Source organism: Streptomyces sp. RKAG293 (assembly GCF_023701745.1).
Lineage (GTDB): Bacteria > Actinomycetota > Actinomycetes > Streptomycetales > Streptomycetaceae > Actinacidiphila.
The window spans coordinates 1,601,700-1,659,370 of record NZ_JAJOZB010000001.1 but is presented as its reverse complement, the minus strand read 5'-3'; the positions used below and the strand labels follow the sequence as shown (position 1 = coordinate 1,659,370).

The window sequence follows — 57,671 nt, the reverse complement described above, 5'->3', positions numbered from 1 at the left end:
TCGACGGCCGGCGCGGCTTCGAGCGCCTGGTGGCCCATGAGCTGGCCCACCAGTGGTTCGGCAACAGCCTCACCCTCGCCGACTGGCGTCACATCTGGCTGAACGAGGGCTTCGCCTGCTACGCCGAATGGCTGTGGTCGGAGGCCGCGGGCGGCGCCCCCGCCAGCGTGCTGGCCACCCGCGCGCACACCCGGCTCGCCGGACTGCCGCAGGATCTGCGGCTCGCCGACCCGGGCGTACGGCGGATGTTCGACGACCGGCTCTACAAGCGCGGCGCGCTCACGCTGCACGCACTGCGGACGACCATGGGCGACACCGCGTTCTTCGCGCTGCTGCGCACCTGGACGTCGCAGCACCGCCACCGCACCGTCACCACCGAGCAGTTCACCGCCCTCGCGCAGGAGTACACCCCGCGCCCGCTGGACGCCCTGTTCACCGCGTGGCTGCGCGAGCCCCGGCTCCCGGCGCTGCCGCGGGCCGGCGACTGAGCGCACTCGGCACCCCCCGACACCCGGCAGCCCGCACCACGACGGTGTGCCGGCCTGCCGACACACCCGGAACAGCCCCGGATGCCGGGATATGTCATACAAGCTGTATAGGCTCGGCGTCGCAATATGGGCTAAATCGGTCAATTCCTATCATCATCGGGGCTTTGCAGGCCGAGAAGTGAAGGTCCGTCACCGGTTCGCCCTCTCACAGCTGCGGTGATCAGCGACTAGGAGACGCCCGTGCCAGGCACTCCCCACTTCTCCCTACGGCGCGGCGCCACCCGCCGCGGAACCCGTCCCCGGACCCGTCGCGGACGCCCGCGGCACCTCGCCGTCCTGCTCGTGGCGGCCCTGTCGGCGAGTCTGACGCCCGCGGTGGCGGGATCGGCGGCGCAGGCCGCGCCGGGCTCCGACCCCGTCCCCTGCGGGATCACGACAGCGGCGCTGAACCGGCCCGCCACCGCCTCGTCGACCGAACGGTCCGACACCCCGGCAGCGGCGGCGTTCGACGGCAACGCGGGCACCCGCTGGTCCAGCGCCGCCGCCGATCCGCAGTGGCTGCAGGTCGACCTCGGCTCCAGCCGTCCGGTCTGCGGAGTCCAGCTGGCCTGGGAGAACGCGTACGCGAGGGCGTACCGGATCCAGGTCTCCGACGACGGCACCGACTGGACCACCGTCTACTCCACCACTGCGGGCCAGGGCGGCATCGAGACGGTGGCGCTGAACGGCACCGGCCGCTACGTACGGCTGACCGGCATCCAGCGCGCCACCTCCTGGGGCTATTCGCTCTGGGAGTTCAGCGTCCTCACCCCCGGCGGCACCAGCAGCCCGGCGACCGGCGGCGACGGCAGCTGCCCCTGGTCGGGGTCCAGCGCACCCGTGGCCGAGCGCGTCACGCGGCTCATGGCGCAGATGACACAGGCCCAGAAGATCCAGATGGTGCACGGCACCGGCAACACCACGCCGTACGTCGGGAACCTCGCCGCGATCCCGTCCCTGTGCATCCCCTCGATGGGCTTCCACGACGGCCCCGGCGGGGTGGGCGACGCTTTCTCCGGGGTGACCCAGCTGCCCGCGCCCGTGTCGGCCGCGGCCGGCTGGGACACCGCGCTGCAGCACCAGTACGGCGCCGTCGCCGGGAACGAGTTCGCGGGCAAGGGCGCCGATGTGGCGCTCGGCCCGACGCTCAACATCGTGCGCGACCCGCGCTGGGGCCGGGCCTTCGAGAGCTACAGCGAGGACCCCTACCTGTCCGGCGAGATGGCCGTCGCCAACATCCAGGGCATCCAGAGCCAGGGCGTCATGGCGCAGGCCAAGCATGTGGCGGTCTACAACCAGGAGACCAACCGCAACGGGCCGAAGGACAACGCGGTCGTCGACACCCGCACCCTGCAGGAGATCTACCTGCCCGGGTTCCAGACCGCGGTCAGCAAGGGCGCGGCGGCGTCGGTGATGTGCGGCTACAGCACCGTCAACGGCACCTACGACTGCCAGCACCCGTATCTGCTGAACACCGCCCTCTACCAGCAGGCGGACTTCGGCGGATTCGTCACCAGCGACTGGGGCGCGACGCACTCCACCGTGGAGTCCGCGAACAGCGGCATGACGGTGGAGATGCCCGGCGGGTACTACTTCTCGAACTACCTCGCCCAGGCGGTCGCCAACGGACAGGTCAGCCAGGCAACGCTGGACACCATGGTGAGCCGGCTGCTCACCCAGATGTTCGCCTTCGGCCTCTTCGACCGGAAGCACACCGGATCCACCACGGCCCTGGTCACCACCGCCGCCCACCAGGCGACCGCCCGTCAGGTCGCCGAACAGGGCAGCGTCCTGCTGAAGAACACCGGGGTGCTGCCGCTGTCGACGGCGTCCACGCACTCGATCGCGCTGCTCGGCCCCGACGCCGGCGCGGGCGTGCGCAGCGTGGGCGGCGGCAGTGCCGTAGTCACCAGCTCCGGCACGGTCTCGCCGCTGGCCGGGATCCAGAACCGGGTCGCGGGCACCGGCACCACCGTCCAGTACAACGACGGTACGGACATCGCGGCCGCGGTCGCCCTGGCCCGTGCCTCCGACGTGGCGGTCGTCTTCGTGGGGTACGAGGAGGCGGAGTTCGCCGACCTGAAGGGCATCGACCTGTCGGCCGAGCAGAACGAACTGGTGGAACAGGTCGCCGCCGCCAACCCCAGGACCGTGGTGGTCCTGAACACCGGCTCCGCGGTCACCATGCCGTGGCTGGGCCGGGTGCAGGGCGTGCTGGAGGAGTGGTACGCCGGGCAGGAGGTCGGGAACTCCGTCGCCCGGCTGCTGTTCGGCGACACCAACCCGTCGGGGAAGCTGCCCGTCACCTTCCCGGCGAGCCTGGCCGACGTGCCCGCGCACACCGCGGCCCAGTGGCCGGGCACCGACGGGAAGGTGCAGTACTCGGAGGGGCTGAAGGTCGGCTACCGGTGGTACGACGCCGGCGACGTCACCCCCCTCTTCCCGTTCGGGTTCGGGCTGTCGTACACGACGTTCGCCTTCTCCGGACTCCAGGTCGGCACACCGGACGCGAGCGGCAACGCCACGGTCTCCGCGACCGTCACCAACACCGGCGGCCGCGCCGGCGCGGAGATCGCCCAGCTCTACGTCGGTGCTCCGGCCGCGACGGGTGAACCGGTCCGGCAGCTCAAGGGGTTCCAGCGGGTCGAGCTGCAGCCGGGGGCGAGCCGGCGGGTGCAGTTCACCGTCACCGCGCACGATCTGGCGCACTGGTCGGACACCACGGCCGGCTGGACGACCACCCCGGGCGACTACCGGATCCTGGTCGGCGACTCGTCCCGCAACCTGCCGCTGACCGGGACCCTGACGGTCGGCACACCGCTCTCGGCCAGGACGGTGACCAGCACCGTCACCGGCACGGGCAGCGTCACGGTGACCAACCCGCACGGTATGAGCAGCCGGGCCGGAACCCCGGTGCGGCTGGCCATCGCGGCCCGCGGCACCGGATCCGCCGGGTCCACCGGGTCCGGCCCGGTGTTCACCGCGACCGGGCTGCCCGAGGGCCTGTCGATCAGCCCGGCCGGGGTGATCTCCGGGACCGCGACGGCCCCGGGCACCAGCACCGTCGCCGTCACCGCGACCGGCGCCACCGGGGCGACCGACACGGCCGGCTTCGTGTGGACCGTCAGCCGGTCCTGACCTCGCCGGCGTGGCCGGTCCGCGCCGTGCCGCCGTGAGCGGGCGACGGCACGGCGCGGCCGACCACGTTGACGGCGGTCCACGCGGCGCCGACCGCCGCGTACTGGCTGCTGGCCGCCCCGTACAGGTCGCGCGCCGCGGCGAGGGTCGCGGTCCGCGCCGCGTGGTAGTTGGTGGTGGAGGTCATGTACACGGTCAGCGCCCGATACCAGATCGCCGCCGCGGTGTTCTGCCCGATCCCGGTCAGCACCGAGCCGTTGACGGTCGGGCTGTTGTAGGAGATCCCGTTGATGACCCGCGGGCCGCTGCCCTCGGCGAGCAGGAAGAAGAAGTGGTTGCCGATCCCCGACGCCACGTGCGGGTCGAGGTTCGGGACCGACGTCGACCAGTAGTCGGGTGAGACCCCGTCCCGGGACGGCCGGTCCATGTAGCGCAGCGGGGTGCCGTTCCCGTTGAGGTTCGCCTTCTCGCCGATGAGGTAGTCCGGCACGTCGGCGGGGATGTTCGCGGAGAACTCCACCATGGTGGCGAAGATGTCGGAGGTGCTCTCGTTGAGCGCGCCCGCCTCGCCGGTGTAGGTGAGCCCGGCGGTGGCGGAGGTGATGCCGTGGGTGATCTCGTGCGCGCCGATGTCGATGGTGGTCAGCGGATGGGCGTTGTCCGAGCCGTCGCCGTAGTTGATGCAGCCGCAGGCGTCGCTCCAGAAGACGTTGGTGTAGTGGTTGCCGTAGTGGACGACGCTGCGGACGCCCTTGCCGTCGTTCCTGACCCCGAGCCGGTTGAACGAGTACTTGAAGTAGTCCCACACGGAGACGGCGGCGAACTGGGCGTCGACGCCCGCGGACTGGAGATTGGCCGGCAGGCCGTTGCCCCAGATGTTGTCCGCGTCGGTGAGGATGGTGTTGGTACGGCCGTCGACGGTGACGGTGTTGCCACGTGTCGGGTCCTGGAGCAGATAGGCCGAGGTCGTCTTCGTGGTGGTCAGCGGGACCTGGCCGTCGTGCACCCCGTAGCCCGTACCGAGGGCGGGGGAGTCGGCCGCGGCCGTTCCGGTGCCCGCGCCCATGACCGACGCCAGCAGCGCCGCGGCCGCGAGAGCGGCCCCGGCGGTGAGTCTCCGTCGCATCTGACTGCCTTCCTGTCGCCGGCGCGGGCGCGGTGGCGCCTCGCTCTTGGGGCGCCGGGTGGGCGCCGGGACGAAGCATGACGGTACGGACACGATTCTTGGCAGGGGCCCGTCAAGAATTGGCGCGCCTTCGCCGGTCAGGAGGCCGGATACGTTCGGCCGGCGGCCGGTATCCGACCCCAGGCGCCCTGGACGCGGCCGGTGCTCCCCTCTACGGTTGCGTCCGTGGACCGGATGAGCGCCTTGGATGCGGGCTTCTACTTCATCGAGGACGAGAACGTGCCGATGCACGTGGGATCGGTCCTGGTGTTCGAGGGGCCGGTGCCGTCGTACGGCGATGTCATCAGACTTCTGGTGTCCAAGCTCCCCGACGTGCCCCGGTACCGGCAGCGGGTCAAGAGCCTGCCGCTGCATCTGGGCCGTCCCGTCTGGGTCGACGACGAGCACTTCCAGATCCTGTACCACGTACGCCACACCGCGGTGCCCGCACCGGGCGGCGACGACCAGCTGCGCAACCTCGCCGGACGGCTCTTCGCCCAGCGCCTGGACCTCACGAAGCCGCTGTGGGAGATGTGGCTCGTGGAAGGGCTGGAGGGCGGCCGCTGGGCGCTCATCTCCAAGGTGCACCACTGCATGATCGACGGCATAGCCGGTACCGACATGATGCAGCTGGTGCTGGACTGGCGTAAGGACAGCGAACTGTCCGAACCCCGGCCCTGGACACCGGAGCCGAACCCGTCCACGTTCGACCTCGTCGCCGACGGCGTGCGCGACGCGGTGCTGACCCCGCTGGGACATCTGGCCGCCGTGCCCGCCCTCGCCCGGCGGCTGCGCAGCGGCTCCGAACTGCTCGGCATCGGCCGCGCCCTGGCCGGCAGCCTGCCGGACACCGCCCGCCGGCTCACCACCCGCGCGGCCGGCTCCCTCAACGGCTCCCTCGGCCCGCACCGCCGCTGGGTGTGGGCGAAGGCGGACCTGACGGAGACCAAGGAGATCCGCAAGGTGACCGGCGGAACGGTCAACGACGTCATCCTCGCCGCGATCACCCGCGGCTTCCGCGATCTGCTGGAGAGCCGCGGTGAGCTGTCCGAGGGCATGGTGGTCCGCACGATGGTGCCGGTCTCCGTACGCTCGCGGGACCAGCGCAACAAGCTGGACAACCGGGTGAGCGCCGTCCTGCTGAACCTGCCGGTCAGCGAGCCGGATCCGCAGGCGCGGCTCGCCGCGGTGCGCGAGCAGATGGACGACCTCAAGAGCAGCCGCCAGGCGGCGGGCGCCGACGCGATCACCGGTATGGCGAACTTCGCGGCGCCCACCCTGCTCGCGCTGGGCTCGCGCACCGCCATGCGCTTCCCGCAGCAGTTCCTGCAGACCGTCACCACCAACGTGCCGGGCCCGCGGGTGCCGCTGTACATGCTGGGCCGGCGGCTGGCCGAGATCTACCCGTACGTGCCGATCGCCAGCACCATGCGGATCAGCGTCGGGATCTTCTCCTACCTCGGCCAGATCACCTTCGGCATCAACGCCGACTTCGACGGCGTACCCGACATCCAGGTGCTCGCGGACGGGGTCCGCGCGGGCTTCGACGAACTGCTCGCGCTGACCTGACACGCGCTCCGTCGCGGCCCCGGTGATCGATTGGCGGGGCCGTGCGGGCAGGCTTAGCCTCGAAGGAGTGACCGAATCGGTTCACTTCTGACCTGAGGCGCACGCATTCCCGCAGGCACTCTCATGACGGACTCTCAGACAGCATCCCCGGAGTCTGCCGCATCCCCGGAGCGGGGCCGCGGCAGCGGTATCGCACTCCTCGTCATCTGTTCGTGCCAGCTGATGGTGGTCCTCGACATCACCATCGTGAACATCGCCCTGCCGCACATCCAGACCTCGCTCGGCTTCTCGACCGAGAACCTGTCCTGGGTCATCAACGCCTACACGCTGACCTTCGGCGGACTGCTGCTGCTCGGCGGGCGGCTGGGCGACATCCTCGGCCGTCGCCGGGTCTTCATCTTCGGTGTGCTGCTCTTCGTGCTCGCCTCGCTGCTCGGCGGACTCTCCCAGGAATCCTGGCAGTTGCTCGCGGCCCGCTCGCTGCAGGGCGTCGGCGGCGCCATCGCCTCTCCCACCGCCCTCGCGCTCATCACCACGACCTTCCGCGAAGGACCCGAGCGGAACAGGGCGTTCGGTGTGTTCGCCGCCGTCTCGGCGGGCGGCAGCGCGATCGGGCTGCTCGCGGGCGGACTGCTCGTGGAATGGCTCGACTGGCGCTGGGTCTTCTTCGTGAACGTGCCCATCGGGCTGCTGATCGTGCTCGCGACCCCCCGCTTCATCCGGGAGTCCGAGCGCCACGCCGGCCACTTCGACATCGTCGGCGCGCTCACGTCCACGCTGGGCATGGTGCTGCTCGTCTACGGATTCATCCGGGCCTCCAAGGACGGCTGGAGCGACAGCGTCACCATCGCGGCCTTCGCGGCGGCCGTGGTGTTCCTGTACCTGTTCATCAGCATCGAGCGCCGGTCGAGGCAGCCCATCACCCCACTGTGGATGTTCCGCGACCGCAATCGCGCCGGCGTCTACGGAATGATGCTGAGTCTGTCCGCGGCGATTTTCGGGATGTTCTTCTTCCTGACCCTCTTCGTGCAGAACATCCTGGGATTCAGCCCGCTGCGGGCCGGCCTCGCCTTCCTGCCGGTGAGCGCGATCATCGCGGTGGCCGCGGGGTTCACCTCGCAGCTGCTGCCCAAGTGGGGACCCAAGCCCTTCATGGTGGTGGGGGCGGTGCTGGCCGCGGTGGGACTCGGCTGGCTGACGATGACCGATGTCGACAGCACGTATCTGGGCAGCATCCTCGGCCCCATCCTGGTCTTCGGCACCGGCATGGGACTGCAGTTCGTGTCACTGACGCTGATGGCGGTATCCGGCGTCGAGGCGAGAGAGACGGGCGCGGCCTCCGGGATCCTCAACGCCACCCAGCAGGTGGGCGGGTCGCTCGGGCTGTCCGTCCTGGTCACCGTCTTCGGCACGGCCAGTCGCAACGAGGCCACCGACCAGGTCCCCCGGTTCCTGGCGCAGGCGACCCCGGCCCAGCAGCTGGAGTTCCGCAGGACCGGGCAGCTCCCGTCGCCCTGGGGCGACCAGGTGCTGACCTCGGGCATCTCGACGGCATTCGTCGCCGCGGCGGTCTTCGCCGTCGTCGGTGCGCTGATCGCCCTGCTGGTCATTCAGGTACGCCCCTCCGACCTGGAGCGTCTCCAGGGTGGCGGCGCTGTCCCGCTCGTGCCCGCAGAGGCGGGCGAGACGGCTTCCGAGGCGTCGCCGCGAGCGTCGGACACGCGCGATGTTCCCCCTCCGCCCGGCTGAGCGCCGGGCTCGTGCACTCCGACCACTCGCTTACCGGGGTCAACCGGGGTACACATAGGCCATGGCCCGGTTGACGGTCCGATCCTCGGGCGCCCAGCCGGCCGGCCGACGCAGGTGGATCAGGGGGATACGCAGCGTCGCCGGCCAGGTCTTCGCGCTGCAGGTGGTCGTGGTGCTCCTGTTGGTGCTCGCGGCGGTGCTGGCGCTCGTCCTGGAGTCGGAGCACGACAGTACGCAGGAGGCCCGCAACCGGTCGGTCGCCGTCGCCCAGACCTTCGCGAACTCCCCGGGAATCGTGGCGGCGCTGCGGTCCCCGAACCCGACCGCGATCCTCCAGCCGAGGGCAGAGGCCGCCCGGATCAGCTCCGGGGTGGACTTCATCGTCGTGCTGAACACCGACGGCATCCGCTACACACACCCCAAGCCGGACCGCATCGGCAAGAAGTTCGTCGGCAACTTCGAGCCGGCCCTGCAGGGCCAGGTGATCACCGAGCGGATCATCGGCACCATCGGGCCACTCGTCCAGGCCGTGGTTCCGGTCCGGGACACCGACGGCACGGTGGTCGGACTGGTCTCCGCCGGGATCACGATCACCAAGGTCAGCGGGGTCGTCAACGGCCAGCTGCCGCTCATCCTCGGCGCCGCGGCCGTCGCGCTCGCCCTTGCCACGGTCGGGGCGGCACTCACCAGCAAACGGCTGCTGCGGCAGACCCACGGTCTGGGGCCGAGCGAGATGACCCGGATGTACGAGCACCACGACGCGGTGCTGCACGCGGTCCGGGAGGGCGTGGTCATCGTCGGCGGGGACGGCAGACTGCTGCTCGCCAACGACGAGGCGCGCCGGCTCCTCGGACTGCCGCCGGACGCCGAGGGGCGCTCCGTGGCGGGCCTCGGGCTCAGCAGCCGGGCCGTGCAGCTGCTGGCCTCGGAACAGGCGGTGAGCGACGAGGTCCTGCCGGCCGGCGACCGGTTGCTCGTGGTGAACGTCCGGCCCACGGACCGTAACGGCGGGCCCCCCGGCAGGGTCGCGACCCTCCGTGACTCCACGGAGCTGCAGGCGCTGTCGGACAAGGCCGAGGCGGGCCGCAGACGCCTGAGACTGCTCTACGAGGCCAGTGTCGCCATCGGCACCACCCTGGACGTCGTGCAGACCGCGCAGGAACTCGCCCGGGTGGCCGTCCCGCGGTTCGCCGACTTCGTCTCCGTCGACCTCGCGGTGCCCGTGCTGCGCGGCGAGGAGCCCTCGGGGACCTCCGGCACCCAGATGCAGCGGGTGGCCGTCAGCGCCATCAGGGACGATGCCCCGCTCTATCCGGTGGGCGAGCCGATCACCATCATCCCCTCCACTCCGCAGGCCTGGAGCCTCGACACCGGGCAGGGCGTCTTCGACCCCGACCTCGCGTCGTCCACCGACTGGAAGGTGCAGGATCCCGAGCGCGCCGACGCGATGCTCGAGTACGGCGTCCACTCGGTCGTCAGGGTCCCGCTGCTGGCCCGGGGCGTGCTGCTGGGCATCGCCAAGTTCTGGCGCTCCGAGCGGGCGGAGCGCTTCGACGAGGACGATCTCTCCTTCGCCGAGGAACTGGTCACCCGTGCGGCGGTGTGCATCGACAACGCCCGGCGCTACACGCGCGAGCACGCGATGGCCGTCACCCTGCAGCACAGCCTGCTGCCGCACGGCCTGCCCGAGCAGAACGCCGTCGAGGCCGCCTACCGCTATCTGCCCGCGCAGGCCGGCGTCGGCGGGGACTGGTTCGACGTCATTCCCCTGCCGGGAGCCCGGGTCGCGCTGGTGGTGGGCGATGTCGTCGGCCACGGTCTGCACGCCGCGGCCACCATGGGGCGGCTGCGTACCGCGGTCCACAACTTCTCCACGCTGGATCTGCCGCCGGACGAGGTGCTGGGGCACCTCGACGAGCTGGTCGGCCGGATCGACCAGGACCAGACGGCCGCGGGCTCCGGCGACGACGTCACGGGAGCGACCTGCCTGTACGCGATCTACGACCCGGTCACACGGCTGTGCACCATGGCCAGGGCGGGCCATCCGCCGCCCGCGCTGGTCCACCCGGACGGGACGGTGGAATTCCCCGAGCTGCCCGCCGGCCCGCCCCTCGGCGTCGGCGGTCTGCCGTTCGCGACGGTGGAGCTGCGGCTGCCCGAGGGCAGCCGGCTGGTGCTCTACACCGACGGGCTCGTCGAGGACCGTGAGCGGGACATCGACGACGGCCTCGAACGGCTGCGCAGTGCTCTCAAGGACGCCGACCGGACCCCGGAGGAGACCTGTGAGGCGGTTCTCGAGGCCCTGCTCCCCGCCCACCCGACGGACGACATCGCCCTGCTCGTCGCCCGCACCAACGTCCTGCCGGCCGACCGGATGGCGGAGTGGGACGTACCCTCCGACCCCGCGGCCGTGTCCGAGGTCCGTGCCGAGGTCAGCCGGAAGCTGGCGAGCTGGGGACTGGACGAGACGGCCTTCGTGACCGAGCTGATCCTCAGCGAGCTCGTCACCAACGCCATCCGCTACGGCGCGGAGCCGATCAAGGTCCGGCTGCTGCTCGACCGCACGCTGATCTGCGAGGTGTCCGACACCAGCGACACCTCACCGCACCTGCGCTACGCCGCCACGATGGACGAAGGCGGCCGGGGACTCTTCCTCGTCGCCCAGTTCGCCGAACGCTGGGGCACCCGCTACACCGCCGAGGGCAAGGTCATCTGGAGCGAACAGCCGCTCCAGGCCTAGCCCGTGGTGAGCCCTACGTCGTCCAGCCAGTCCAGCATCCGCGCGGCGACGACGTCCGGTATCTCCAGCTGCGGCACATGGCCGACACCGGGGAACGTCTCGAAGCGCCAGCCGGGATTGCGCGCGGCCGCCGCGCGGGCCGACCGCACCGGCACCAGCCGGTCCCGCTCCCCGCTCATGAGGAGGACCGGCATCCGCAGCGACCGCATCGCGGACCAGTACGTGTTCCGCCGCGCGTTCACCAGCACCAGTGAGCGCGCGGCGGCCAGGAAGGCCGCGTCGAGCCCCGGCACCGCCGCACGCCGCTCCGCCAGCTCGACCGAGGCGCTGACCAGCTCCTCGGGAACCGCCGACGGGTCGGCGCACACGAGCGCGAGCAGCCGCCGTACCTGCTGCCGGGCCGTGCTCCCGGTCCGCGACCGCGCGAGCAGCCGTTCGCCCACGCCCGGCACGGCGTAGAGCAGGAACGCCGACAGGATCAGCGGATCGGGACCGGCCCCGAACGGCAGCGGCAGGGCGGGGTCCACCAGGACGAGTCCGGTGGCCGTCCCCGGACGGGCCGCCGCCTGCAGGATCGAGATCATGCCGCCCATCGAGTTGCCCACCAGCAGCGCCGGCTCCCCGATGACCTCCCGCAGGAAGCGGTCGAGCAGCGCGACGTTGTCCCGCACCGCCGTGCCCCGGCCCGCCGGCTCCGTCAGCCCGAATCCGGCCAGATCCACGGCCGTCACCCGCAGCCGGGGCGTCAGCAGCGGCGCGAGCAGGCACCAGTTGAGGTGCGACCCGCCGAGCCCGTGCACCAGGACGACCCGCGGCGCGCCCGGCGGCCCCCCGAAGTCGACCCAGTGGACGCGCCCGCCCAGGTCCGCGAAGCGGCTGGTTCCGCCCCAGTGGGCCACCGTCGTCATGGCAGCCAGTATTCGCCGCGGTGCTACCCGGCGGTAGGGGGCGGTGGCCGCGGGATGGGGGACGCATCCGGTGCGGCGCCGCCATGGCGGGTTCCGGCCCGCTCGACGCGCTCTCGAGCGGCCGTCGTCGATGCCCCCTCCACACTTACCAGGAGGTAACCCCTGATTTGTTCTGCGGTACTTGTGGACGTCAGGGGCCCGGTGTGAACATCGACCGCTACGGATCCGGCGGGGCCGCCGTGAACGCCGGGCCCGCCGCGCCCGTAGAACAGCGCACAGTGTTTCCCGTCCGGCAGCCGCTCCTGAATGGACTCGACATGAAGCCTTCCTTCCGTGCCCAGCTGATAGAGCGGAACCCGGGCGAGCCCGAGTTCCACCAGGCGACACAGGAGGTGCTGGAGACCCTCGCGCCGCTGCTCGCGGCGCGTCCCGAGTTCGCCGAGGCGAAGCTGGTCGAGCGGATCTGTGAACCGGAGCGCCAGCTGATGTTCCGGGTCCCGTGGCAGGACGACTCGGGCGAGATCCACGTCAACCGGGGATTCCGGGTGGAGTTCAACAGCGCGCTGGGTCCTTTCAAGGGCGGTCTGCGCTTCCACCCCTCGGTGAACCTGGGCATCGTGAAGTTCCTCGGCTTCGAGCAGATCTTCAAGAACGCCCTCACCGGGCTGAACATCGGTGGCGGCAAGGGCGGCAGCGACTTCGACCCGCACGGCCGGTCGGACTCCGAAGTGATGCGCTTCTGTCAGTCGTTCATGACCGAACTCCACCGCCACCTGGGCGAGCACACGGACGTCCCGGCGGGCGACATCGGCGTCGGCGGCCGGGAGATCGGCTATCTCTTCGGCCAGTACAAGCGCATCACCAACCGCTGGGAGGCGGGCGTCCTGACCGGCAAGGGCCTGGAGTGGGGCGGTTCCCAGGCGCGTACACAGGCCACCGGCTACGGCAACGTCCTGTTCACCGCCGAGATGCTGAAGAAGCGCGGCGAGGACTTCGACGGCCAGCAGGTCACGGTCTCCGGATCGGGCAATGTCGCGATCTACACCATCGAGAAGGCCCAGTCTCTCGGCGCCAACGTTCTGACCTGCTCCGACTCCGGCGGCTATGTCGTCGACGAGAAGGGCATCGACCTCGAACTGCTGCAGCGGATCAAGGAGGTCGAGCGCGGCCGGGTCAGCGACTACGCGGAGCGGCGCGGCGCCTCGGCCCGGTATGTGGCCGGCGGCCGGGTGTGGGACGTGCCCGCCGACGTCGCCCTGCCGTCGGCGACCCAGAACGAGCTCGACGCGGACGCCGCCGCCGTTCTCGTCCGCAACGGTGTGAAGGCCGTCTCGGAGGGCGCCAACATGCCCACCGCCCCGGACGCGGTCAAGCTGCTGCAAGCCGCCGGAGTCGCCTTCGGGCCCGGCAAGGCGGCCAACGCGGGCGGCGTCGCCACCAGCGCGCTGGAGATGCGGCAGAACTCCAGCCGTGAGTCATGGTCCTTCGAGCGCACGGCGGAGGAGCTCGCGACCATCATGCGCGGCATCCACGACACCTGCTACGACACCGCCGAGCGCTTCGGTGCCCCGGGCGACTACGTCACCGGCGCCAACATCGCCGGCTTCGAGCGCGTGGCCTCCGCGATGCTCTCCCAGGGCGTCGTCTGACCGGTCTCCCACGGGCGGTGCCCAGCGGGTGGTGAGCGGTCGGTGAGGTCTCCGTCCCCACGCTAATCGCACAGATGTACGAATACGTATAGGCTGGTCCCATGGCCGTACATCTGCAGAACTCGCTCTTCGACCAGGAGGACGAGATCGCACCGCGCCCGCTCGACGGGCTGCGCCGTACCGACATCGGGCTCGGAGCCTGGATCGACGTGCTGCCGCAGTGGCTCGTCGGGGCGGACGCGCTCTTCGAGGCGCTGGCGCGGGACGTCGAGTGGCGCGCAGAGCAGCGGGTCATGTACGAGCGGACGGTGGAGGTGCCGCGGCTGCTGTCGTTCTTCGGCGACCGCGACGCCCTGCCGCACCCGGCGCTCGACGCGGCCCGCTCGGCGCTGAGCCGGCACTACGCCACCGAGCTCGGCGAGCCGTTCACCACGGCCGGGCTCTGCTTCTACCGCGACGGACGCGATGGTGTCGCCTGGCACGGCGACACCATCGGCCGCGGCGGCACCGAGGACACCATGGTCGCGATCGTCTCCCTGGGGGCGCCGCGGAACCTGGTGCTGCGGCCGCGCTCCGGTGGCCCGGCCGCCGTGCGCATGCCGCTCGGACACGGCGACCTCATCGTCATGGGCGGCAGCTGCCAGCGCTCCTGGGAGCACGCGATCCCCAAGACGGCACGGCCGGTCGGACCACGGATCAGCGTGCAGTTCCGGCCGCGCGGGGTGCGCTGAACCGGTAGCGGGCGGGATCGGAGTGAGGTCTGGGCGGGATCGGGGCGGGGCCGGTCCCGCGCCGGGCCGCTTCGCCCCGGGAGACGGAACGGGAAAGCGGGTACGTATGGGCCACGCGCAGCCTTCACCGCCCCAGCCCTGGAGTCCCCCGCCCATGCTGCTTCACGAACTGGCCGTCACCTCCCAGGCCGTCGGCGCCGAGCCGGCCCGCAACGCGAAGATCGCCCTGCTGGCCGGATACCTCAGGAGCCTGGGGCCCGACGAGCTGCCCGCGGCCGTGGCCCTGCTGTCCGGTGAGTCCCGGCGGATGCGGATCGGGGTCGGCCCCGCAGGCCTGCGCGATCTGCCGCCGCCCGCCGGTGAACCGGAGCTCGGTGTGCGGGAGACCCAGGACGTACTGGCCGCGCTCGCCGCCGTGCACGGATCCGGCTCGCAGGGTGAACGGCGCCGGCTGCTCGAGGAGCTGTTCGCCAGGGCCACCGCGCAGGAGCAGACGTTCCTGAGCGCGGTGCTGGTGGGCGAGCTGCGGCAGGGGGCACTGGACGCGGTGGTGGCGGACGCCGTCGCCAAGGCGGCGGGTGTGCCGGCGGCGGACGTCCGCCGGGCGCTGATGTTCCGCGGCTCCGCCCGCGCCGTCGCGGCGGCCGCGATGTCGGGCGGGAAGGAGGCGCTGCGCGCCTTCGGGCTGGAGGTCGGGCGCCCGGTGCGGCCGATGCTCGCCGCCGCGGCCCCGGACGTCGCCGCCGCCCTGGAGCGGGTGAGCCCCGCCGCGCTGGAGTGGAAACTCGACGGGATCCGGGTCCAGGTGCACCGGAACGGGGACGACGTCTCCGTGTTCACCCGGAGCCTGGACGACATCACCTCCCGCGTACCGGAAGTGGTCGAAGCCGCACGGTCACTGCCCGTACGGACGGCCGTGCTCGACGGCGAGGCCATCACCCTCGGCCCGGACGGCCGGCCCCGCCCGTTCCAGGTGACCGCCGCCCGCACCGCCTCCCGGCAGGACCCGGAACAGCTGCGGGCGGAGGTGCCGCTGAGCGTCTTCTTCTTCGACCTGCTGCACCGCGACGGCGCCGATCTGCTCGATCTGCCCGCGGAACGCCGCTGGGCGGAGCTCGACGACGTGGTGCCGGCGGAACTGCGCGTGCCGCGCACCGTCACCGCGGACGCCGACGACGCCGCGCGCTTCTTCCGCGAGGCGCTGGACCGCGGCCACGAAGGCGTGGTGGCAAAGGACCCGGCCGCACCGTACGCGGCGGGCCGCCGCGGCGCCGGCTGGATCAAGGTCAAACCGCGGCACACCCTGGACCTCGTGGTGACGGCCGCCGAATGGGGTCACGGCAGACGCCAGGGGTGGCTGAGCAATCTGCATCTCGCGGCACGCGGCGAGGAATCCGATCCCGCCCCCTGGGTGATGCTCGGCAAGACCTTCAAGGGGCTCACCGACGAACTGCTGACCTGGCAGACCGCCGAACTGCTGGAGCGGGAGGAGACCCGTGACCGGTACGTCGTGCACGTCCGGCCGGAACTGGTCGTCGAGGTCGCCTTCGACGGCCTGCAGCGCAGCCCCCGCTACCCGGCGGGCCTCGCCCTGCGCTTCGCGCGCGTGCTGCGCTACCGCGACGACAAGACCGCGGCCGAGGCGGACACGGTGTCCACCGTGCGGGCGCTGGCCGCCGGGGAAGGACTGTGAGCCGTCACGTGCGGTGAGCCGTCCCGCCGCGTCCGGGTGCGGTGATCACCGCACCCGGACGAGGCGCGTGCCTACCAGCCCACCGCGACCAACAGGTACTGCGGGTTCGCGTGGGAGACGAACGAGGACTGGCCGGCGTAGTCGTCGTACGGGAAGCCGTACGCCAGCTTGCTGATGCCGTGGTCGTGCCAGAACTTCGCGTAGTAGTTCGCCGGGCCCGCCTGGTAGTACAGGCTGGGATCCGACCACTGCGACTGCGGCAGCGTGGCGACATGCCGGTTGAGCGCCGAGCACATCCCCGGGCTCTCGGCCAGGGTCCCAGCGCAGCCGAAGACGTCGGACGTGGGAGCGTTGACACCGACCGAGTTCGCGTAGGCGGTGTAGTAGTTCGCGTTCACCCCGCCGGCCCGGAACGTCGGGTCGCTGCCCGGCGCGATGATCCGGTACGGGGCCTGGGACTGCGCCAGCACCTTGAACTGCGCCGGCACCTCGTTGATGAACTTCTGGAAGGTGACCGACCGGTCCTCGGCGAAGGTGGCCTGGTCCTCACCGACGGACACGTCGTACCCGTCGCGGGTGTGCAGCCGCATCGCGAGCTTCAGACCGAACGCGTCGACCCGTGTGGTGTTGCCGTTGAAGACGTTCGCGCCGACGGTGAACTCGATGAAGTCGAAGTACTGGCCGTTCGGCGTGCCGACGTAGAAGTACATCCGCCCGGCGGAGTTGACGGGCATGTCGAAGTACGGCTGGTCGGCGATCGAGTGGACCTGCCCGTTGTAGCTCCAGTAGACCTGGCTGTCCGGGTACTTGCCGTTCGTCCGGTTGAGGATCTTCAGCATGACGACGTTCTGCGCGGGCGGAATGGTGCTGGTGTCGCCCCAGAACGAACCGGGGTCCGTCGGGGGAGTGGTGGGCGGGGTGCCCGGGGAGCCGGAGTGCACCTGGAACTCCCACAGCGAGTAGCCGTAGGCGGTGGCCCGGGCGGTGCCGTTCATCCGGACGTAGCGGCCGGTGCCGTTGACGTCGAGGGTCTGGGTGCCGCCGGTTCCGGTGGTGGTGGAGTACACGGTGGTCCAGTTGCCGGTTCCGGTGTCGGAGACCTGGATCTGGAAGCCGCTCGCGTACGCCGCCTCCCACTGCAGGACGACCTGGCAGATCTGCTGCGCCGCGCCGAGGTCGACCTGGATCCACTGCGGGTCGCTGAACGCGCTGGACCAGCGGGTGCCGGTGTTGCCGTCGAACGCGGCGCTCGCCGCACTCGCGGCGTTCTCCGTGGACGACGCGGTCGCCGGACGGTTCAGCGCGGCGTTGGCGGAGCCGCAGCCGCCGGGGGTGAGGACGCCGTAGACCTGGAACTCCCACAGGGAGTAGCCGTAGGCGGTGGCCCGGGCGGTGCCGTTCATCCGGACGTAGCGGCCGGTGCCGTTGACGTCGAGGGTCTGGGTGCCGCCGGTTCCGGTGGTGGTGGAATACACGGTGGTCCAGTTGCCGGTTCCGGTGTCGGAGACCTGGATCTGGAAGCCGCTGGCGTACGCCGCCTCCCAGGTCAGCCCGATCCGGCTGACCGAGGCGGTGGCCCCGAGGTCGACCTGGATCCACTGCGGGTCGCCGAACGCGCTGGACCAGCGGGTGCCGGTGTTGCCGTCGACGGCGGCGCCGGCGGGGGTTGCGGCGTTCTCGGCGGAGGACGCCGTCGCCGGCTTCCCCTGCGAGAGCAGCGCGCCCGCCGCGTGGGCCGGCGGCTGCGTCACGACGAAGAGCAGGCCCGCCAGTAACGCGGTCAGCAGGGCGATGAGCAGAAACGGTCGGCGCTTGTCGCGGCTCAACCGATGGCGCACCAGCAAGGAACGATCGCCTGACATGGCATCTCCTGAACGGGTGGGGGTCCGTGATGGAGCCGGAAACGCCGAGAGAGCGCTCTCCCGGTGGGGTGATGTTTACAACCGCGTTTCCTCGGCGTCAAGAAGTAGCTCCATAATCGCCCCAACCCACCTGCTGACAACGAGGGTTGAACACGCGTGGAGCGCGGGGAACCCGGCCTTTCGGGTTCCCCGCGCTCCACGGTTCTGTGCGCCGGGCCGGCCTAGGCCGTGTCTGACAAATCCCTCCCCCAGCTACCGCTGGGGGTGCCCCCAGCCCGGGGCGCCTGGCACGCACGCTCTCCCCCAGCTACCGCTGGGAGGTGCCCCCAGCTGTCGGGCTCATCCACGTACCCCGGTACGAGGACGACCCTCCGCCTTGCGATCGCACGCACCAGACGCCCCGGGCCCCGCCCTCCGGGCGGACGCCGCCATTTGTCAGACACGGCCTAGGTGTGCGGCCGCCGGCCCTTCTCCTGCTTCGGGAACGTCTGGTCCGCGCCGGGGAGAACCGGCTTGGGGAGGGTGGCCACCTCCTTCTTGGCCTCCTCCAGCTGCTTCGCCGTGTCGTGCGGCAGCCGCGGCGGCCGCGGGGTGGCGTGGGAGAAGCGGAACGCCGAGGTCAGGTCGCCGAAGGTGCGCCGCCGCCACTGCGTGACGTTCGGTGCCTCGACGCCGGTGAACCGCTCCAGGAACTGCAGCGCCGAGGTGTGGTCGAAGGCCTCGCTCGCCACCCAGCCGCCCACGGTCCAGGGCGACACGATGATCGCCGGGACCCGGAAGCCACCGCCGATCGGCAGCCCCTGGACGAACTCGTCGACCGTGCCCGCCTTCGGGGTGGGCGGGGGCACATGGTCGAACAGGCCGTCGTTCTCGTCGTAGTTGAGGATGAACGCGGTCTTCGCCCAGACCTTCGGGTTGGACGCGATGGCCTCGATCTTCTGCGCCACGAAGTCGGCGCCGGCCGCCGGCAGGTAGTCCGGGTGCTCGGACTGGAAGCTCGTCGGCATGATCCAGGAGACCGCCGGCAGCCGGTCGTTGCGCGCGTCGTCCTCGAAGGTGCCCTCGGGCTGCGGGCGCATGCCGCGCTCGTAGAGGTCCTCACCCGGCTTGGAGTCCCGGAACGTCTGGAACTGCTCCAGCATGTTGCAGCCGTAGTCGTCGTCCTGCTGGTACACCTTCCAGCTGATGCCGGCGGCCTGCAGGCGCTCCGCGTAGGTCGGCCACCGGTACGGCGTGGGCGCCTTGTTGGTGAGCACCGGGCCGCCCTGCGTGCCGCCGGGGTCGATGGTGCCGGTCATCCAGTACAGGCGGTTCGGCCAGGTCGGGCCGAAGACCGAGCAGAAGTAGTTGTCGCAGATGGTGAAGGTCTCCGCGAGGGCGAACTGGAAGGGGATGTCCTTCCGCGTGTAGTAGCCCATCACGTACGGGCCGTTCACACCGTCGGCCTTGCGGTGCGCGGGGAGCCACTGGTCCATCTTGCCGCCGTTCCAGGCCGCGTGCTGCACGGCCCAGGCGTGGCTGGTGGACGGGATGGCCTGGGCGCTGGACTTGTGGGTGTCCAGATGGAACGGCAGCAGATAGCCGTCCGGATTGACCGTGTCGGGCTGATAGAAGACCGAACGCCCGTTGTCCAGCTTCAGCGCGTGCGGATCGTTGAAGCCGCGGACGCCGGAGAGGGTGCCGAAGTAGTGATCGAAGGAGCGGTTCTCCTGCATCAGCATGACGACATGCTCGATGTCGTTCAGCGAACCGTGCCGCGGCGGTCCCGCCGCGACGGCCTTCTGCACGCTGGGCGGCAGCAGGGAGAGCGCCGCCGCGCCTCCCATCGCCCCCGCCGCCGATCCGAGGAGTCTGCGTCGCGTCAACTCGGCCATGAACATCCCTTCCCGACCTGTCGGTGCGAGCCCTGGTCGTGGACCCATCAACACCCTTGCGGGGAGCGGGACGGAGGCGAAGGGGGCAATCGGTGAACACGTGACCAACGAGCAGCGAGCACCGGGCCATGGCACGGCCGGCCGCCGCGGGAGTGCGGATCTCCTCCGACCGTCCCGAGTCCATGCGACACCTGACGGAGCGTCACGGCGGCGGGACACGCGGAATGCGCCCATGGCCGGGCCGGCGGGGGATGATGACCGGGTGGAGATCCGTATCGAGGCCTCAGACCTGCCCGGCCGTGCTTTCGCCCTCGGCCCGGACTTTCCCGCCGCCGACAACGTGCACGTCGGCGTGCAGCGCAGGGACCGGCCGGGCGAGTGGACGGGCCTCCACCCGGGTGACGCCGCGTCGGCGAGCTGGACCCTGGAGGCCGTCGCCGTTCCGACCGCCACCGGTACGGAACTCGAAGGCCCTTACCTCCAGAACCGGCTGGGCGGGCAGTTCGTCTTCCTGTCCTGGGTCACGGTGGACGCGGCGGGTGTGACCGACATGCTGCGGCGGGCGAAGCTGATGTTCGCCGACATCCCGCGGGAGACGTTCGACGAGGCGGTGCGCGGCGGCCGGCTGACCGCCCGGCTGCGGCTGACGACCGCCGGGGGCCGGCCGCTGTGCGGACGGGTGCGGCCACCCCTGGTGACCTGGTCGGCGGAGACCGCGGAGACGCTGCGGCCGGAGTGAGTCGTCGGACCCGCACTCTCGCCGGGCAGAACGGCAAAAAGCCCGCCGGCGCGGAATCCGCGCGGCGGGCTGTCGCCCGGATCAGACGGTGGCGAGGGAGATCTCGGTCGACTTGATGAGCGCGACCACGGAGGTGCCGGCGGTCAGGCCGAGGTCGGTGACGGCGTCCTTGGTGATGGCCGCGGTCAGTTCGCCGCCCGGGACGGTGACCTTGACGCTGGCCATGGCGCCGCCGGTGGCGACCTCGGAGACGGTGCCGGCGAGCTGGTTGCGGATGCTCAGGCCTTCGACCGGGCCGGTGGCCAGCGAGACCTCCGTCGACTTCACCAGGGTGCGGACGGCGGTGCCCTCGGCGATCCCCAGCTCCTTGACGGCTTCCAGCGTGATGGCCGCGGTGATGTTCTGGCCGCCGTCCAGACGGACCTTGACGGTCGCCATGACCTCACCGGCGGTGACGTCGGTGACGGTGCCGGGAATCTGGTTGCGGATGCTCAGACTCATGAAGGTGCGCCTCGCAAAGTGAGTGGAATGTCGGGCTTGGCCGGTCGTGTCCCTTCACTGTAGCCACACTCCGCGCACCCGTTCCGGCACGCATCGCAAACGCCATGCCAGTGGTGGTAACGGCCTGGCACATCCGCCGCGACGGCCCGATTCCGCCGGTCCGCCACGCCGCGGCCCGGCGACCGCTCAGCCTTCCAGCGCCTTCCGGCCGACCAGGCCGACCGCCCGCCCGTCGAGCAGGACGACGGCGGCGTCGTGGCGGCGGGCGGGAGTGTCGAGGCAGGCGAGCGCAGTGGAGAGCGGCTGGCCGAGACCGACGAGGGGCAGCGCCGGGGCGAGGTGGTCGCGCAGCGGCTCCTCCGGACCCGCCCCCGAGTCGAGTACGGCCTGCAGCCCGGCCGCTTCCGCGGAGCCGATGATCTCGCCGGCGCTGATGCCGAACGGCCGGTCGGCACGGGCGAGCACGACGGGTGCGACGTCGGCCCGCGCGGCGCGCAGCACGGCCAGCGCCTCGCCCAGCGAGTCGGTGGAGGCAACGGTGACCGGCCTCCCGCCGGGGCCCGGGGCGTCGCCCAGGACCGTGCGCACCGTCGGTTCGGTGTCGTCGCCGTGCCGCGGCTCCTCCAGGAAGCCGCGCTGCCGCAGCCAGTCGTCGCTGAGCGCCGAGGACAGATAGGAGCGGCCCGAGTCGGGCAGCAGGACGACGACCAGGTCGTCGGGGCCCAGCCGCCGTGCCACCCGCAGCGCCGCGGCCACCGCAGTCCCCGAGGACGGGCCCACCAGCAGCCCTTCTTCGCGGGCCATCCGCCGCGCCGTCAGCAACGACTCCCGGTCCGGCACCCGTTCGAACGTGTCGACCACGCTCCGGTGGTACGACTCGGGCCACACGTCCTCCGAGGTCTCCGGATGGACGAAGTGGCCGATGCTCTCCACGAAGTAGGCGCTGCCGTCGCCGCCGCCGTACACCGACGCCTCCGGATCCGCGCCGACGACGGTGACCCCTCCGCCGGAGGCCTTCTTCAGGAAGGCGCCGGTGCCGCTGATGGTGCCGCCGGTGCCGACGCCCGCCACGAAGTGCGTGACCCGCCCGCCGGTCTGTTCCCAGATCTCCGGCCCGGTGGTCACCACATGGGCGTCCGGGTTGGCCGGGTTGTCGTACTGGTTCGCCAGCCAGGCGCCGGGGATCTCCTCCGCGAGCCGGCGCACCACATGGAAGAGGTGGTCCGGGTGGTCCTTGGAGAGCGCGGTCGGGGCGAGCACGACCTCGGCGCCGTAAGCGCGCAGGATGTCGCTCTTCTCCTGGGCGGCCCGCTCGGACACCCCGATCACGACCCGGTAGCCGCGCTGCCGTCCGACGATGGCCAGCCCGATGCCGGTGTTGCCCGATGTCGCCTCGACGATCGTGCCGCCCGGCCGGAGCTCACCCGTACGCTCGGCCTCCCGCACCATCGACAGCGCGGCGCGGTCCTTGACGCTGCCGCCGATGCTGAGGAACTCCGCCTTCGCGTAGACCGGAGTCACGATGCCCTCGCCCAGCCGCGCCAGCCGGAACAGCGGCGTCCCGCCGATCGCGTCCGTGACCGATTCGTAGACGGTCATCTCTGGAACCTCGTCCCTCTTCCGGTGGTTTCGACGCGACGGAACCACCGGGTGTGAAGGACCAGCGGCAACACCGCGGGGCCGGTGTCCGGTTCATGGACCCGCAGGGGGACGATACCGTGACCGCCCCCGGCCCTGCCCCGGGTGTGTGCCGCGCGGGCGGTCAGCCCCGGCGGGAGGATTCCAGGTGGGCGAAGACGACGACGTTGTCCTTGTAGTCCTTCTTCGAGTGGTCGTACGCGCCGCCGCAGGTGATGATGCGCAGCTGGGCGTTGGGGGTGTCGGCGTAGACGCGCTGGTCGGGGAAGTTGTTCTTGGAGAAGGTCTCGACGGAGTCGACCTTGAACGTCGCGATGACGCCGTCGGCGCGGGTGATCTCGGCGGTGCTGCCCGGCTTGACCATGCTGAGCAGGAAGAACACCGCGGGGCCGGTCTTGGTGTCGACATGGCCGGCGACGATGGAATTGCCGCGTTCGCCGGGCGTGGGGCCTTCCGCGTACCAGCCCGCGAGGTTGTTGTTGTCCGACGGCGGGGGATCCAGCTTGCCCGACGTGCCGATGTGCAGCGGGGTGAAGGGGGCGCTCACGCCGATGGCGGGAATCGTCAGCAGGGTGGGGCGCGAGGCGGGCAGTCCGGGGGCGGCGCTGACGGGCGGCGGGGCCGCCGCGTGTGCCGTGGCCTGCGCCACGGCGGCGGCCGGGGACGGCGCTGCCTCGGAAGCGTCGACGGAGTTGTAGATGAGGAACGCGCCGAGCAGGGCCGCGCCGGTGGCCCAGCCCAGGACTCGCGAGGAGACGTCGCCGCCCGGTGCGTTCTCCGCCGCGCGGGCGCTGTGCTGTGTGGGCTGCTGGGCCATTCGGTGATGCCTTTCGTCAGCTCTGTTCTGTGGCTCGTGGTTCTGCTGCCCGCGTGCGGGGCACCGGGCCGGGCCCGGAACCGGCGCTGCCACCGTCATCGTGGGACGACGGTGGCAACGACGGAACAGCGTGGTGCGGAGCGTGCGTCGGATCAGGCCGCGAGGCCGGCGCCGGCGGAGGCGTTGCGGCGGCGCAGGACGAAGGCGCCGGCGCCGAGGCCACCGAGCAGCAGAACGGAACCGGCGGCCAGGCCGCCGCCCGACAGGGCCATGCCGCCACCGCCGGTGTGCATGCCACCGTGCGGCTTCTTGGCCTCCTCGCCCTTCCACCCTTCCTCGGACTTGGCGCCCTTCTTGGCCTCCTGGCCCTTCCAGCCGTCCTCGGACTTGGTGCCCTGCTCGGACTTGGTGCCCTCCTCGGAGGGGGACCAGCTGTCGCTGGAGCTGGAGGAGCCGCTCGGGTCGTATGCGTTGTGGGCACCCGTGGCGGCGTGGGCGGAGGGAGCGGCGATGGCGAGGACAGCGGAGAGGGTTGCTCCGGCCAGCAGGGTGCGAGCAGTGCGCATGGGAAGGTTCCTTCCGCCGCGACGTGCGCTGGCTGACAGGGCATCAGCCATAGGAAGCGCAGTAGCGACGTCATCACCGTCAGTCATATGCCGAGGTTGTGCCACCGGAGAGAGCACAACGGGTGACGGAGTGCTCTCTTCGGGTGGTGCCGGCCGTGGGGGAGCGGTGCCCGACCGGGCTGACGGTGTCTCACCCCGACGGGGCATCAGCACCCCGGACCGCACCCCGGACCGCACCCCGGACCGCACCCCGGACCGCACCCCGGACCGCAGGCCGGAATGCACCCCGGACCGCGCGGAAATGCGGCGCCACAGGGCGTGACACGGCGGAGCGGGCCGCGCGGCGTCCGCGCGGCCTGCTCCGGTGACAGCCGTCATCCGTTGCCGGGAACGCCGCCCAGTACCTTCTCCAGCACGTCCTGCAGGGTCCGCTCCGCGTTCGCGTCCGCGGTCCGCGACCGCCACGCGATGAACCCGTCGGGGCGGACCAGGACCGCTCCGTCGTTCTCCGCCCCGTGCAACTGCGCCCAGTCGGCGCCCTCTTCGGGAACGAGGTCGTGGTTCTCGTCCGGGCCCACCTGGTAGCAGGCCAGCGGGATGCCGGTGCGCCCGGCGATGCTCAGGCCGGCCTGGTGCCAGGCGCCGCCGTCGGGACCGCTGAGCAGTACCGGGGTCCGCTCGTACAGGTCGAGGGTGGAGAGCCGGCGGCCCTCCTGGTTCAGCCACATGTGCGGGGCCCGGCCGCCCGGCTGGGCCAGCGGACGGAACTCCTCAGGGACGGCCGGCTGGTCCTGCGGGGCGCCCACGACCGCGCCGTCGAGGTAGCGGTAGCCCAGCACCACCGCGAGCATCCCGGGCTTCCGGCCGGCGCCGGGGCTGACGTCGTAACCCGGGTGGCGGTGTTCGGCGGAACGGGTCGAGGCGCGCGCTCCGGTGGCCAGCGCCACCGGCCGCCGCTCGGCGTCGTACGTCTCCAGCAGCCCGGGGCCCGCCCAGCCGCGCAGCACCGCGGCGAGCTTCCAGGCGAGGTTGTGCGCGTCCTGGATGCCGGTGTTGGAGCCGAACGCCCCGGTCGGGGACATCTCGTGCGCCGAGTCGCCGGCCAGGAAGATCCGGCCGGTGCCGTAGCGCTCGGCCACCCGCTCGGCGGCATGCCACGGCGCCTTCCCGGTGACCTCCACCTCGAGGTCGGGCACGCCGACCGCGGTGCGGATCAGCGCCTCGCACCGCTGGTCGGTGAAGTCCTCCAGCGTCTCGCCGTCGTCCGGGCGCCAAGGCGCGTGGAACACCCAGTTCTCGTCGTTGTCGACGGGCAGCAGCGCGCCGGGGCTCTCGGGGTTCGTCAGGTAGCAGACGATGAAGCGCCGGTCGCCGACCGCGTCGGCAAGCCGCTTGGCCTTGAACGTGATGCTCACGTTGTGGAACAGGTCGCCGGCCCCGGTCATCCCGATGCCGAGCCGCTCGCGCACCGGGCTGCGCGGCCCGTCCGCGGCGACGAGGTAGTCCGCCCGGATCGTCCGGTCCTCACCCGTCTCACGGGATCGGACCACCGCCGTCACTCCTTCGGCGTCCTGCTCGGCGGAGATCAGCTCGGTGCCGAAGCGGATGTCGCCGCCGAGGTCGCGGGCGCTGCGCAGCAGCACCGGCTCCAGGTCGTTCTGGCTGCACAGGCACCAGCCCGACGGGCTGAACTTGGCGAGCGCCCCGCCGGGGTCGATCTGCTTGAACAGCCACTCCTGCTCCGAGCCGGTCAGTGTGTCGGCCTGCAGGATGCCGTGGTTCTCCGCCAGCACGGAGGCGGCCTCGCGGATCAGCGGTTCCACCCCCGCCGCCCGGAACAGTTCCATCGTGCGGACGTTGTTGCCCCGGCCGCGGGGGTGGTGCGAGGTCTGGGCGTGCCGTTCCACGAGCACGTGCTCGATGCCGAGCCGGCCCAGGAACAGCGAGGCGGACAGCCCCACCAGGGAGCCACCAACGATCAGGACGGGCACGCGATCGTCGATCTTCGACGTCATGAGGTCTCCAGAGAGGGTTGTGCGGAGCCGGTCCGCCACGGGTTGGTGACGGCCGTTCGGCTGCGTTCCTCCTTTCCCTGTCGGGAGCCTGTTGACCGGGAAGTCACTCGCCCGCCTCACGTACCGTGCGCGATTCATGCCGTTATGTGAGCATCGGCCGTAGCCGAGCACGCCTGGTGCATATGCAGAGGGCAAGGCCTGCGGCAGTCGGCAGGGGTGTCGGAGTTTTCCCGACCCGTCATCGAAGCCGCATTCCGTGGCGGGCGGTACGCCCGTCCCCCGACAGAGAGGAACGATCACGGTGACGACTCTGGACGACCGGCGCATAGCGGATCCCACCCTGGAGACCACGCGACTGCGCGTCGTACTCCTGCTGGATGTCCTCGACGGCCGACAGGAACGCTTCCTGGAGGCGTACGAGGAGATCAGGCACCAGGTGGCCGGAGTACCGGGCCACGTCAGCGACCAGCTCTGCCAGTCGCTCGGAAATTCGTCCCAATGGCTCATCACCAGCGAATGGGAGGGCAGCGAGCCCTTCCTGGCCTGGGTGGAGAGCGCGGCCCACCGCAAGATGGTCGAACCGCTGCACGGCTGCGTCCGGGACACCACGTCCCTGCGCTTCGTGATCGCCCGGGAGACCCCCGACCCGCTGGACGCCCCCGCCCGCCCGGAGCGGCGTGCGGCCCGGCCCGGCCCGGCCAAGGGGAAGACCGCCGCCCCGCGCGCCGCCGGCACCGACCCGCTGCCGGCACCGCCGTTGTGCTCGGGCGGCGTCGTCCGCCACGCGATCACCTTCACCGTGAAGCCCGGCAGCGAGCCGGCCGTGGCCAAGATCCTGGCCGGCTACCGCTCGCCGCAGGCACGCGTCGACGACACCACGCAGCTGCGCCGCACCTCGCTCTTCATGCACGGCAACCGCGTCGTGCGGGCCGTCGAGGTGACGGGCGACCTGGGCAACGCGCTGCGGCACGTCGCCGCCCAGCCCGAGGTCAGGGCCGTCGAAGAAGCGATCAACCCGTATCTGGAGGAGGCCCGGGACCTCACCGACGGGTCGTCCGCCCGCGCCTTCTTCGCCCGCGCGGCGCTCCCCGCGGTCGAGCACGTCACCGGCGCGGAAGCCGCTCCGGACGACGGCGTCACCCGCCGGGCGTACTTCTACCCGGTCAAGCCCGGCCGTGGCGAGGAGGCGGCCCGCCTGCTCGCCGAGCTGGACGCGGCCGCCGCCGCGGACCCCGGGCAGCGGCTCGTGGGCAGCACGGTCTTCCACCGCGACGACGTCCTCGTCCGCGTCGTCGACCTGGCGGAGCAGCAGCGGCGCTCGCCGGCCGGCGAGCTCGCGGACGTCGTGCCCGAGGAGCTGAACCGGCTGCTCGACCTCGGCAAGCACCACGACCCGTCCGCCGCCGGTGAACTCTCGTACGGAGTGCCGGCGATGGACCTCATCACCGACCGCCGGGCGCAGGCCGCCTGAAACCCCCAGCACGTCCGGCTCCGCAACCGGACGGCACCGACCAAGGAGCGGCCATGACACCTCAGCAGGCACGTATCGTCCACCTCGACGACACCAGCCCCAACACCCGGCGTGGCGGCGACATCCGCGCCGTCCTCACCCCGACGTCCGTGGGCGCCACGAGCGGCTTCATGGGGCTGGCGATCATCCAGCCCGGTGAGCAGATCGCGGAGCACTACCACCCGTACTCCGAGGAGTTCGTCTACGTCGTCTCGGGCTCGCTCGAAGTGGACCTGGACGGCGTCAGCCACTCGCTGCGCCCCGACCAGGGGCTGCTGGTTCCGCTCGACGTCCGGCACCGGTTCCGCAACGTGGGCACCGAAGAGGCCCGGATGGTCTTCCACCTGGGGCCGCTCGCGCCCCGGCCGGAAATGGGCCATGTGGACACCGAGGAGACCGAGCACGTCCAGGCCGGAACGATGGCTCCCCCCGACCCCGCGGGGGCGAGGACGTGACCCGGCGGGTGGCGGTCACCGGACTGGGCGTGGTCGCCCCCGGCGGTGTGGGGGTGCCTGCCTTCTGGGACCTGCTCACCGCCGGGCGCACCGCGACCCGGGGCATCACGCTGTTCGACCCCGAGGGCTTCCGCTCCAGGATCGCCGCGGAGGTCGACTTCGATGCCGCCGCCTGCGGTCTCGGCCCGGACCTCGAGAAGCGCGCCGACCGGTACGTCCAGTTCGCGCTGGTCGCCGCCCGCGAAGCGGCCCGGGACTCGGGGCTCGACATGGAGGCCCAGGACCCCTGGCGGGTCGGGGCCTCCCTCGGATCGGCCGTCGGCGGTACCACCCGCCTCGAACACGACTACGTGAAGGTCAGCGACTCGGGCGGTCGCTGGGACGTACGGCCCGACCGTGCGGGACCGCATCTGCACCGGGCCTTCTCGCCGAGCGCACTCGCCTCGGAAGTGGCCGAGGACCTCGGCGCGAAGGGCCCGGTCCAGACGGTCTCGACGGGCTGCACGTCAGGGCTGGACGCGGTCGGCCATGCCTTCCACGCCATCCAGGACGGCAAGGCCGACGTGATCGTCGCCGGGGCCGCGGACTCACCGATCTCCCCGATCACGGTGGCCTGCTTCGACGCGATCAAGGCGACCTCCACCCGCAACGACGACCCCGCCCACGCCTCCCGTCCCTTCGACGCGGAACGCGACGGATTCGTGCTGGGCGAGGGCGCGGCCGTACTGCTCCTGGAGGAATGGGAGCACGCGCGGAAGCGCGGCGCCCGGATCTACTGCGAGCTGCGCGGCTTCGCCACGTTCGGCAACGCCTACCACATGACCGGTCTCACCACCGAGGGCCTGGAGATGTCCCACGCCATCGACCAGGCGCTGGACCAGGCCCGTATCGACCGGACCGAGATCGACTACGTCAACGCGCACGGCTCGGGCACCGTGCAGAACGACCGGCACGAGACGGCGGCCGTGAAGCGCTCCCTGGGCGCGCACGCGCACACCGTACCGATGAGCTCGATCAAGTCGATGGTCGGGCACTCGCTCGGCGCGATCGGGGCGATCGAACTCGCCGCCTGCGCCCTGGCGCTGACCCACGGGGTGGTGCCGCCGACCGCGAACTACGACACCCCCGACCCCGACTGCGATCTCGACTACGTGCCGCGGACCGCGCGCACCGCACCGCTGCGGTCCGTGCTGTCGGTCGGCAGCGGCTTCGGCGGCTTCCAGTCCGCCGTGGTGCTCGGGCACGCGGAGAGGAGCCCGTCATGAAAAGAACGTCACCGGATCGGAGCACCGCCGGCCGGCAGACCGTGGTGACCGGCCTCGGCGTCATCGCGCCGAACGGCGTCGGGACCGACGCCTTCTGGAAGGCCGTCCAGCAGGGCGTGTCCGTGCTCGGCCCGGTCACCCGCGAGGGCTGCACCGAGCTGCCGCTGCGGGTCGCCGGAGAGGTCGCCGGGTTCGACCCGGCCCTCCTGGTCGAAGGCCGCTACCTGGTCCAGACCGACCGCTTCACGCACTTCGCGATGGCAGCGGCCGATCTCGCCCTCAGCGACGCCCAGCTGGAGCACGATCCGCGGTCGCCGTTCGCCATCGGCGTGGTGACCGCGGCCGGCTCCGGCGGCGGCGAGTTCGGCCAGGGCGAACTGCAGCAGTTGTGGGGCCAGGGCCCGAACTTCGTCGGGCCGTACCAGTCCATCGCCTGGTTCTACGCCGCGAGCACCGGCCAGATCTCCATCCGGGGCGGCTTCCAGGGACCCTGCGGAGTGCTCGCCAACGACGAGGCCGGTGGCCTCGACGCGTTCGGGCACGCCTGCCGCACGATCCGGCGGGGTACCGACGCCGTCGTCGTCGGCGCCACCGAGGCGCCGCTGGCCCCCTACTCGGTCGTCTGCCAGCTCGGCTACCCCGAGCTCAGTCTCGCCGGGGACCCGCACCGGGCCTATCTGCCGTTCACCGACGACGCCTGCGGATTCTCGCCCGCGGAAGGCGGCGCGATGTTCGTGGTCGAGGAGGAGGCCGCGGCGCGCCGCCGCGGCGCCCCGGTCCGGGCCGTGGTCGCGGGACACGCCGCCACGTTCACCGGCACCGCGGGCTGGGAGCACTCCCGGCCGGGGCTGGCGCGGGCGATCCAGGGCGCACTGGACGAGGCGGGCTGCTCCGCCGAGGACATCGACGTGGTCTTCGCCGACGCCCTCGGGGTGCCCGCGGCCGACCAGGCCGAGGCGCTGGCGATCGCCGACGCCCTCGGCCCGCACGCCGCGAACGTCCCCGTCACCGCCCCGAAGACCGGCTTCGGCCGGGCCTACTCGGCGGCCTCGGCACTGGACGTCGCCACCGCGGTACTCGCCCTGGAGCACGGCGTGGTGCCCCCCACCCCCAACATCACCGAGGTCCGCCACGACCTCGACCTCGTCACCGGCGAGGCCCGCGCCGCCGACCTGCGCACGGCCCTCGTCCTGAGCCGGGGCCTGATGGGCTGCAACTCGGCCCTGGTGCTGCGCCGCGTTCCCGACGACCGGCGCTGACGGGAACGGCGCGCACCGGCCGCCGTTCCCGTGTCCCCCGACCGCTGTTCCCCGGAGCTTTTCCCCCGAGCCAAGGAGAAACCAGTGATGAACGGACCTGTCACGTTCGATGAGCTCGCGTCCCTGATGAGGGGCCGCGCCGGCCTGTCCGTCGACCCGGGCGAGATGGAGAACCGGCCCGAGGCGACCTTCGAGGAGTTCAACCTCGACTCCCTCGGCCTGCTCGGCATCGTCTCCGAGCTGGAGAACCGCTACGGCCGGCAGATCGGCGACGAAGCCGACTCGTGCAAGACCCCGCACTCCTTCCTGCAGAGCGTCAACGCCCAACTCACCCTCGGAGCCTGACATGACCGGACACACCGACAACGAGATCGTCATCAACGCGCCCCTGGACCTCACCTGGGAGCTCACCAACGACCTCGAACGCTGGCCGCAGCTGTTCAGCGAGTACGCGTCCGTCGACGTGCTCGAGCGCCAGGGCGACACCGTCACCTTCCGGCTGACGATGCACCCCGACGAGAACGGCACGGTCTGGAGCTGGGTCTCGGAGCGGGAAGCCGACCCGAAGACGTTCACCGTGCGGGCCCGCCGGGTGGAGACCGGTCCCTTCGAGCACATGAACATCCGCTGGGAGTACCGGGAGGTGCCGGACGGCACGTCCATGCGCTGGCTGCAGGACTTCGCGATGAAGCCCACCGCGCCGGTCGACGACGCGGGCATGACCGACCACATCAACCGCAACTCGCTGATCCAGATGGAACGCATCCGCGAGCAGGTCGAGCAGCACGCCCGGGTCGTCTGACCGACCCCGCTCCGACCCGAAGGGACCACCCCGATGCACCGTTCGCTCATCGTCGCCCGTATGAGGACCGACGCCGCCCCCGACATCGCCGAGGCCTTCGCCTCCTCCGACCGCGGGGAGCTGCCGCGCCTCATCGGTGTGACCGGGCGCAGCCTGTTCCAGTTCGGCGACCTGTACCTGCACCTGATCGAGGCGGACCGGCCGCCCGGCCCCGAAGTGGCCCGGTTCAAGGGCCATCCGGAGTTCCGGGACGTCAGCGACCGCCTCGCCGCGCACGTCCAGGCGTACGACCCGGCCACCTGGCGCGAGCCGAAGGACGCGATGGCCCGCGAGTTCTACCGCTGGGAGCGCAGCGACGCCGATTAGGGCGGAGCGGCCTGGGGCCGGATTCCGGCCCCAGGCCCGTCGCGTTGCGTTGCGTCGCCCGGACGTTCGAGCCCTGCACGGCAGGCCGGAAGGACACCACCTCCATGGTCGAGGTCGAGATTCCCCACAACGCCGAGCCCCCGGCGTGGGTGCGGTGCGACAGCTGCGTCACGCTGATCTACGCCAAACGCTTCACCCGGGCACTCAAGGTGTGCCCCGACTGCGGTTCCCACACCCGGCTCACCGCACGGCAACGGCTGGAGCACCTGCTCGACGCCGGTACCGCGGTACCGCTGGACCCGGTCGAGTGCGTACCGGACCCGCTGGGCTTCTCCGACACCCGCCCGTACGTCGACCGGCTGGTGGACGCGCGGGCGGCGACCGGACAGCGGACGGCGGTGCTCTGCGCCCGCGGCACCATCGAGGGCCGGCCGGTGGTGGTCGCCGCCATGGACTTCGGCTTTCTCGGCGGCAGCCTCGGCTGCGGCGAGGGCGCGCTGATCACGGCCGCGGCGCACACCAGTCTGCGGATGCGCGTCCCCCTGCTGCTCGTCACCGCCTCCGGCGGCGCGCGGATGCAGGAGGGCGTGCTGTCGTTGATGCAGATGGCGAAGACCACCAACGCCCTGGCCGAGCTGGACGAGGCCGGGATCCTGGTCGTCTCGCTCATCACCGACCCGACCTACGGCGGCGTGGCCGCCTCGTTCGCGACCCTCGCCGACGTGATCATCGCCGAGCCCGGTGCGCGGCTGGGCTTCGCCGGGCCGCGGGTGATCGAACACACCACCGGCGAGACGCTCCCGGAGGGCTTCCAGACCGCGGAGTTCCTGCTGAGCCACGGGCTGGTCGACGACGTCGTGCCGCGGGCCGCACTGCGGGCGACGCTCGGCCAGCTCCTCGCGCTGCAACCGGCCGCGGACCCGGAACCTGCCGCGGACCCGGAACCGGACGCGCCGGTGAGCGCGGCTCCCGCCGCCACAGCCACCGGCAGCGGAGCCATCCTGCGCCGGCCGGAGGAACTGACCGGCGGCGACTCATGGGCCACGGTGCAACTCGCCCGCCACCCGGACCGCCCCACGACGCTGGACTACGCCGCCCATCTGCTGGACGGCTTCCACGAGCTGCACGGCGACCGCATCGCGGAGGACTGCGCGGCGGTGGTCGGCGGCCCGGGGCTGCTGAACGGCCGGCCCGTCATGCTGATCGGCCATCAGAAAGGCGGCACCGGACTCGTGGAGCGCAAGCGCCGCAAGTTCGGGATGCCGAACCCGGGCGGGTACCGCAAGGCGGCCCGGCTGATGCGGATGGCCGCGAAGCTCGGACTGCCCGTCATCACACTGATCGACACCCCCGGCGCCAACCCGGGCCCCGACGCGGAACGCACCGGACAGGCCGGCGCCATCGCGGCGAACCTGCGGCTGATGGCCCGGCTGCCGGTGCCGATCGTGGCCGTCGTCACCGGCGAGGGCGGCAGCGGCGGCGCGCTGGCGCTGGCTGTCGCGGACCGGGTGCTCATCAGCGCCAACGGCATCTACTCGGTGATCAGCCCGGAGGGCTGCGCCGCCATCCTCTGGAAGGACGCCGCGGCGGCGCCGACCGCCGCCGAGGCCCTGCGCGTCGACGCCCGGCAGTTGCTCGAACTCGGCATCGTCGACGGCGTCGTGCCGGAGCCGCCCGGCGGTGCGCACACCGACCACCCGCGGTCCGCCACCCTGCTGGGCGCGGCGCTGACCGCGGCGCTGAACGAACTGGACCCCTGGGAGCCGGAGCGCCTGCTGCGCGACCGCAGCAGCCGATTCCACCGCTTCGGCACCGCACACAACCTGAGCGTGGAAAGAGGTGCGCTGTGAAGCCGGACCACGAGCAGCGGAACAGCAGCGAATCGAACCCCCCGGCCGACGACCACGCGCCGGGCGCACCGCCCGTACCGCCCGCACCGGACTCCGCCCTGCCGGCCGGAGCGGTGCTCGACGCCGTGTGCCGCAGTGTCGTGCGGCTGAGCGCGACCACCGCCCATCCGCCGTCCCGCATCCGGATGCAGGACGGCCAGATCACCGTCGAGGTCGAGTGGCCGGACCCGGCGGCCCTGAGCCGTCCGGCGCCGGCCGCCGGCGCTCAGCTCGCCGCCCCGGAATCCGGCGCCGCGCCCGCCGGGGACGGCGAGGCGCTGGACTACGTCCGGGCGCCCATGGTCGGCACGTTCTACCACGCGAGCTCTCCGGACGCGCCGCCGTACGTGGGCGTCGGCGATGTGGTCACACCGGGTCAGCCGGTCGGCGTCCTGGAGGCCATGAAGCTGATGAGCACCATCACGGCGGAGGTCGGCGGCCGGGTGACCGAGGTGCTCGCGCCGAACGGGCAGCCGGTGGAGTTCGATCAGCAACTCATCGCCCTGGAACCGGTAGGTGCGGAAGCGGGTACGGGTGCGGGTGCGGACATGGGCGCGGGCCGTGAGCCGGCGGCCGTCTCCGGGCCGTCGAGGTGACGCCCGTGTTCTCCACCGTCCTGATCGCCAACCGCGGGGAGATCGCCCTGCGGGTGGCCCGCACCTGCCGCGAAATGGGCATCCGTACGGTCGCGGTGTACTCCACCGCGGACCGCGACTCCGCGGTCGTGCGGTTCGCGGACGAGGCCGTGCACATCGGCGCGCCGCCCGCCAAGGGCAGCTACCTCAGCGTTCCCGCCGTCATCGAGGCGGCGCTGCAGACCGGTGCGCAGGCCATCCACCCCGGGTACGGCTTCCTCTCCGAGGACCCCGACTTCGCCGAGATCTGCGAAGCGCACGACATCGTCTTCATCGGGCCGCCCCCGCAGGTCATGCAGCAGCTCGGCGACAAGGCCGCGGCCCGCTCCCTGATGGCGCAGGCCGGCCTGCCGGTGCTGCCCGGCAGCATGGACGCGCTGACCTCGCCCGCCGAGGCCAAGGAGCTCGCCCGGCAGGTCGGTTACCCGGTGATCCTCAAGGCCGTCGCGGGCGGTGGCGGCCGCGGGATGGCCGTGGTCCGCTCCGCCGACGACCTCCGCCTCGCCTACAACGAGACCCGCGCCCACGCCCGGGCGGTCTTCGGCGACGACCGGCTCTATCTCGAACGGTTCGTCGACGACGCCCGCCACATCGAGGTCCAGGTGCTGTGCGACCGGCACGGCAACACCGTCCACCTCGGCGAGCGCGACTGCTCGGTGCAGCGCCGGCACCAGAAGCTCATCGAGGAGGCGCCGGCCACCGGGCTGCCGCAGGAGCTCCGCGAGGCGATGCTGGCGGCCGCCGTCCACGGGGCCACGGCGGTGGGTTTCGTCGGGGCCGGCACGTTCGAGTTCGTCGTGACACCGGACGACCGGTTCTATCTGATGGAGATCAACTGCCGTCTCCAGGTGGAGCACCCGGTCACCGAACTGGTCACCGGGATCGACATCGTCCGCGAACAGATCTCGGTGGCCGCAGGACTGCCCCTGTCGTTCCGGCAGAGCGACATCACCCTGCGCGGCGTGGCCGTCGAGTGCCGCGTCAACGCCGAGAACCCCGACAACGGGTTCTCGCCCACCCCCGGGCTGCTCTCCGAGTTCGTGCCGCCCGGCGGCCCGTTCGTACGGGTCGACACGCACGCCTACCCGGGCTGGCTGGTCGGGCCCGACTACGACTCGCTGCTGGCGAAGGCGGCCGTGTGGGCGCCGGACCGCGAGCAGGCCCTGGCCAGGATGGACCGCGCGCTCAGCGAGTTCCGGGTGAGCGGACCCGGTGTGCACACCACGCTCGGCTTCCTGCGCAGGACGCTGGCCCACCCGCTGTTCCAGGCGGCGCTGCACACCACCGGGCTGGTCGGCGCGATGACCGCCGAGGAGGCCGGCCGGGACGGCGACCCGAGCAAGGAGTCCGCCCCGGTCGGCTGACCGGACCGGACCGTACGACGCACTGTGCGCCACGTTCCCTGAGGAGCGTGGCGCACAGTGCGTCGTGACGGTGACGACCCCTTAGACGGGGACGACGGCCTCGAACGCGTGCAGGTAGGGGTTGACCGGGCGGATCTCGCCGACCGAAAGCCCGGCCTCCTCCATCAGGGCGGCCATGCTGACCTTGGAGTGCTTCGCGCCCCCGACGTTCAGGAGCAGCAGCAGGTCCATGGCGGTGGTGAACCGCATCGACGGGCTGTCGTCGACCAGGTTCTCGACGACCAGCACCCGGGCGCCGGGGCGCGCGGCCCTGACGATGTTGGCCAGCGTGGCGCGGGTGCTGGCGTCGTCCCACTCCAGGATGTTCTTGATGATGTACAGGTCCGCCTGGACGGGGATCTCGTTGCGGCAGTCGCCCGGGACGAGCCGGACCCGCCCGGCCAGCGGCCCGCCGTCCCGCAGCCGCGGGTCCGCGTTCGCGATCACCTTGGGGAGGTCGAGCAGGGTCCCGCTCAGCTCCGGGTTCTTCTCCAGCAGACAGGCGAGCGCCAGCCCCTGGCCGCCGCCGATGTCCGCGACGCTCGACACCCCGGTGAGGTCGACGAACTCGGCGAGGTCCTCGGCGGACTGCCGGCTGGACGACGACATCGCCCGGTCGAACACCACGGCCGACTCGCTCGCGTCGGTGTGCAGGTAGTCGAAGAAGTTCTTGCCGTACAGCTCGGGGAAGACGTCCTTGCCGGACCGGACCGCGTCGTCGAGCAGCGGCCACGCGTCCCAGGTCCACGGCTCCGTGCACCACAGCGAGATGTACCGGAGGCTGTCGGGGGAGTCCTCGCGCAGCAGCCGCGACATCTCGGTGTGCGTGAAGCGCCCGTCCTCCGTCTCCGCGAACAGCCCGTAGCACGACAGCGCGCGGAGCAGCCGGCGCAGCGGCTTGGGCTCCGCGTTGACCTCCTGGGCCAGTTCCTCGACCGTCGTGGGGGTGTCGCCCAGGGCGTCCGCGACCCTCAGCCGGGCCGCGGCGCGGACGGCCGCGGCGCAGGCAGCGCCGAACACGAGTTCCCGCAGGCGCATGCCGGCGTGCGGGGTGATGGCGGACGCGGGTGCCGTCGGGACGGGTGCGGTGGAAGGTGTGGTCGTCATGTGGCTGCCTCTCCTGGGGATCGGAAGGGTGTCGGACGCGGCGCGGCGGACCACTCGGTCAGCAGCGGCCCGCCGGTGCTGAGACCAGACAGTGGTTTCCGTTGAAGGTGTTGCCGAGGCCGGTGTCCCGGTCGGACAGATCGGCCGGACCGTTGCGGAGCGCCGTGTTGTCCTTGACGGTGTTCCCCGAGTTGGGACCGCCCGTGAAGCTCGGGAACAGCACGACGCCGCCGGACAGCGGCGAGGTCCCGACGTTGTCGGTGATCCTGTTCAGCTCCACGGTCGTGTTCTCCACGCCGGTCAGGACGATTCCGGAGCCCTGGATGACCGGCAGCCGGCTGTTCGCCGGGCAGAACTTGTTGTTCGCCACCACCTTGTTGAGACGGATGCTGAGGGCTCCGGCCCTCGGCGTCCCCTCGTCCCCCACGACGAACACACCGCCGCAGTTCCCGGTCATCGTGTTGTTCTCGACCGTCAGATTGCGGACCCGCCGTGCGACGACGCCGATCCGGTTCGCGGAGACGTCGTTGCCGCTGATCATCGCGCTCTCGGTGTCCAGGGCGCCGCCTTCTCCGCTGGTCAGGTTCGCCATGAAGATGCCGGCCTGCCCGTTGTTCCGTGCCCGGTTCATGGACAGCCGGGCGCGGGTCGACTTCTCCACGCTGATGCCGTACTGGCCGTTGTCCTGGGCGAGCACGAAACGCACGCTCAACCGGTCGGTGTCGGACGCGTTGATCGCGTGCTTCGTGAACCCGGAGACCGCCAGCGACTCGATGCTCACACCCGCGACCGGCTGGTCCGCCGTTCCGGTGACGCAGATCCCGTAACCCCCCGCGGCGCAGGCGTTGCCACCCGGTACGGCCGGAGGAGTGATCACCGTCCGGTCGCCGGACCCGCGGATCGTGAGATGCGGGACCGTGACCCGAACGCTCTCCTGGTAGGTGCCCGGCAGCACCAGGACCGTGTCCCCGGGTTTCGCCCGGTCCACCGCTTCTTGGATCGACTGACCCTTGCTGACGAGAAGTACGCTCTCCGCCTGTACGGGCGGCGCTGCCGCCAGCCCTACGGCGGCGACGCCGACAGCAGTGCCCACCAGTTGATGAAACCGTCGCGCAGCCATGACCGGAACCCGCTCTCCAGGATGGTCCTCCCGTAACAGCGCCGGGCTCGGCGACGGATCCGAGGGACGTTCGACGGCGGGCCGCATTCCTCGCCCGTGAAGAGCGTGCGCCCGCCGGTTCGAAGCTATGGGTGATCATCGGGCCCCGCCACTCATGGTCGACCGCCCGGGGCGGGCGCCCTCAGCCGAGCGGGTCCAGGGCGTCGAGTGCGGCCAGGATGTCGGCGGGTTCGGCGCGCACGGTGTAGTCGGACCTGACGAAGGCCCAGCGGATGACGCCGGAGCGGTCGATGACGTAGGTGGCGGGCAGCGGCAGGGTGCGGGCATGGCCGCCGTTGACCCGCTGGAGCTCGAAACCGAACCGGTCGTACACCTCGCCCAGTTCGTCGGAGAGGTCGAACGCGATGCCGAACCGCTGGGCGACGTCGGAGCCGAGGTCGCTGAGAACGGTGAAGGTGAGTTGCTCCTTCCCGGTGAGGGAAAGGGTCTCGTCCGGGATCTGCGGCGAGACGGCCACCAGGCGGGCGCCGCGGGCGGTGACGGCGTCCTGGTGCCGTTGCAGGGAGCGCAGGGCGAGGTTGCAGTACGGGCACCACGCGCCGCGGTAGAAGGTGAGGACCACGGGTCCTTCGGCGAGCAGGGCGTCCAGCGCGATCTGCTCGCCGTCGGCTGCCGGAAGGGTGAACCGCGGAGCCCGCGCACCCGGGCCCAGGGCGTGCTCGGCCAGGCCGGACGCGGCGAGCTCGGATCCGCCCCGGTCCATGATCTCGAGCAGCTCGGCGGGAAGTTTCCGGGGCCCGTTCTCGTACAGGTCACGCAGGTCGCGCAGCTCGTCCTGGAGGCTCACGATCGCCGTCCTCTCTCTGTGTCGGGGAGTCGGAACATATCCTGGAACAACCGTTCCAGGATGATGGCGGGTCGGTTCGCGCGTCAAGGGCTATCTTGGAATCACCATTCCAAGTACTCGGGAGCGGCGAGCGATGCCCGACATCAAGCACTTCGATCCGGACACGGCGCTGGAGCGCGTCGAGCGGCTGTTCTGGCAGCACGGCTCGGACAAGGCGTCGATCCAGGCCGTCGCCACCGCGACGGGCCTCAGCCGGTCCAGTCTGTACACCACCTTCGGTGACAAGCGGGAGCTCTATCTCGCCGCCCTGCGCCGCTATCTGCTCCATCGCGCGCAGCCGGCGTTCCGGGAGCTGGGGGAGGACGGGCGGGGCCTGCCCGCCGTGCGGGACTTCTTCGCCGGCCTGATCGAGGCGCGCTGCTCCGGTGAGTACGCGGGCTGGGGCTGCATGGTCGTCAACGCCCACATCGGCCCCGAGGGCGGCGATCCCGCGGTCCGCGCCCTGCTGGACGAACACCACCGGCTGCTGCGGGACGCGCTGCGCACGGAAGTTGAGATCGCCGGCCGTCAGGGGCAGCTCGCCCCGGGGGTTTCCCCGGACGCCGCCGCTGAGACGCTGGCGCTGCTCGCCTACGGCGTGAACCTGCGGTCGCGCGGCGGAGCCGACGCGGAGACGCTGCTCGGCACCGTCCAGGCGGCCCTCGCACTGCTCGGCCGGCGGGAGCACGGGCGCTAAAGCGGCCGACGGAAGCACGGCGGTAGGGCGATCGACGGGCGGCAGAGCAGGCGGTTGAGTAATAACAAGCCCTGTGGCTTGTTTTGCCGCCCCCCAGGAAAACCGCAAACCTCCGGCAGGGGAGGGGGAACGCGCCCTTCGTCACCGGTATATGTCCTGGTCGTTAAGTGGATCTTGTTCAACTTCTTGACGCGGACACGTAGTGCGCTAAGAATCCAACACGATCCTGTTGGTTGAGAGCGCTCTCACATCGTTGGTTCGAAGGCATTCCCGGGGATGATCGCTTGCCTTCGGCTGTGAGGTGTCAGCGCGACCTGCCCGGACCAGTACTTCCCTTTCGCTTCGTGAACAGAAGAAGGGATACCAGTTTCCGATGCGCAGAACCCCACTTCCGCGCCGTGATCGGCCCCGACGGCGCTGGAGCAGCGGCGCCACCGCACTCGTCTCCGCCGTCGTCCTGGTGCTCGCGGGACTGTTCGGTCTCACCGCCGTCGCGGGGAGCGCGGCGGCCGGCCCGTCCGACTACACCCAGAGCGTCACCGCCACCGGTTCCGGTCAGTTGACCACCGGCGGGCTGGTGCAGCCCGCGGTGCAGAACCCGAGCGACCCGAACCGCAACATCCTGTTCAACTGGTCGGAGTACACGCTCAACGACAGCGGGCTGTGGATCGACAGCACTCAGGTCGACATGTTCTCCGCGCCGTACGCGGTCGCGGTGCAGTCCACCACGGGGGCCGGCCAGACCACGGGCCATCTGAAGCCCGGCGGTTACACCGCGGTCCTCAACGCGCTGCGGGGCCAGCCCGGCGGCTGGGGCGGGCTGATCCGGACGGCGCCGGACGGTTCGGTCCTGCGGGCGCCGGCGCCGGGGCACGGCATCGAGTCCGGTGCGCTGTCCAGCGGCGTCCTCGACGACTACATCAACCGGGTGTGGCAGAAGTACGCGGCCTCGACGCTGACCGTGACGCCCTTCGCCGACCAGCCGAACACGAAGTACTTCGGCCGGGTGCCGGGGAACGTCATGAACTTCACCAACACCTCAGGGGCGGTCGTCACCAGCTTCCAGAAGCCGGACGCCGACAGTGTCTTCGGCTGCTACAAGCTCCTGGACGCCCCCAACGACCTGGTGCGGGGCCCGATCTCCCGCACGCTGTGCGCGGGGTTCAACCGCTCGACGCTACTGGTCAACCCCAGTCAGCCCGACGCGAGTTCCGCGAACTTCCACCAGGACGCGGTGACCGACCAGTACGCGCGCTTCATCCACGCGCAGACTGCGGACGGTAACGCGTACGCGTTCGCCTTCGACGACGTCGGCCACCACGAGTCACTGGTCCACGACGGCAGCCCGCAGCAGGCAGCACTCCTTCTCGATTCCTTCAGCTGACCTCGCCGCCCCGGAATCCATCCGGACCCCTCGTACCCCGCGTACGTCTCGTAGCTCTGCAGAAAGGCCATGACCGCCCATGAGAAAAAACGTCCCGCCCGAATCCGCGTCGAGTGCCGCGCGCCGTATGCGGCGTGTTCCGCTCACTGTCTTCAGTGCCCTGCTCCTGCTGGTCGCCGGCGCCCTGGGCCTGTCCGTGTCGGGCGGTTCGGCCGCCGCGGCGCCTGCTCCTCCGGCCGGCTGGACCACGGTCTTCAGCGACGACTTCAGCGGCGCGTCGGGCAGCGGTCTCAACAGGGCCAACTGGCTCTACGACATCGGTACCAACTACAACTATCCGGGTGCGGCGGCGAACTGGGGGACCGGTGAACTGGAGACGGCGACCGATTCGACGGCCAACGTCTACCAGGACGGTGCGGGACACCTGGTGATCAAGCCGATCAAGGACGCCGGCGGGCACTGGACCTCCGGCCGGATCGAGACCCAGCGCACCGACTTCGCGGCCCCGGCCGGCGGTCAGCTGCAGATCAGCGCATCCATCCAGCAGCCCAACCCGGCGCACGGACTGGGTTACTGGCCGGCGTTCTGGGCGATGGGCGCCGCGGCCCGCCCGGTGGGTGCGACCAACTGGCCGAACATCGGCGAGCTGGACATCATGGAGGACGTCAACGCGCTGAGTCAGCACTCGACCACCTTCCACTGCGGTGTCTGGGCCGGCGAGTGCCATGACCCGGACGGCATCAGCAGCGGTCTGCAGGCGTGCGGCGGCTGCCAGACCGGGTTCCACACGTACTCGGTGATCGTGGACCGTACCAACACCGCCGCCGAGCAGCTGCGGTTCTACCTCGACGGCAATCTGACCTATCAGGTCAGTCAGAACCAGGTGTCGACCGGTACGTGGCAGGCGGCCGTCGACCACGGGTTCTTCGCCATCTTCGATGTGGCGATAGGTGGTTCGTACCCGAACAAGGTCTGTGGCTGTACCTCGCCCTCGGCGGACATCACGTCGGGCGCCGGTATGAGTGTCGACTGGTTCGGTGTCTACCAGACCAACGGCGGGGGCACCACCACCGGCGGGACGACGACCGGTGGGACGACCACCGGCGGGACGACGACCGGCGGCACCACCACCGGCGGCACCACCACCGGCGGGACCACGGGCGGCGGCACCTCGTCACCCGACTACTCGGCGAGTGCGACCCGGATCAATGCCACTCAGGCGCGGATCTCCTTCACGCCGACCACGGCCGCGCAGTACGTGGACGTGCACTATCTGGTCAACGGGGCGGGTCAGCAGAACTTCCGGATGGCCAACAACGCGGGTACCTGGACGCAGACCGTCAGTCAGCTTTCCGCGGGCGCGGTCATCAGCTACTGGTTCACCTACGAGAAGAACGGTCCGCAGTACGACACTCCGCACTTCAGCTACACACAGAGCTGAGGAGCCGGGTACTGAAGCCGAGTACGGCCGCCGGCCGGTGGGAAGGGCGATTCTCGCGATCGCCGTTCCCACCGGTCCGCTGCGTTCCGGGCATGGTTGCGCCGAGGCCGCGGACCGGTCACATGCGGGTACGGAACGGTACCAGTGATTCCGGGTACGGCTCCGATGTTTATCCAATGGTGATGATCCCTCAACAGGAGTGCCACATCCGGCACTAGCGTCCGGTGGCACCCCGGGAAGGCGGTGCCCACCGCATGTCGGTGCGGATCCTCCGCGTCGGCACCCTCCTCCCGGCAGAGCGCAAGGAGGCACTGTGCGGACATTCGTCCGGCGACCCGCCCTCGGCGCGTCCGTCGGTTTCCGGTACACCACGGGAACCGTCCTCGTCATCGGTGCCCTCGCGGTGACGCTCGTGGCGCTGCTGATCCCCATGCAGAAGTTCGGCGGTCAGAATTCCGCGGTGGCCGCTCCTCCGTTCACGGACGACGGCCTCGGGATCGTGAACACGCAGTACGGGCCGCTGACCCCGCTGGACCGGGATTTCGTCCGTAGGGTCCGGCTCGCCGGGCTGTGGGAGGGGCCCGCGGGCCATCAGGCGCAGCAGCGCGGTACGCAGGAATCGGTCAGGACCGCGGGGCTGCATCTCATCGACGGGCACGCCGAGTTGGATGCGCGCGTGCTCCAGGTGGGCCAGGCGCTCCACATCGATCTGCCCAACCAGCCGAACTCGGACCAGCAGGGCTGGCTCGCCCAGATGGATGCCGCCACGGGAGCCCAGTACGACCGGCTCTGGGTCAATCTTCTGCGCCGCGCGCACGGGAAGGTGTTCGCGCTCGTGGCGCAGGTTCGGGGGCAGACCCGTAACTCCATGGTCCGCTCCCTGGCCAGCAGGGCCAACACCGTGGTCCTCGACCACATCTCGGTTCTCGAGGAAACCGGGCTCGTCGATTTCGGCGCGCTCGCTGACGGGGCCTCCTCGCCCTCCGGGAAGCCAGTGGTCACCGTCACGGCTTCCGCTTCGACTCCGCTACAACGAAGTGAAGTGAAGTGATCTCATGAGCAAAAAGGACCATAAACGCTCCCGCCTGCAGAACAAGACCGTCGCGGTGATGACCGCGCTGGTGTTGGGCGCGGGCGGGGTCGCGTTCGTCGCCGCCAACGCGTCCGCCGGCAACTCGCGGCAGGATTCGGCGAAGACCGAGCAGGCGGGGGCGGCCACGATCGCCTGTCCCGATGTGGGGGACAAGCTGCGTGACGTTCCCGACGAGGCCAAGCCGGAGGTCGACAAGAATCTGGCGCAGCTCGACGCTCAGGTCGCGGACTCGTACAAGCAGCTCTCCGCCGGGCAGTGGAACAAGGACACGTCGCTCAGTGAGCTGCAGCAGAAGCGCAGCGGCACGATCGCGAAGATCGACGACGCGATCTCCCAGGTGGCCCAGCCGCCGTCGGGTCTGGACGAGTTGAGTGCGTGTGAGATGAAAGCCACCGATGTGAAGCCCGGTGACACCGGGGGCGGCGGTCAGGATGACGCCGTCGCCGTCGAGGGCCAGCAGGACGGGCAGAATCAGGCCGTTCAGAACCAGGCGGTGCAGGACCAGAGCAAGAAGCAGGGCAAGGGCCCGTCGAAGGCCGACTTCGTCGACATCACCAAGGTCCGGCCGAACGTGTGGAAGCCCCGTGCCCGTGCCGGCGGGTCGACCGGTTCCTTCACCTCGAAGTGCGGGGTCAACGCGAACAAGCACCTCAACCCGGACAATGTCATCGTCGCTCCGGGTGTGAGCAACGGCGCCCACCACATGCACGACTACGTGGGCAACAAGACCACGGACGCGTTCTCCACCAACAACTCCCTCGCGGCGGCGGGCACGACCTGCAGCAACGGGGACCAGTCGGCCTACTACTGGCCCGTGCTGCGGGTGCAGAACGCCGGGCAGGGCCCGGACGTCAACGCCCCGGGCGGCGGCCAGGACGCCAACGTCGGCACGATCCTGCAGCCGAAGACCGCCACGATCCGCCTCGACGGCAGTGCCGTCAGCCGGGTGACCGCGATGCCGCGCTTCCTGCGGATCATCACGGGCGATGCCAAGGCCTTCACGAACGGCACGGCCAACGCGAACGCTTCGTGGAGCTGCACCGGGTTCGAGAACCGCCAGCTGAAGGACAAGTACCCGATCTGCCCGCAGGGCAGTGACGTGGTGCGTACGTTCACTTTCCAGAGCTGCTGGGACGGCAAGAACATCGACAGTGCCAACCACCGGACCCATGTCGCCTTCGCGGACCGTAACGGTGCGTGCGGCAAGGGGTTCAAAGCGATTCCGCAGCTGGTGGAGCGGATCACCTACAGCGTCCCGCAGGGCGCCCGGATCGCCGTGGACAGTTTCCCCGAGCAGCTGCACAAGCCGGTGACGGACCACGGTGACTTCGTCGACGCGATGTCGGACCGGCTGATGCGGCAGGCGGTGAACTGCGTGAACAGCGGCCGCAGGTGCTGATGGTGTGGGGAGGAAACCGCTCCGGGCCGGCCCGGAGCGGTTTCCTCCGCTAGAACCCTCGGGGCAGGGTGCTCCCCATGCCCCCGCCCGGCCCCGAGACGGGCGGTGGCCCCGGAGCCGACTCCGGGGCCACCGCCATGTCGTGCCACAATCCTGCCGACCGACCTGTGCGACGGCTGTGGAACGACTACGGTTCGGCGCACGTCCCACGGAACACGACTACGGAGCCGGGGCCGCATCCGGAAAGAACTCCGTAGTCGCTCGATTGTGCGAGGTGGCAGTGCTGGGCTCTCGCGAAGCCGCGAACGACCGGGAACGCACGGTGGCGCAGGACGCCGTGCCCTCCGACGAGGAGCTCACCCGGCAGCTCAAGGACGGCTACGGCTCAGGCACGGCCAACCCGGCCGCGGGTGACATCCTCTACCGCAGGCACCGTGAGGCCGCGCTCGCGTACGCGCACCGGTGCTGCCGTGACTCGCACGACGCCGAGGACCTGGTGTCGGAGGCGTTCATCCGCACGTTCCAGGCGGTGCGTTCCGGGGCCGGCCCGCAGGGGGCCTGGCGGCCGTATCTGCTCACGGTCGTGCGTCATACGGCCATCGAGTGGGGTGCGGGTGACCGCAAGGCGCTGCTGACGGCGGACTTCGAGTCGTGGTGGCAGCAGTCGGCGGCCGGTACCGATCCGCAGCAGCATCTGCTGGCCAGCGAGGACCGGCAGTTGCTCGTGCGCAGTTTCAACACGCTGCCCGAGCGCTGGCAGGCCGTTCTGTGGCACACGCTCGTGGAGAACGATTCCCTGCCGGAGGTCGCCGCGCTGCTGGGCATCACTCCGAGTGGTGTCACGTCGTTGGCGTTCCGGGCCCGTGAGGGGCTGCGCGAGGCCTATCTGCACGCGCATGTCGACAGTGTGGGCGACGAACGGTGCCGTCACTTCAGTGCCATGATCGGTGCGGCGATACGGCGCAGCGGCGCTGTCCGCAGCCGTGACCTGGCGCGGCATCTGGCGGACTGCGATTCCTGTTCGCGGGCCTACACCGAGCTGCTCGACCTCAACGCGACGATGCGCACGGCGGTCCCCGCCGGGTTGTGACGCGCCTCCGGCGGATCACGGATGGCTCCGTGATCCGCCGGGGCGGGCCGGCCGGCCCGGGTGGGTCAGAGGCCGTTGACGCGTGCTTCCCGTGCGACGACCAGTGGACGGAAGCCCACCGCGACGGTTCGCGCCCTTCGGGTGACCCGGGAGCTGCGCCGTCCTATCTCCGCCATCAGCCGGCGGCTGCGCAGGGCCATCTCCAGTTCGAAGCGGGTGCGGGGGTCACGCAGTCCCTGTCCGAACAGCTTCTCCAGCTGGCGCATGCGGTAGCGCACCGTTTGGGGGTGCACACTCAGGGCTTTCGCCGCCTCCGGTGCGCCGCCGCCTTCGAGCCAGGCCAGCAGGGTCACTTCCAGCCGTTCGCTCTGGCGTGGTGTCAGTCCTGCGAGCGGCCGCAGCCAGCGGGCCGCCAACGCCTTGGCCAGGGGTTCGTCCTGGAGGAGCAGCAGGGTGGAGAGGTGGTCGTCGACGAAGACGGGCCGGGCGTCGGGTCCTCCGGGGGTGGGGGTCAGGGTCAGCAGGCGTCGTGCCCAGCGCAGTGACGATGCGGCGTCACGTACCGGGACGGAGTGTCCGACGGCGGTGGAGCGGCCGCGCAGGGCGGCCTCCAGTGCGCCGCGGGTGTCCGGGTCGGGGCTCGGTATCAGCAGGCACGGTCCGTCGCCGCCCATGCCGACCAGGCAGTCGTCCAGGGTCGCCGCCAGTTGGTGGGCCTCGCCGGGGGAGCTGACGGCGACGGCCCGGACGGTGTCGGGCAGTGGCCAGCCGGCTCTGCGGGCCAGTTCCGGGAGGACTGCGTCCGGTACCTCGGTGGCACCGGTCAGTGCGTTGAACAGCTCCTGGCGTGACCGGTCGAGGGGTGCCGCGGTGGTGGGCAGCTCCTGGGGGATGTCTTCGTCCTTCGGTGGCTTCCGGTAGCCGAGAGCCGTCAGCAGGGCTTCTTCGAGCCCCTGCCTGACCGATTCGCGGCCCATGTCCTGGAGAAGGTCGGCGAAGCCGGGAATTTCATGCCGAAGCGCCTCGACCATCTCATCTGCCAGTGACGGGAGTTCCTTGCGCAGAACGCGAGTCCATTCGCCACGGGGGAGGGACCAGATGCGGTTAAGAAGTTCGCACATCTCTACCTCGTTCATGCCGGGGTAAGACCTGCCTGGGGGGAGGACAGGTCTTGCGGAGGTTGCCTCCATCGCCGTCGTCCTTGTCCGGCGAAGGAGTTGAGGGTCCTCCTGCGCCCTCCTAGAGGTTGCTTCCCGCCGATGGTCCCGGAGTTTTACCGGGTCTTTACCACCAGGGTGCGGCCGTGCCGGTTTAGACCCGGCCCGGCCGGAACCGGAAGCACTTGGTTGAGCATCTTCCGCAGTTGCACACCGTGACGACGACGGGGAAGCAGGAACTTGTCACGATGCGATAAATCTTGTGGAGATGCTGGGAAGTTGAGCGATGCTGCTGCACCCCGGTCACTGCTCGTCGGCTGTGGAGGCGATCCCTCCGAGAATCCGCACCGGAGCCGGTCCGACCGCCGTCGTGTAGCGGCGAGTTCCGGCTCCTCCTGTCCCCCGTGCGGGCCTGTGCTGCCCCGGGTCCCACCAGCTGCCGCCAGGCAGCGCCGATATCAACCCCCTGGGCTCCGGGTGCGACTTGCAGTGCTCGGTACCCCCGCTCGGGAGGCTTTCCCTATGCCCTTGTCCCCCACGCAGTTCCCCCGCCCGAACGGCTCGCGCCAGTCGGGGCGGTCACACCGAAGGAGAATGAGCGCCGGAGCGGCCGCCGGCGGACGGCGAGCCGTCCGCCGGCCTCCTTTGCTGTCCGGCGCCGGCAGCCGGCGTCCGGTCACCGTCGTCACGCTCGCTCTGGTGATCCTCATCGCGTTGGCCGTCGCGGGCAACGTGGGCGCGTTCAGCAGGCCGCTGGACTTCCTGGACTTCGGAGCGGGGGTCCTCTCGCTGGTGTCGCTCACCGCCACCGTGCTGTGGGGCCTGGCCGCCACCGACCGGCTGCTGCTGCACTCCAGCCACCGGCTGCTCGCCCAGGGGGTGCACCGGGGTCTGGCGAGCAGCGGTCTCGGCTTCCTCGCCCTGCACATCTGGGTGAAGGTGCAGCGGCAGGAGACCAGCGCGGGTGCCGCGGCCGTGCCCTTCACGGACGGCCGCCAACCGCTGCTGATCGGGCTCGGCACCCTCGCCGGGTATCTGTTCCTGACCGTGGCGGTGACCGGCGCGGTACGCAGCGCTTTCGCCTCCGGCACCCGCTCGCGCTGGTGGCGGGCCCTGCACATGGGCGCCTATCCGGCCTGGGGCGCGTCGCTGCTGCACGGCCTGAAGGCCGGCCGGCCCGCCAACACCTGGGTGACGGTGTCCTACGTCCTGTGCCTGCTCGGCATCGTCCTGGTCCTCACCGTGCGACTCAGAACCCGGCAGAATCGCACCGCCGTCGGACCGCAGGCCGCACCGACCGCCGGCTACCGGGTCGTCCCACCGCGTGAGCCGGACCGCCCGCCGCGAGCCGCTCTCTACGTGCCGCGCCAGGACACGGGCACCATGGACCGCTCCGGCGGGCGGGTCGACAGCACCGCTGGATGGCGGCCGTGAACGGCCCCCGTCCGGCGATCGGTTGTGTCGGACCGCCGCGGGTGCTCGCCGGACTGGACGAGGTGCCGCGGCTGGACCGTGTCACGCATCTGGCCGTGCACGGCTCGCTGCCGCGGCTGCGGCCGGAGGAACTGCTGGCGCTCGCCGAGGACATCGACCTGCGCGGCCGCGGGGGAGCGGGCTTCCCGTTCGCCCGGAAACTGAAGTCGGTGACCCGGGCGGCCGAGAGCCGGGACGGCCGCACGGCCGTCGTCGTCAACGGCAGCGAGGGCGAGCCCAGCTGCCTCAAGGACACGGCGCTGCTGCTGCACTCCCCGCACCTGGTGCTCGACGGAGCGCTGCTGGCCGCCGCGGCACTGAACGCCGAGGAGGTCGTCGTCGGGGTGACCAGGACCGACGTCGAGCAGTCCGTTCAGGACGCCATCTACGAACGCGGCCCGGTCGGCCTCAAGCTCCGGGTGACCCTGCTGCCCGAGCGCTTCGTCACGGGGGAGAGTTCCGCGCACGTCAGCGGGCTGAGCAACGGTCCCGCGCTGCCCTCCGGGCGTTCCATCCGGACGAGCGACCGGGGCCTGGGCGGTCTGCCCACCCTGCTGTCCAACACCGAGACATACGCCCAGCTCGCCCTCGCGGCACGGGTCGGCGCACTGGGCTACCGCTCCGTAGGCCTGCCGACGGAGCCGGGCACGCTGCTGCTGACCGTCGCCGGAGCCACGGTGATGGAGACACCGACCGGTGTCCCGCTGTCGTACATCCTGGAACTGTGCGGGCTCGGCCCCGGCCAGGGTGTGCTGATCGGCGGCTATCACGGGAAATGGCTGGACCCGTACTCCGCGAAGGCGGCGGAGATCTCCCGGGAGTCGCTGGTCTCGTACGGCGCGGTGCTCGGAGCGGGAGCGGTGCTGCCGCTGCCCGAGGACACCTGCCCGGTGGGCGAGGTCGTACGGGTGGCCCGCTGGATGGCCGGCGAGTCCGCGGGCCAGTGCGGGCCCTGTGTACTGGGGTTGCCGGCGCTCGCCGACGCCCTCGAACAGGCCGCCCACGGCGGCGGCATGGCGGCGCTCGACGCCGTGCGGACCCGGCTGCGCTCGGTCCTGGGCCGCGGCGCCTGCAGCCACCCCGACGGGACCTCGCGCTTCGTGGAGTCGGCGCTCGCGATGTTCCCTGACGACTTCGACGACCACGCGCTCGGCAGCGGCTGCGGCCGGCCGGTGCTCGGCACCCTCCCGCTGCCCGCCGATGAGACCGCCGTGGCGCCGGCCGCCGAACAGACCACCGAGCGGCTGCTCGTGGACTGGACACGGTGCCAGGGGCACGGCCTCTGCATGGACGTCCTCCCCGAGATCATCCAGCTCGGCGCCGACGGCTATCCGGAGAAGGCGTCCATGGACCTGCCCGGACGGCTGCGCCCGAAGGCGCTGCGCGCGATACGCCGCTGCCCCGCCCTCGCGCTGCGCATCCAGGACTGAGAGCGCGGGGCGGCTCGACCGTCCGTGCCACGACGGCAATCACCGTCCCCACGTGTGCAAATGCCGTGCTCCCACGCAGCGTTCAATCGCTCGGTTCTTGCCCTGATGTGACAAGTTTTGAATCGGCTGAACGCCCACCAGGGTTCCCCCCGTATCCATGAGCAACGGCGAGCGAAGCCGCCGGACCGAATGCGAAGGAGCAGTCATGGTAAACAGGCGTCGAGCGGCATTCGCTGGAGCGGCCACCGTGGTCTTTCTGCTGACGGCAGGATGCGGCAGCAGTGAAAAGACCGGCAACAACGCCCAGGGAGCCAATGTCCAGCCCGCTGGAGACAGCAAGGACATAGGGACTGGATACGGCTCGGACTACGGTGCGAGCAGTACGGGCGGATACGGCACGGACGCCCAGGCGGGCGCGAAGAAGGGCGAGCCGGCCAAGGAACTGGCGGTGCGCAGCGACGGGAAGCTGGGTCCGATCGTCACCGACAGCAAGGGGTTCACCCTCTACCGGTTCGACAAGGACACCGCCCAGCCGCCCAAGTCCAACTGTGACGGCGCCTGCGCCATCACCTGGCCCGCCGTACCGGCCGACGACGCGACCGCCTCCGCGGGCATCAAGCCCGAGCTGCTGGGCGAGGTCATCAGGACCGACGGCAGCCGCCAGCTGACCCTCGCGGGCTGGCCGGTGTACCGCTACGCCATGGACACCCAGGCCGGTGACACCAAGGGCCACGGGGTCGGCGGGACGTGGAACGCACTGGCGCCCGACGGCAAGAAGGCCGGACAGCAGGCCGCCGCAGCTCCCGCCCCCAGCCCCAGCCAGACGCAGAGCCAGGTCAGCGACGTCCCGCTGTCGGTCACCGACAACGACGAGCTGGGCAAGATCATCGTGGACGGGAAGATGCGGACGCTCTACCGCTTCAACAAGGACAGCGCCTGGCCGATGAAGTTCGCCTGCCTCGACGCCTGCCTGAACACCTGGAAGCCCGCCAAGCCCGTCGACAAGACCAAGGTGCGCGGAGTGGCGACCAAGCTGGTCGGCACCGTCACCCGGCCCGACGGAACGAAGCAGCTCGCCATCGACTGCTGGCCCGTCTACTGGTTCACCGGGGACGAGAAGCCCGGTGACATCAACGGCCAGGGCAAGATGGGTCTGTGGTTCGCGGTCACCCAGGGTGGCAAGAAGGCCGGCGCGGGTTCCTGACACCCGCCCCCGGCGCCCATCCGCACGGGGAGGACCGGGCCCGGTCACCGGGCCCCGGCCTCCCCGTGCGGGCACCCTCCCCGCGCGGGGAGAAGAAACAGAGTCCCGGAACGACGGAATCCCGGAATTCCGACCGAATCAATGGGGTTGATGTGCCGAATATGCGACGGGGACGTGTTGTCGCGGCGCTGTGTGTGGTCCTGCTGAGCGGCTGCGCCGGAAATGCGCACACGAAAACCACGGCGGCAGCAGTTCCCACCACCGCACCGGTGGTCGCCGGCCCCGCCTCGATACAGCAGATCGCCGCTGTTCTCGGCTGCAAGGCCGACATCAGTGTGGTCGCGACGGAACTGCGACAGGGTTCGTGCCGTACCGACCAGGGCGAGTTCCGCATGCTCACCTTCGCCGCGGAAACCGGCCAGCGCGACTGGCTGACCGAGGCTCAGGCGTACGGCGGCATCTACCTCGTCGGGACCCGCTGGGTCGTCACGGCCCAGTCCCAGGAGGCCCTGAAGGGCCTGCGCGCGACACTCGGCGGAACGATCCAGGCGGCATCGGGGCACACGGGCCACGGCGGCTGAGCTCAGCTCAACCGTCCGCCCAGTACGGCGAGTTCGGGCGTCGGCCGGCGCAGACCCCTTCCGGCCAGGAGGGTCCGGAGGCGCCCGACCCAGGGTGCCTGCCGCGGTGTCGGCCGAAACTGCTGCCAAAGCGCCGACCGGACACATGGACACCACCCGTGGTGAGCGGGTGTGCTGGAGAGCGGCTTCCCGCGGGTCCCCCAGCCGCCCGCCCGTTCGTCCGCTCCCTCTGGAGGGCATGTGTCGCTCCATCCCCAAGTGGAGACCCTGCGCGCGCGTCTCGCCGCCGCCGGGACCCGGCCCCTGTACACACTGGATCTCGCCGAGGCGCGTGCGGCGGACCTGGCCGCCGCCCGGTCCGCCGGCGGGGTCCCGGAGCCCGTCGGGAGCGTCCTCGACGCCGAGATCCCGGGGCCCGGCGGGCTGTTGCCCGTCCGGGTGTACCGGCCGGAGTCCGACGGCCGCCCGCTCCCCGTGCTCTGCTACTTCTTCGGCGGCGGCTGGACCCTCGGCACGCTCGACACCTGCGACGCGATCTGCCGCAGGCTCGCCAACGCGGCGGGCTGCGTCGTGGTGTCGGTGGGCTACCGGCTCGCCCCGGAGCACAGGTTCCCCGCCGCGCTGTACGACTGCCGGGCCGCCGTCGAATGGATCGCCGGGCACGCCGACGTGCACGGCGGCGACGGCTCGCGGCTCGCACTGGGCGGTGACAGCGCGGGCGCCAACCTCGCCGCCGCCCTGACACTGCACCTGCGCGACCACGGAGGCCCGCCGATCGCCGCCCAGTTGCTGGTGTACCCCAACACCGACCATCGCGCCGACACCGCGTCGAGGCGCGAGAACCAGGACCCGGTGTTCTTCAACCACCGTTCGGTGGACTGGTACTGGCGGCACTACCTGGCCGACCCGGCGCACGGCGCCGACCCGTACGCGTCACCCCTGCGCGCCGGAGACCTCGGCGGGCTGCCACCCGCGCTGGTGATCACCGCGGAGTACGACCCGCTGCGGGACGAGGGCGAGCAGTACGCCGAGTGCCTCGCCGCCGCCGGGGTGCCGGTGACGCTGAGCCGGTACGACGGCATGATCCATGGATTCTTCGCGATGCCGGGGGAGTTGGACGCCGCCGCCACCGCCCAGGACGAGGCGGCCGCGTTCCTGGCCGAACGGCTCGCGGAGGTGCGCGTATGACCTCGCCGACCCCCGCCGGAGACGCCGTGCTGCGGATCGAGGACCTGCACGGTTCGCTCCGCGACCCGGTGCTCGACGCGATGAACTTCCTCAACGAGGTGGTCTCCCGCTACCCCGAAGCCATCTCGTTCGCGCCGGGCCGCCCCTACGACCCGCTGCTCGACCCCGCCGTCATCACCGACTGCCTCACCGCCTATACCGACCATCTGCGACGGGACGGGGGACTCGGCGAGCCGCAGATCAGCACCCTGCTCATGCAGTACGGCCCCACCGCCGGCATCATCCGCGAGCCGATCGCGCGCTCGCTCGCCGAGGACGAGGGCATCGACGTCCCGCCCGAGGCGATCGTGGTGACCGTCGGCGCCCAGGAAGGCATGCTGCTGGTGCTGCGGGCCCTGTGTGCCGGGCCCGACGACGTCCTCCTCGCGCCCTCGCCCTGCTACGTCGGCATCAGCGGCGCGGCCCGGCTGCTCGACATCCCGCTCTTCCCGGTCCCGGAGGGCGAGCACGGGATCGACGCCGCCGACGTCGCGGCCGCCGCCCGCCGGGCCCGCGCGCAGGGGCTGCGGCCGCGCGCCCTGTACCTCGTGCCCGACTTCGCCAACCCGTCCGGCGTCTGCATGACCGTGCCGGCCCGCCGGGAACTCCTGGCGGCGGCGGGGGAGGAGGGGCTGCTGATCCTGGAGGACAACCCGTACGGGATGTTCCGGGCCGACGCGGAGAGCACCCGGCCCACCCTCAAGGCGCTGGACACCGACCGCCGGGTGATCTACCTCGGTTCGCTGGCCAAGACCGGGTTCCCGGGAGCCAGGATCGGCTATGTCGTCGCCGACCAGCGCGTCGAGGGGCCCGGCGGGAGCACACTGCTCGCCGACCAGCTCGCGAAGGTCAAGAGCATGACGACCGTCAACACCCCGGCGCTCAGCCAGGCCGTGATCGGCGGGCTCCTGGTGCGGCACGGGTTCCGGATGCGGACCGCGTCGCTGGCCGCGGCCGCCTTCTACCGGGAGAACATGGCCCGGCTGCTCGACGCACTCGACCGGCACTTCCCCGAACCGGAGCGCACCGCACGGGGCATCGACTGGAACCGGCCCGAGGGTGGCTTCTTCGTGGTGCTGTCCGTGCCCTTCGACGCGGACGAGCGGGCCCTTGAGCGGTCCGCCGGGCGGCACCAGGTCCTGTGGACGCCCATGAGCCCGTTCTACATCGGCGGTGGCGGCGTGCGCAGGCTGCGGCTGTCCTGCAGCGCGGTGCCGCCCGAACTCGTGGACGAGGGCGTCCGGCGATTCGCTGAATTCGTCGCGGAGTCGGAATCCCCGGCTGTTCACCACCCGGTGGCGACCAGCATTTCCGCCGTCGGCTGACGTAAATTCTGCCGGTACTGCGCCGGCAACCGCAGCTGTAACGCATGGACTGCCGGAACCGCTTGAGCGAAGCTTGAAGCGTCCTGAGGCGACCGCATCAGGTGGCTGTCCAGTCAGGTGAATGGGAAGTCCGCGTGGACGTTGACGAGCTGTTTCTCGCCGGTCCGGCCGATGAGCCGGTACTCCGGCTCGGAGAATCCATCGAACGTGGCCGGCTGCGGAAGCTGGTGTCGGAACGGCAGAAGCAATTGCGGGACGCCGGGCTGCACACCGGGGGTTCCGTCGCCGTTCATCTGCCTCCTTCGCTCGAATTCATCGCCCATGTGCTGGCGGTCTGGAAATCCGGTGCGCAGGCCATTCTGGTGGACCACCGCTTCACCGCATTCGAAGTGAATTCCTGTGTCGAGCGGCTGGCTCCGCAGTTCATCGTGGAGCCGGCCGAACCGGCCACCGGCATGATGCGCGGCTTCCGGGACACCGGAAGCGTCATCAGGCCGCTGGACGGCGGCCGCGCGCCCGGGACCGGGCACGCCCTCATCCAGTTCAGCTCGGGTTCCACCGGCCCCTCCAAGGTCATCGGCCGCACGGCCGCGGACCTGGTGGCCGAGGTCGAGCGCTACACCCGGATCGACGGCTTCCCGGGCGCCGGCCACCAGGTGGTGATGCTCGCGTCGATGACCAATGTGCTCGGCCTGGTCGGTGGCCTCCTCAACAGCCTGCACACCGGCGCCGAGATGGTCATACCCCGGCACACCGGCAAGGACGGCATCCTGCGCACCCTCGTCGAGGCGACCGCACCCACCGTGCTCATCGGGGTGCCCTCCCAGGTCGACCTGCTGGCCCGGGTGGCCGACCCGCCCGCGCTGCCGCTGTTCCGACGGGTCATCACCGGCGGTGAGCTGGTCCGCGACGCGCTGTGGAACTCCTTCGCGCAGCGGTACGGGGTACGCATCGGCACGATGTACGGGATGACCGAGGCCGGGGTGATGGCCGTCGACGTACTCGGTGAGCACCGGCCGGCCCTGCTGCCCGCACCCGGCCATGAACTCCGGTTGGAGAACGGCGAACTGATGCTGCGGCAGCCGGCGTCGCCCTATCTCGGCGACCCCGACCCGAGCCGGTGGTCGGACGGCTGGCTGCACACCCGGGACGCCGGGACGGTCGACGCCTCCACGGGACGGGTGACCGTCCTCGGTAGACTCGACTCCCAGGTGTCGGTCGGCGGGCTCAAGGTCGATCTGAACGAGGTCGAACAGACACTGGCCGGTGCGCCGGGCGTGACCGAGGCGGTGGTCGTCCACGACGGTGCGATCCAGGCGTTCGTGGCACTGGACGGCGGAGGCACCGGTGCGCCCGAGATCGAGGCCTATCTGAGACAGCGGCTCGCGGGCTACAAACGGCCCCGCGCCGTCTACGTCCTGCCGGCGCTCCCGCGGACCAGCAGCGGCAAGCCGATCCGCAACGCCGAGGCGCTCAACGCCTCCCGGCCCGGCGCGGCGGCCCCGTCATGAGCCGCCCGCAAGGGGCCAGGGCCTGCACCCCGCGTATCCCGATCCGTAGAGCCGCAGCGGCAGTCCGGCGGGGGACCCCTGCGCCGCCACTGCCACGACCAGGCCGTACGGCGCCGGCGGCAGGGCCAGTGAGAGGTCAGGACCGCCCGGCAGCGGCGACAGCTCGTCCGCGTCCGCCAGCAGCTCCGGCGGCACCCGCCGCCGCAGTCCGCCGCCCCGCAGTCCCACGCCGAGTGCCTTGCCCAGCGCCTCCTTCGCCGTCCACAGACGAAGGAAGTCCGGGGTGCGGCCGGCCGCGGGGCGGTCCGCCAGCCACTGTGCCTCGGCACGGTCGAAGTAGCGCCCGGCCAGCCGCAGCGCGGGCAGCGTGCGCACCAACTCCAGATCCACACCCACTCGTCCGGACCGGGTGAGGGCCACGGCGACCACATCGTCGCAGTGGCTGATGCTCACCTGAAGTTCCGCCCCGTCCGCCCGGGTGAGATACGGGCGGCCCAGTCCGTCGCGCTCGATGCGCGCCGCAGCCGGCGCCCCGAGCAGCTCGTCCGCGACCCGCACCAGTAGTCGCCGGGCGGCGTCCCGCCGGTCCCCGCAGGCCGGGGCCAGCACCACAGTGACCGCGTTCGGATCCATCGCCGGGCGCGCAGACATGAGAGGCAGTACACCAGTGAAGGACGACATTAGCCAGTTCCTCATCTCGGCCCTGATCAAGATGAAGTACGACCCGGAGACGGTCAGCGGGTCGAGCTCGCTGGGGCCCGCCGGCATCGACCTCGACTCCCTGGGCGTGGCCGACCTCGTGATGCAGCTGGAGGACCGCTTCGGGGTGCAGATCGACGAGGACGAGTCCGAGCGCTTCGCGATGATGACGATCGATCAGATCGCGGCGGAGTCGGCGAGCCGCCTCCAGGCCGCCTGACGCCTGTCCGGCCGATCACGAACGGCCCGCCGGCGCTCCCCGGAGAGCCCCCGTCACCCTGTCCAGCCCCTCCTGTTCGACCCTCACAGGGAGAAAGCCACATGACCGTCCGACAATTGCGAGCCCAACTCGCGGCCGACCAGGAGCTGGGCGTCGGCAATGTGCTCAGCACCCTGGTCGCCCGCGCCGGGGAGTCCGCCGAGTCGGCGCTGACGTTCGACTCCGAGGTCGACGGGCACCCGGCCTGGCAGCGGCTGACGCTGCCCGACCTGGAGCGTGCCGTCACCGCCCGCGCGGCGTGGCTGCACACGTGGGGGGTGCAGCCACGCGACGCGGTCGCGGTGTTCGTCTCCACCGCGGCCGACCACGTGCTCGCCTATCTCGCGCTGGCCAGGATCGGGGCCATCCCGGCGCTGCTCAACGCGAACATGGACGGGACCACGGCCCGCGCCTACATCGGGAAGGTGGCGCCCCGCGCGCTGCTCACCGACGCCGCGCACCGCGCACGGCTCGGTGACGGGGAGTTCCCCGGCCTGCTGCTCGGTGACATCGCCGAGACCGGCACCGGCGACCCGGCCCTGGCACCCGGCCAGTACCGCTTCCACCCCACCGACGCCGCCGTCATCACCCACTCCTCCGGGACCACCGGGCTGCCCAAGCCCGTGATCGCCACCCACGCCAGTCTGTTCGCCGCCTCCCGGCACCGGCTCTCGCTGCCCAAGCCGCGCACCATCGACCGGATGCTCAGCGCCCTGCCGGCCAACCACGCGGCGATGGTGATCGCGGTGACGCTGGCACTGTGCAGCGGCACCGAGCTGATGCTCGTGTCGGAGCAGGACGGCCTGAAGGTCCTGGAGGCGGTGGACCGCTGGAAGCCGTCGTGCGTCTTCGGTTTCGCGGCCACCTGGCCGCAGCTGGTCAACCGGGACCTGAGCGCGTACGACCTGGACAGCGTGCAGATGTGGTGGAACACCGGGGACGCCGCGCACGAGGCGCACATCAGGAAGCTGGTCGCGGTCGGCCACCGGCTGGTCGCCCAGCGCGGCGGCGGGATCGCCCGCAAGGAGGGCGCCACCTTCATGGACGGCCTGGGCTCCAGCGAGATGGGCCACTCGATGTTCTTCATCACGCACACCGCCGAGACCGACCGCTACAACCGGTG

Annotated in this window: 48 protein-coding genes (2 of these 48 cut by a window edge); 34 read left to right on the top strand and 14 right to left on the bottom strand. The window is 71.2% G+C overall.

Annotation, left to right across the window (positions count from 1 at the left end; all coding sequences use genetic code 11):
- Together LNW72_RS07205 and LNW72_RS07200 are read left to right on the top strand one after the other, a co-directional pair.
- On the top strand, positions 1–488 hold the final stretch of the coding sequence (locus LNW72_RS07205; protein WP_250974632.1) for a M1 family metallopeptidase. It extends 877 nt beyond the left edge of the window; only the last 488 of its 1,365 coding nucleotides appear in the window; the start codon falls outside the window, past its left edge; its stop codon occupies positions 486–488.
- 240 nt (positions 489–728) lie between these two features.
- The gene (locus tag LNW72_RS07200; RefSeq protein WP_250974631.1) at positions 729–3,665 is read left to right on the top strand and encodes a glycoside hydrolase family 3 C-terminal domain-containing protein; all 2,937 of its coding nucleotides are present in this window, start codon (positions 729–731) and stop codon (positions 3,663–3,665) included.
- Here LNW72_RS07200 and LNW72_RS07195 read toward each other — a convergent pair.
- Entirely contained in the window at positions 3,652–4,791 is a 1,140-nt protein-coding gene (locus LNW72_RS07195; RefSeq protein WP_250974630.1) for a M4 family metallopeptidase, read from the bottom strand. The two genes, LNW72_RS07200 and LNW72_RS07195, sit on opposite strands and share 14 nt — an antisense overlap.
- 234 nt (positions 4,792–5,025) lie before the next feature.
- Here LNW72_RS07195 and LNW72_RS07190 point away from each other — a divergent pair, with 234 nt between their 5' ends.
- The 3 genes from LNW72_RS07190 (at position 5,026) to LNW72_RS07180 (ending at position 10,888) form a co-directional block, all read left to right on the top strand.
- Positions 5,026–6,399 (top strand): wax ester/triacylglycerol synthase family O-acyltransferase, encoded by a 1,374-nt coding sequence (locus LNW72_RS07190; protein WP_250980044.1) that lies wholly within the window; start codon positions 5,026–5,028, stop codon positions 6,397–6,399.
- A gap of 123 nt (positions 6,400–6,522) precedes the next feature.
- The gene (locus tag LNW72_RS07185) at positions 6,523–8,148 is read left to right on the top strand and encodes an MFS transporter (protein WP_250974629.1); all 1,626 of its coding nucleotides are present in this window, start codon (positions 6,523–6,525) and stop codon (positions 8,146–8,148) included.
- Positions 8,149–8,209: 61 nt separating this feature from the next.
- Positions 8,210–10,888 (top strand): SpoIIE family protein phosphatase/ATP-binding protein, encoded by a 2,679-nt coding sequence (locus tag LNW72_RS07180; protein ID WP_250974628.1) that lies wholly within the window; start codon positions 8,210–8,212, stop codon positions 10,886–10,888.
- On the opposite strand, the gene LNW72_RS07175 is transcribed toward LNW72_RS07180, so the two are convergent.
- Positions 10,885–11,796 (bottom strand): alpha/beta fold hydrolase, encoded by a 912-nt coding sequence (locus LNW72_RS07175; RefSeq protein WP_250974627.1) that lies wholly within the window; start codon positions 11,794–11,796, stop codon positions 10,885–10,887. The genes LNW72_RS07180 and LNW72_RS07175 overlap by 4 nt on opposite strands.
- Positions 11,797–12,113: 317 nt before the next feature.
- Between LNW72_RS07175 and gdhA the strand changes: the two genes are divergently transcribed.
- The 3 genes from gdhA (at position 12,114) to LNW72_RS07160 (ending at position 15,869) form a co-directional block, all read left to right on the top strand.
- Positions 12,114–13,445, top strand: coding sequence for an NADP-specific glutamate dehydrogenase (gene gdhA, locus LNW72_RS07170; protein ID WP_250974626.1), 1,332 nt, complete (start codon positions 12,114–12,116; stop codon positions 13,443–13,445).
- Between the two features lie 101 nt (positions 13,446–13,546).
- Positions 13,547–14,176 (top strand): alpha-ketoglutarate-dependent dioxygenase AlkB, encoded by a 630-nt coding sequence (locus LNW72_RS07165; protein WP_250974625.1) that lies wholly within the window; start codon positions 13,547–13,549, stop codon positions 14,174–14,176.
- Between the two features lie 154 nt (positions 14,177–14,330).
- On the top strand, positions 14,331–15,869 hold the full coding sequence (locus LNW72_RS07160; protein ID WP_250974624.1) for an ATP-dependent DNA ligase: 1,539 nt from the start codon (positions 14,331–14,333) through the stop codon (positions 15,867–15,869).
- Between the two features lie 71 nt (positions 15,870–15,940).
- Here the strand turns inward: LNW72_RS07160 and LNW72_RS07155 are convergent, their stop codons facing one another.
- Together LNW72_RS07155 and LNW72_RS07150 are read right to left on the bottom strand one after the other, a co-directional pair.
- Positions 15,941–17,731, bottom strand: a complete 1,791-nt coding sequence (locus tag LNW72_RS07155; RefSeq protein WP_250974623.1) for a discoidin domain-containing protein — start codon at positions 17,729–17,731, stop codon at positions 15,941–15,943.
- 446 nt (positions 17,732–18,177) lie between these two features.
- Positions 18,178–19,605: an alkaline phosphatase family protein gene (locus tag LNW72_RS07150; RefSeq protein WP_250974622.1), complete on the bottom strand. Its 1,428-nt coding sequence runs from the start codon at positions 19,603–19,605 to the stop codon at positions 18,178–18,180.
- 262 nt (positions 19,606–19,867) lie between these two features.
- On the opposite strand from LNW72_RS07150, the gene LNW72_RS07145 reads away from it, so the two are divergent.
- On the top strand, positions 19,868–20,344 hold the full coding sequence (locus LNW72_RS07145; protein WP_250974621.1) for a DUF5990 family protein: 477 nt from the start codon (positions 19,868–19,870) through the stop codon (positions 20,342–20,344).
- A gap of 81 nt (positions 20,345–20,425) precedes the next feature.
- Here the strand turns inward: LNW72_RS07145 and LNW72_RS07140 are convergent, their stop codons facing one another.
- From LNW72_RS07140 to LNW72_RS07120, 5 genes are all read right to left on the bottom strand, one after another.
- Positions 20,426–20,845 carry a TOBE domain-containing protein gene (locus LNW72_RS07140; protein WP_250974620.1) on the bottom strand — a complete coding sequence of 140 codons (420 nt, stop codon included), beginning with the start codon at positions 20,843–20,845 and terminating at the stop codon, positions 20,426–20,428.
- Between the two features lie 186 nt (positions 20,846–21,031).
- Positions 21,032–22,444, bottom strand: coding sequence for a pyridoxal-phosphate dependent enzyme (locus LNW72_RS07135; protein WP_250974619.1), 1,413 nt, complete (start codon positions 22,442–22,444; stop codon positions 21,032–21,034).
- Positions 22,445–22,607: 163 nt separating this feature from the next.
- The gene (locus LNW72_RS07130; RefSeq protein ID WP_250974618.1) at positions 22,608–23,300 is read right to left on the bottom strand and encodes a class F sortase; all 693 of its coding nucleotides are present in this window, start codon (positions 23,298–23,300) and stop codon (positions 22,608–22,610) included.
- A gap of 152 nt (positions 23,301–23,452) precedes the next feature.
- On the bottom strand, positions 23,453–23,866 hold the full coding sequence (locus LNW72_RS07125; protein ID WP_250974617.1) for a hypothetical protein: 414 nt from the start codon (positions 23,864–23,866) through the stop codon (positions 23,453–23,455).
- A 374-nt stretch (positions 23,867–24,240) separates the two neighbouring features.
- Positions 24,241–25,881: an FAD-dependent monooxygenase gene (locus LNW72_RS07120; protein WP_250974616.1), complete on the bottom strand. Its 1,641-nt coding sequence runs from the start codon at positions 25,879–25,881 to the stop codon at positions 24,241–24,243.
- A gap of 301 nt (positions 25,882–26,182) precedes the next feature.
- Between LNW72_RS07120 and LNW72_RS07115 the strand changes: the two genes are divergently transcribed.
- The 10 genes from LNW72_RS07115 (at position 26,183) to LNW72_RS07070 (ending at position 35,426) form a co-directional block, all read left to right on the top strand.
- Positions 26,183–27,352 (top strand): SchA/CurD-like domain-containing protein, encoded by a 1,170-nt coding sequence (locus LNW72_RS07115; RefSeq protein ID WP_250974615.1) that lies wholly within the window; start codon positions 26,183–26,185, stop codon positions 27,350–27,352.
- Positions 27,353–27,405: 53 nt separating this feature from the next.
- A complete protein-coding gene (locus LNW72_RS07110; RefSeq protein ID WP_250974614.1) occupies positions 27,406–27,846 on the top strand; it encodes a cupin domain-containing protein in 441 nt (146 codons plus the stop codon).
- Entirely contained in the window at positions 27,843–29,111 is a 1,269-nt protein-coding gene (locus LNW72_RS07105; protein WP_250974613.1) for a beta-ketoacyl-[acyl-carrier-protein] synthase family protein, read from the top strand. Before LNW72_RS07110 ends, LNW72_RS07105 begins: the two co-directional genes overlap by 4 nt.
- Positions 29,108–30,370: a beta-ketoacyl synthase N-terminal-like domain-containing protein gene (locus LNW72_RS07100; RefSeq protein ID WP_250974612.1), complete on the top strand. Its 1,263-nt coding sequence runs from the start codon at positions 29,108–29,110 to the stop codon at positions 30,368–30,370. The genes LNW72_RS07105 and LNW72_RS07100 overlap by 4 nt, the downstream gene beginning before the upstream one ends.
- An 87-nt stretch (positions 30,371–30,457) precedes the next feature.
- Positions 30,458–30,715, top strand: a complete 258-nt coding sequence (locus tag LNW72_RS07095) for an acyl carrier protein (protein WP_250974611.1) — start codon at positions 30,458–30,460, stop codon at positions 30,713–30,715.
- Between the two features lies 1 nt (position 30,716).
- The gene (locus LNW72_RS07090) at positions 30,717–31,172 is read left to right on the top strand and encodes an SRPBCC family protein (RefSeq protein ID WP_250974610.1); all 456 of its coding nucleotides are present in this window, start codon (positions 30,717–30,719) and stop codon (positions 31,170–31,172) included.
- 33 nt (positions 31,173–31,205) lie between these two features.
- Positions 31,206–31,538, top strand: a complete 333-nt coding sequence (locus tag LNW72_RS07085; RefSeq protein ID WP_250974609.1) for a TcmI family type II polyketide cyclase — start codon at positions 31,206–31,208, stop codon at positions 31,536–31,538.
- 104 nt (positions 31,539–31,642) lie between these two features.
- On the top strand, positions 31,643–33,388 hold the full coding sequence (gene accA / locus LNW72_RS07080; protein WP_250974608.1) for an acetyl-CoA carboxylase carboxyl transferase subunit alpha: 1,746 nt from the start codon (positions 31,643–31,645) through the stop codon (positions 33,386–33,388).
- Complete coding sequence (locus LNW72_RS41590; RefSeq protein WP_250974607.1) at positions 33,385–34,023, top strand: biotin/lipoyl-containing protein; 639 nt, start codon at positions 33,385–33,387, stop codon at positions 34,021–34,023. The genes accA and LNW72_RS41590 overlap by 4 nt, the downstream gene beginning before the upstream one ends.
- Before the next feature lie 5 nt (positions 34,024–34,028).
- Positions 34,029–35,426 carry an acetyl-CoA carboxylase biotin carboxylase subunit gene (locus tag LNW72_RS07070; RefSeq protein ID WP_250974606.1) on the top strand — a complete coding sequence of 466 codons (1,398 nt, stop codon included), beginning with the start codon at positions 34,029–34,031 and terminating at the stop codon, positions 35,424–35,426.
- 81 nt (positions 35,427–35,507) lie between these two features.
- Here the strand turns inward: LNW72_RS07070 and LNW72_RS07065 are convergent, their stop codons facing one another.
- From LNW72_RS07065 to LNW72_RS07055, 3 genes are all read right to left on the bottom strand, one after another.
- Positions 35,508–36,572, bottom strand: a complete 1,065-nt coding sequence (locus LNW72_RS07065; protein WP_374117166.1) for a methyltransferase — start codon at positions 36,570–36,572, stop codon at positions 35,508–35,510.
- 58 nt (positions 36,573–36,630) lie between these two features.
- Entirely contained in the window at positions 36,631–37,692 is a 1,062-nt protein-coding gene (locus LNW72_RS07060) for a right-handed parallel beta-helix repeat-containing protein (protein ID WP_250974605.1), read from the bottom strand.
- Between the two features lie 181 nt (positions 37,693–37,873).
- Positions 37,874–38,539, bottom strand: a complete 666-nt coding sequence (locus tag LNW72_RS07055; RefSeq protein ID WP_250974604.1) for a peroxiredoxin-like family protein — start codon at positions 38,537–38,539, stop codon at positions 37,874–37,876.
- 133 nt (positions 38,540–38,672) lie between these two features.
- Here LNW72_RS07055 and LNW72_RS07050 point away from each other — a divergent pair, with 133 nt between their 5' ends.
- The 6 genes from LNW72_RS07050 (at position 38,673) to LNW72_RS07025 (ending at position 45,682) form a co-directional block, all read left to right on the top strand.
- On the top strand, positions 38,673–39,275 hold the full coding sequence (locus LNW72_RS07050; protein ID WP_250974603.1) for a TetR/AcrR family transcriptional regulator: 603 nt from the start codon (positions 38,673–38,675) through the stop codon (positions 39,273–39,275).
- A 373-nt stretch (positions 39,276–39,648) separates the two neighbouring features.
- Entirely contained in the window at positions 39,649–40,659 is a 1,011-nt protein-coding gene (locus LNW72_RS07045) for a beta-1,3-glucanase family protein (protein WP_250974602.1), read from the top strand.
- A 127-nt stretch (positions 40,660–40,786) separates the two neighbouring features.
- A complete protein-coding gene (locus LNW72_RS07040; RefSeq protein WP_250974601.1) occupies positions 40,787–42,100 on the top strand; it encodes a glycoside hydrolase family 16 protein in 1,314 nt (437 codons plus the stop codon).
- 313 nt (positions 42,101–42,413) lie between these two features.
- The gene (locus tag LNW72_RS07035) at positions 42,414–43,151 is read left to right on the top strand and encodes a DUF4142 domain-containing protein (protein WP_250974600.1); all 738 of its coding nucleotides are present in this window, start codon (positions 42,414–42,416) and stop codon (positions 43,149–43,151) included.
- Positions 43,152–43,155: 4 nt separating this feature from the next.
- On the top strand, positions 43,156–44,592 hold the full coding sequence (locus tag LNW72_RS07030; protein WP_250974599.1) for a DUF1996 domain-containing protein: 1,437 nt from the start codon (positions 43,156–43,158) through the stop codon (positions 44,590–44,592).
- A 280-nt stretch (positions 44,593–44,872) separates the two neighbouring features.
- Positions 44,873–45,682 carry a sigma-70 family RNA polymerase sigma factor gene (locus LNW72_RS07025; RefSeq protein WP_250974598.1) on the top strand — a complete coding sequence of 270 codons (810 nt, stop codon included), beginning with the start codon at positions 44,873–44,875 and terminating at the stop codon, positions 45,680–45,682.
- A 65-nt stretch (positions 45,683–45,747) separates the two neighbouring features.
- Here LNW72_RS07025 and LNW72_RS07020 read toward each other — a convergent pair whose 3' ends face one another.
- Complete coding sequence (locus LNW72_RS07020) at positions 45,748–46,818, bottom strand: helix-turn-helix domain-containing protein (RefSeq protein WP_250974597.1); 1,071 nt, start codon at positions 46,816–46,818, stop codon at positions 45,748–45,750.
- 615 nt (positions 46,819–47,433) lie between these two features.
- Between LNW72_RS07020 and LNW72_RS07015 the strand changes: the two genes are divergently transcribed.
- From LNW72_RS07015 to LNW72_RS06985, 7 genes are all read left to right on the top strand, one after another.
- Positions 47,434–48,273 carry a hypothetical protein gene (locus tag LNW72_RS07015; protein WP_250974596.1) on the top strand — a complete coding sequence of 280 codons (840 nt, stop codon included), beginning with the start codon at positions 47,434–47,436 and terminating at the stop codon, positions 48,271–48,273.
- Complete coding sequence (locus LNW72_RS07010; RefSeq protein WP_374117164.1) at positions 48,261–49,742, top strand: NADH-ubiquinone oxidoreductase-F iron-sulfur binding region domain-containing protein; 1,482 nt, start codon at positions 48,261–48,263, stop codon at positions 49,740–49,742. The genes LNW72_RS07015 and LNW72_RS07010 overlap by 13 nt, the downstream gene beginning before the upstream one ends.
- Positions 49,743–49,899: 157 nt before the next feature.
- Complete coding sequence (locus LNW72_RS07005; RefSeq protein WP_308401898.1) at positions 49,900–50,946, top strand: SCO0930 family lipoprotein; 1,047 nt, start codon at positions 49,900–49,902, stop codon at positions 50,944–50,946.
- A 161-nt stretch (positions 50,947–51,107) separates the two neighbouring features.
- On the top strand, positions 51,108–51,527 hold the full coding sequence (locus tag LNW72_RS07000; RefSeq protein WP_250974593.1) for a hypothetical protein: 420 nt from the start codon (positions 51,108–51,110) through the stop codon (positions 51,525–51,527).
- Between the two features lie 240 nt (positions 51,528–51,767).
- Positions 51,768–52,715 carry an alpha/beta hydrolase gene (locus LNW72_RS06995; RefSeq protein ID WP_250974592.1) on the top strand — a complete coding sequence of 316 codons (948 nt, stop codon included), beginning with the start codon at positions 51,768–51,770 and terminating at the stop codon, positions 52,713–52,715.
- A complete protein-coding gene (locus LNW72_RS06990; RefSeq protein ID WP_250974591.1) occupies positions 52,712–54,079 on the top strand; it encodes a PLP-dependent aminotransferase family protein in 1,368 nt (455 codons plus the stop codon). Before LNW72_RS06995 ends, LNW72_RS06990 begins: the two co-directional genes overlap by 4 nt.
- Before the next feature lie 134 nt (positions 54,080–54,213).
- Complete coding sequence (locus LNW72_RS06985; RefSeq protein ID WP_250974590.1) at positions 54,214–55,590, top strand: class I adenylate-forming enzyme family protein; 1,377 nt, start codon at positions 54,214–54,216, stop codon at positions 55,588–55,590.
- Here the strand turns inward: LNW72_RS06985 and LNW72_RS06980 are convergent.
- Entirely contained in the window at positions 55,585–56,241 is a 657-nt protein-coding gene (locus LNW72_RS06980; protein ID WP_250974589.1) for a 4'-phosphopantetheinyl transferase superfamily protein, read from the bottom strand. The genes LNW72_RS06985 and LNW72_RS06980 overlap by 6 nt on opposite strands.
- 16 nt (positions 56,242–56,257) lie before the next feature.
- Between LNW72_RS06980 and LNW72_RS06975 the strand changes: the two genes are divergently transcribed.
- Both LNW72_RS06975 and LNW72_RS06970 read left to right on the top strand, forming a co-directional pair.
- Positions 56,258–56,509 (top strand): phosphopantetheine-binding protein, encoded by a 252-nt coding sequence (locus tag LNW72_RS06975; protein ID WP_250974588.1) that lies wholly within the window; start codon positions 56,258–56,260, stop codon positions 56,507–56,509.
- A gap of 101 nt (positions 56,510–56,610) precedes the next feature.
- Positions 56,611–57,671 carry the 5' portion of a class I adenylate-forming enzyme family protein gene (locus tag LNW72_RS06970; protein WP_250974587.1) on the top strand. Its footprint extends 592 nt past the window's final position, so the window shows 1,061 of its 1,653 coding nt (coding positions 1–1,061); its start codon is at positions 56,611–56,613; its stop codon lies beyond the right edge, outside the window.

What these genes read in the sequence shown, in the direction of transcription:
- LNW72_RS07140 (WP_250974620.1), bottom strand. Translation starts at nt 20,845, where the DNA reads ATGAGTCTGAGCATCCGCAACCAGATTCCCGGCACCGTCACCGACGTC.
- gdhA (WP_250974626.1), top strand. Translation starts at nt 12,114, where the DNA reads ATGAAGCCTTCCTTCCGTGCCCAGCTGATAGAGCGGAACCCGGGCGAG.
- LNW72_RS07020 (WP_250974597.1), bottom strand. Translation starts at nt 46,818, where the DNA reads ATGAACGAGGTAGAGATGTGCGAACTTCTTAACCGCATCTGGTCCCTC.
- LNW72_RS07000 (WP_250974593.1), top strand. Translation starts at nt 51,108, where the DNA reads ATGCGACGGGGACGTGTTGTCGCGGCGCTGTGTGTGGTCCTGCTGAGC.
- LNW72_RS07085 (WP_250974609.1), top strand. Translation starts at nt 31,206, where the DNA reads ATGCACCGTTCGCTCATCGTCGCCCGTATGAGGACCGACGCCGCCCCC.
- LNW72_RS07065 (WP_374117166.1), bottom strand. Translation starts at nt 36,572, where the DNA reads ATGACGACCACACCTTCCACCGCACCCGTCCCGACGGCACCCGCGTCC.
- LNW72_RS07015 (WP_250974596.1), top strand. Translation starts at nt 47,434, where the DNA reads ATGAGCGCCGGAGCGGCCGCCGGCGGACGGCGAGCCGTCCGCCGGCCT.
- LNW72_RS07095 (WP_250974611.1), top strand. Translation starts at nt 30,458, where the DNA reads ATGAACGGACCTGTCACGTTCGATGAGCTCGCGTCCCTGATGAGGGGC.
- LNW72_RS07125 (WP_250974617.1), bottom strand. Translation starts at nt 23,866, where the DNA reads ATGCGCACTGCTCGCACCCTGCTGGCCGGAGCAACCCTCTCCGCTGTC.
- LNW72_RS06980 (WP_250974589.1), bottom strand. Translation starts at nt 56,241, where the DNA reads ATGTCTGCGCGCCCGGCGATGGATCCGAACGCGGTCACTGTGGTGCTG.
- LNW72_RS07110 (WP_250974614.1), top strand. Translation starts at nt 27,406, where the DNA reads ATGACACCTCAGCAGGCACGTATCGTCCACCTCGACGACACCAGCCCC.
- LNW72_RS07050 (WP_250974603.1), top strand. Translation starts at nt 38,673, where the DNA reads ATGCCCGACATCAAGCACTTCGATCCGGACACGGCGCTGGAGCGCGTC.
- LNW72_RS07060 (WP_250974605.1), bottom strand. Translation starts at nt 37,692, where the DNA reads ATGGCTGCGCGACGGTTTCATCAACTGGTGGGCACTGCTGTCGGCGTC.
- LNW72_RS07155 (WP_250974623.1), bottom strand. Translation starts at nt 17,731, where the DNA reads ATGTCAGGCGATCGTTCCTTGCTGGTGCGCCATCGGTTGAGCCGCGAC.
- accA (WP_250974608.1), top strand. Translation starts at nt 31,643, where the DNA reads ATGGTCGAGGTCGAGATTCCCCACAACGCCGAGCCCCCGGCGTGGGTG.
- LNW72_RS07150 (WP_250974622.1), bottom strand. Translation starts at nt 19,605, where the DNA reads ATGGCCGAGTTGACGCGACGCAGACTCCTCGGATCGGCGGCGGGGGCG.
- LNW72_RS07185 (WP_250974629.1), top strand. Translation starts at nt 6,523, where the DNA reads ATGACGGACTCTCAGACAGCATCCCCGGAGTCTGCCGCATCCCCGGAG.
- LNW72_RS07175 (WP_250974627.1), bottom strand. Translation starts at nt 11,796, where the DNA reads ATGACGACGGTGGCCCACTGGGGCGGAACCAGCCGCTTCGCGGACCTG.
- LNW72_RS07180 (WP_250974628.1), top strand. Translation starts at nt 8,210, where the DNA reads ATGGCCCGGTTGACGGTCCGATCCTCGGGCGCCCAGCCGGCCGGCCGA.
- LNW72_RS07160 (WP_250974624.1), top strand. Translation starts at nt 14,331, where the DNA reads ATGCTGCTTCACGAACTGGCCGTCACCTCCCAGGCCGTCGGCGCCGAG.
- LNW72_RS07090 (WP_250974610.1), top strand. Translation starts at nt 30,717, where the DNA reads ATGACCGGACACACCGACAACGAGATCGTCATCAACGCGCCCCTGGAC.
- LNW72_RS06990 (WP_250974591.1), top strand. Translation starts at nt 52,712, where the DNA reads ATGACCTCGCCGACCCCCGCCGGAGACGCCGTGCTGCGGATCGAGGAC.
- LNW72_RS07100 (WP_250974612.1), top strand. Translation starts at nt 29,108, where the DNA reads ATGAAAAGAACGTCACCGGATCGGAGCACCGCCGGCCGGCAGACCGTG.
- LNW72_RS07135 (WP_250974619.1), bottom strand. Translation starts at nt 22,444, where the DNA reads ATGACCGTCTACGAATCGGTCACGGACGCGATCGGCGGGACGCCGCTG.
- LNW72_RS07045 (WP_250974602.1), top strand. Translation starts at nt 39,649, where the DNA reads ATGCGCAGAACCCCACTTCCGCGCCGTGATCGGCCCCGACGGCGCTGG.
- LNW72_RS07120 (WP_250974616.1), bottom strand. Translation starts at nt 25,881, where the DNA reads ATGACGTCGAAGATCGACGATCGCGTGCCCGTCCTGATCGTTGGTGGC.
- LNW72_RS07030 (WP_250974599.1), top strand. Translation starts at nt 43,156, where the DNA reads ATGAGCAAAAAGGACCATAAACGCTCCCGCCTGCAGAACAAGACCGTC.
- LNW72_RS07005 (WP_308401898.1), top strand. Translation starts at nt 49,900, where the DNA reads ATGAGCAACGGCGAGCGAAGCCGCCGGACCGAATGCGAAGGAGCAGTC.
- LNW72_RS07165 (WP_250974625.1), top strand. Translation starts at nt 13,547, where the DNA reads ATGGCCGTACATCTGCAGAACTCGCTCTTCGACCAGGAGGACGAGATC.
- LNW72_RS07010 (WP_374117164.1), top strand. Translation starts at nt 48,261, where the DNA reads ATGGCGGCCGTGAACGGCCCCCGTCCGGCGATCGGTTGTGTCGGACCG.
- LNW72_RS07130 (WP_250974618.1), bottom strand. Translation starts at nt 23,300, where the DNA reads ATGGCCCAGCAGCCCACACAGCACAGCGCCCGCGCGGCGGAGAACGCA.
- LNW72_RS07190 (WP_250980044.1), top strand. Translation starts at nt 5,026, where the DNA reads ATGAGCGCCTTGGATGCGGGCTTCTACTTCATCGAGGACGAGAACGTG.
- LNW72_RS07040 (WP_250974601.1), top strand. Translation starts at nt 40,787, where the DNA reads ATGCGGCGTGTTCCGCTCACTGTCTTCAGTGCCCTGCTCCTGCTGGTC.
- LNW72_RS07195 (WP_250974630.1), bottom strand. Translation starts at nt 4,791, where the DNA reads ATGCGACGGAGACTCACCGCCGGGGCCGCTCTCGCGGCCGCGGCGCTG.